The following is a 50520-nucleotide window of genomic DNA, read 5'->3' on the forward strand; positions in this document are numbered from 1 at the left end:
ATCATTAACCAAGGCAATATCCAAACCCCCGACGGTGGCACCGTTGCCTTTATTGCCGCCAAAATCACCAACACCGGCACCATTCATACCCCAAGAGGCAACACGCTCATGGGCGCCGGTAGCCAGGTTACCCTAGATCTAGGCGGTCCCCTCAAACTCCGAGTTGATCAAGCCGCCGTGGATGCGCTGATTGAATCGGGCGGAGCGGTTTATGCCGATGGCGGCTTTATTCTCATTGAAGCCCAGGCAGCGGGCGATCTGAGCAGCACCGTTATTAACCACACTGGCATCTTAGAGGCCCAAACCATTGGTACCGACGATCAAGGCCGCATTGCCCTAAAAGGCGACAGTGCCATTGAAGTTAGCGGCACCCTCACCACCCAAGCCCCCCAAGGCACTGGCGGCACCATTACCGTAGAAGCGGAACACATCCACCTCACCGACACCGCCGACATTGACGCCACAGGCGCCACTGGCGGCGGCAATGTGCTCATCGGTGGTGATTGGCAGGGCGGGGCCAATGCAGAGCGCCGCGTGTTTGTCGACCCTGATGCATTAAAACAAGCCACTACTGTCGTGATGGAGCAGGGCGCGGTCATTGACGCCAGTGCCACGGACAATGGTGATGGTGGCACGGTGGTGTTGTGGAGTGATATTCACAATCCGGATTCGGTCACGCAAATCTATGGTGAACTTCTAGCCGAAGGTGGCGACAACGGTGGTGATGGTGGTCAGATTGAAACCTCGGGTTTTTATCTCGATGCGCTACCAAGTAACGTCAGTGCGTCTGCAGCCAATGGTGAGCGTGGTGAGTGGTTACTTGATCCGTACAACATAACTATTGCCAGCAGTGGCACTTCTGTTTCTGGCGATTACACGCCCTCGGCTGATAGCACGATCCTGGCATCAAGCATTGTCACTGCACTGAATGCTGGAACTAACGTCACAGTGAGCACCGGTTTAGACGGTTCCGCTGGCAGTTCCGTGGGTAACATCACGGTCAACAGCGCGATCAATGCAACGACGGCGAATGGCGGTGATCTGACGCTTGAGGCTGCACGTTACATTGTTCTCAACGCTGACTTAACGACCGCAGGATCCATAACCTTCGATGGTGACGTCAAAATTAATGCCGAAACAGTTTCCATCGCATCGGTCAATAACGGCAGTGCTGGTGTGAATATCACTTTCACAGGTGATATCGATGGCGCCACGGCGGACAGTAACAGCCTCTTCATGCTCAGCGGTGCCGGTGCTATCTCAGTGGCAGGCGGTGTGGGCGCGAATACTTCCCTGGCATTGTTGGGGTTAGGTGGTACGGGTGGAAAGGAGACGCTAAACCAGACGTTTTCAACAGTGGGCGCAACCACCTACACGGCCACATTTAGTGGTGTCTACACACTCGAGGTGTGGGGTGCGCAGGGTGGTAGTGTTTTTGGTAGCTACGCCGCATCAGGCGGTAAGGGGGGGCGTGCAAAGGGCGACCTAGAGCTGTCAAAAGGCGACGAAATCCACATTTACGTCGGTGGCAAGGGAACAGATAACAATAGTCCCTTCGGCGGGGTAAAAGTAGCCGGGGGTTTTAACGGTGGTGGTGCAGTTACTTCTAACCAATATGCCTCGTCAGGCGGTGGGGCAACCGATATACGATTTGGTGGCGATGGCTTGGCTAATCGAGTAATTGTTGCCGGCGGTGGCGGTGGCGCTGGCGGTTTAGGTAACAATGAGATTGGTTTTAATGGTGGTCATGGTGGTAGCTCAAGCGGACAGAGTGGCAGCGGTTGGTCGGGCGAATTTGGTGCCGGTGGAAGTCAAAATGCTGGTGGCGCAGGCGGAACAGGGTCACTTACCACAATCTCCGAAAATGGTCGGTTGGGTATAGGTGGCAGCTACGTTACTTGTTGCAACGGCGGTGCTGGCGGTGGTGGCGGTTATTATGGGGGTGGTGCTGGCTCAAGTGCTGGCGGTGGCTCCAACTATATTGGCGGTGTAACTGGTTCGACGTTAAATCAGCGCGGGGTGCAAACAGGCAACGGTAAAGCAGTTATCACGGCCGAAGCCACGGTGTTTGAGGCAGGCACCCAAACGGGTTCTATCAGCATTGGCGGTTCGGTCAACGTAGGCTCCTTAGAAACAGCCGGTACAAACTTTGACATTGCCATGGCGCACACCTCAGGTAACGTTACGATCGGCTCAGACGTCACGTTTAACAACACCGGTAACGTGCAGCTCGGTGGTGTTGCATCGGGTCAGTTTGTATCTGTGACCGGTGAGTTGGATGCCAGTGCGGCATCACTGACCAAGATTGGTGCTGACATCACCACAGACAATGCACAAACCTATGCAGCAGCAGAGCTGTTGGGTAACGCCACGCTTTCTACGACCAACAGTGCGGTGAACGTCAACGGTGCGATGGATTCCGTGGCCAATGGCGCACATGACCTCACAATCAATGCCGGTTCAGGCGCGATTAATTTGTCTGGTGCCGTGGGCGCTGGGGCTGGCGCTGGTTCTACTGCTGCCCTGGGTGATGTGACACTAAACAGCACGGGTGCGACCACCCTCGGTGGCGCAGTCACAGCCGCTAGTGTCACGACCAATAGCGGTGGCACGTTAGCGATTAATGGTGGTTCGGTAACCACGACGGGCAATCAAAGTTATGGTGAAACCCTGACTTTGGGTGCTGATACTACCTTCGAGACGGCGGACTTAACAGCTGCCGCGATCAATCTGTCATCGCATACTTTGACGGTAGAGGTTTCGGGTACGGGTGCTGTTAACGGCATCATCTCAGGAAATGGTGGTGGTCTCACTAAAGACGGTGAAGGTGGCCTCACCCTGTCTGGTGACAACACCTATAGCGGTGCGACTGTGATCAATGCCGGTACTTTGGTAGCAGATCATGTTGATGCGCTGGGTTCGACAAGCGGCAACACAACAGTTAATACTGGCGGCACGCTTGATTTAAGCAATGTGGCCCTTGCCGCTGAACCATTGGTTTTAGCGGGCGGCACTTTAATAGATGCAACCCATACGTTTGGCGGCACGATTGAATTGTCAGATGACAGCACATTTGATATTCAAACCGGAGGCACGCTGACTGTCAGTGGCTTGATTTCTGGCACAGGTCGCTTAACCAAAGTGGGCGATGGCACGGTTGTTCTATCTAATGCATCGAACAGCTACGAAGGTGGCACCGCCATTGAGGGCGGGGTGCTTAGTATCTCAGCAGACGGTAACTTAGGAGCAACCCCGGGTTCAGTAGAGGCAGACAACCTCACGATCGCCGGTGGCACACTCAAAGCCACAGCTGGGTTTACGCTTAACAGTAACCGTGGCATTAGCTTGGGTGCAGGCGGCGGCACCATCGAAGTCGGCAGCGCCCAGACGTTTGTGATCGACGGTGTGGTGGCTGATGCGGCTGGTTTGTCAGCTGCAGCAGAACTCACCAAGACAGGTAACGGTACCTTGGTACTTGCTGGTGAGAACACCTACAGTGGTGGCACCACGATTGACGCAGGCACCGTGCAAGTCGGTAACGGTTTATCATCGGGTTCACTCGGAACTGGCGCCATTGAAAACAACGCCACGCTCGTGTTTGCTCGCACGGGTGAATTGATCATCAGTACCGTGATTTCTGGCTCCGGTGGTTTGACCCAGGCGGGTACCGGCACATTGACGTTGACCGGCGAGAACATATTTGGTGGCAACGTGCTCATCGACAACGGTACGTTGGTGGCAGCCGATAACAGTGCGCTGGGTAATGGTGCATCTGCTATCGATGTTTCAGTTGGCGCCACATTGGGTCTACAGGGTGACATCACGCTCTCCCGCAACATAGACTTGGCTGATGGCTCTGGCGTGGGCACGATTCGTAACGTCTCCGGTGACAACACGCTGTCTGGGACGATTGAACTGGCAACAGGTGACAACGACATTGTTGCTGATGCTGGGACATTGAGTTTGACGGGTGCGATCAATGCAGAGTCTATCCCTGGGTTTGCCACTTTCCCTAACTCGTCCCTTACGTTGAGCGGTGCTGGTGGTGTTGACTTCAGTCAGGCACTCAAGGTGATAGATTTCACATCCACGGTCACGGACCTAACCTTGGGCAGCGACCTGACTGTTTACGGCAATACTAACGGAATCGGTGTGTTGGATATCAGCAGTAATCTGAAAACTACTGGCGATGTGATTATTTACAATCGAGGCACAGGGAGCTCGACAATAGACATCTCTGGCGATGTAACAGCCGATGGTAACTTAACCCTCATGGCTTGGAGGTACGATGTCACAAGCAACATTGATGCGAGTGATTGGATACTATCCATTCGGCCGACGGCTCTTCAGTCAAATACCAGCCCGATTATATTGTCTGGAAAGATCCAAGCAGCTGGATTGGTGATAGCCAATCGTGATGGGAATGACGTGCCGATTTCCATTGCTAACCCCACAAATGAAATTGACACTGTTGCAGTAGAGGTGGCGGGCGATTTGACCATACGCTCAGCCACTGCGTTGACAATTGGTACCGTCACGGCACCAACCGAGTCTTATTCGTCTACTGGCATCACAGCCTCCGGCGACATCCTGATCGAGACCCTTGACGGCGACCTAACTGTTTCAGAAGATATCGTGTCCAGCAGCAGCGCTGCGTCTGTTGTATTGGTAGCGGGTAAAGACATTGCGGCGGGTACAAGCACTGGTGGTGACATCAAACTCACCAACGGCGCCACGATTACGCTGAACGATTCGGACAGCCAGGCGCTTTTATATACTGGTAGTCTTTTGGGTAGTGCTGGCGTGGCAGAAAGTGGGGATGACCCAAAGGACGGCCTAGTCGCATTTGGATTGGAGCGTTTTAGGTACAACGCCAATCGCGCAACGGACTTTACGACCGACAACTGGACGGACTTACCCGAGACGGGTTTTGCAGCGATCTATCGTGAGCAGCCGATCGTGGTGGGTAGCGTGTCAAGCGCGACGATGACTTATGGCGATGAGGCGCCAACGGAATTTACGTTCAGTGGTGACAGCGGGTATGTCAATGGTGACAACCCCGGTGTTCCCACGGTGGTTGGCGTGGACGATGCGATTAACCAGTCCAGTGTTGGATTCTTGAAGGTTAAGGACGGTGGTTACACCGTCACCCTAGAAGATCTCGGTGGACTGGGCTATAACCTCGATGGCGTTCAAACCGGCACACTGACGGTGAACCCATTGGCATCTGTCACCTGGGTTGGAAGTAACAACGAAGCCTGGTCTGATCCGACGAAATGGGCTAGGTCAGATGATTTGGATAACACCGGCATACTACCCGACGGTCAAAACGTCACCTTGGCGCTGATCCCAAGCGACTTCAGTGGCACCGTCATATCGAATACGGATAGCGACTTCACCGGTAACATCCGGATCGAAGGCGGTACGCTGTCTGTAGAAGATGATAGTCACCTGGGTGTGGTAACTGACACGGCGGTTGCTGACCGAATTGTTCTGGCGGGTGGCACGCTTGAAGCCACAGCTGGGTTTGTCATGGATGCCAATCGCGGCATGACCCTTGCTGGCGGCACCAGTAGCACGATCAAGATTTCAGGCGACGAAACCTTAACCTATGGCGGCACCATTGCTGGTTCGGGTGATTTGACCAAAGCTGGCGCTGGCACATTGACTTTGTCAGGCGCTCACACCTACACCGGTGCGACGACCATTAGCGATGGCACGTTGATGATTGCCAACGACGCCCCGAACACGGCAAGCAGCGGGTTTGAAGGCGCAGGCCTGCTGCGAATTGAGCCCTCGAGTAACGACTTTAGCGGTACCTTCTCGACCAGCGCCTGGAGTTTTGGTTCAACCCTCGGCGGATTAACCATTGGCAAACAAGGTAACACTGCTAAAGTGCATGTTGATAATGCGCTTGATATTGCGGGCCCGATTTCACTTTTCTCAGCTGATATTGATCTGGCTGCCAATATTACGAGCTCGGGACTGATTACGCTCGATGGGGCAGTGAAGCTGTTAGACGATCTGACATTGACTGGTTCGACGGTGCATTTCAACAGTACCGTTTCGGGTAGACAAGCATTGACGGTTGACGGCAACGCGATTTTTGCTGGCAATGTGGGTGCTGTCGCCGATGCTGAGCTGGCCAGCCTTTCAGTTGCAGGGACCACTGAACTCGGTGGCAGCATCACCACCTCGGGCGCGCAGACATTCACGGGAGCCACGACACTGAGTGGCAATCACACTTTGACAGGCTTTGGTCTTAATTTAGCGGGTATCACGCTTGATGGGCATACTCTATTGCTGATGGAGTCGGCTTCAGGCACTGTGAGTGGGGTGGTACAGGATGGTGCGTCCGCAGGGGGTATTACTCTGACCGGTCCAGGATCAATATCCTTAACCGAAAATGGCACTTATACGGGTGCAACGATCATTTCTGCGGGCACTTTGGTGTTATTTAATAACGCCCCAACAACAGCTAGCAGCGGGTTTGAAGGTGCAGGCCTGCTACGCATCGAACCTACGAGTGACGATTTTACTGGCGTCTTTTCAACAACAGGATGGACCTTTGGTTCTGATTTGGGTGGTTTGACGATCGGTAAAGCAAGCAACACGGCAAAGGTGACGGTTGACGCTGATGTGGCGATTTCCGGTCCGATGACGATCTTTGCAGGTGATGTCGCCGTTGATCATCACATTGACACAACGGCTGGTGCGTCAGCGGGCCATATACAGATTAACGCGGCTGGCTCGATAGCGCTGGCGCCAGGTAAATCAATTACCGCAGCGGGCGGCAATATTGCGCTTATCGCCACGCTTGGTGCCACTGCAAATGATGCGGCACTGTCTTTAGCGTCTACTAATATCACAACGACAGACTCAGGCACCATTACGCTCACGGGTGATGCCACTCACAGCACCAGCAATCAATATGGACTCAAGCTTGGCGACAGTCGCATTCAGTCAGAGCATGGTGCCATCACGATTACGGGTACCGGTAGCAGATTTGTAAGTAACCCTAGGGGACTGTTCGTACTTGATGAGTCTCTGCATGTTCTATCTGCCTCAGGCGCGATCACTTTGGTCGACCTTAAACCAGCAGACTCCCTGGGTAGCTATAGAGGACCGACATTAAACGCGGGCATTGACGTAGCCAATGGACTCGTTTTTGGGGCCGATGATCAGCATGTTACGTCAAGCTCATCAGATGTGACGCTTCGTGCCGATCAATTTACCTTTTACGCAAGAACGCGCTTCAACACCGCGGGCGAGGTTTTGATCGAGTCCGTCAGTGATAGCTTTGACTCAACGCAGTTTGATTCTACCCAGCGGATTCAGAATCTTCAGTTGCCTTCGACTGTCAGTGGTTTGACCATTGGTAAAGCGACCAACACCACTCGAATTACCTTTGGTTCGCAGGTGTCTCTGAACGGCCCGATTACGGTCTATGGCGGTGATATTGCAATCGATGCGGCGTTGAATGCAGCTAGTAGTACTATCAACCTGCACGCCAGTGGCAATGTGACGCAGACGGCGGCGTTGAATGCAGCGGGTCTGGGTCTGCATGGCACGGGCAACTTTACGCTGAACAATACAGCCAACTCGGTATCCGTTCTAGCCGGTGGCGACAACAATACTGCACTAGGAGGTGTGTCGTTTGTGAATACGGGTGAACTGACAATCGGTTCAGTTAATCCCACAGGCATCACCGCATCAGGTGACGTGTTTGTGGCCACGGTTACCGGTGATTTAACCGTTTCACAGGACATCTCAACAGACAGTGACTCGCCCAGCGCTATTGTGTTGGCCGCTGGTACCAGCGCAAGCGCCGGTGGTGCGGGCACACCGGCTGATGGCAATGTCCGGATCACGGGTTCTCCAACACTTACGGCAGGCACAGGTGGCACGATTGCTTTGTATAGCGGTGATGTCGATGGAAGTACTGGGCTGACAAGCCTGGTCGGTGCGGGTACAGGTAACTTCCGCTATAACACCAGTATTAATTCATCGGGTATCGTTTCTGCTGGATACACCGCTACGCTAGATACCAATGTGGTTAATGCTATTTATCGCCAGCAGCCAACCATCACAGTGCGCGTTGCCAATGACTCGATTACCTATGGTGATCTTGCGCCAGAGGACTACATCGCTGACTTCGATGGTCGTGTTAATGGCGATGATGAAGCGGCGTTTCTAGGTACGGTTATCTGGACAACCGAACCGTCTGTAGATCCTGATACCAATTTGGTTGATGGGCTTTCAAGCACCGGGCTTTTAAAAGTAGGTGTCAACCGCCACACAATCACGGTCAACAGTCAAGGCATCACCAATGGCCTAGGCTATGCCGTGGTTGACGACTTAAACGCTTCACTGACGGTCGCACCTAAAACCCTAACCATCACTGGCCTGTCTAGCCGTTCGAAGGTCTATGACGGCACCACCACGGCGATTGTCGTGGGTACCGGCGAGATGGCTGGAAATGTCACGGGAGACGATGTCAGTATCCGCACGCGTAACTTAGATCGTCAAAATGACATCAAAGGTGACTTTGATAGTAAGGATGTGGTTGATGCGACTAAGGTGGTCATCAGCGACATCCTGGTAGGTGCTGATGCAGACAACTACACCTATGTGGTTGAAGATCTTGATGCGGTTATTACACCCAAGACGGTGACGTTGTCAGCGACCAAGGTCTACGACGGCAATACAGATTTGGATGGTGCGGTGCAGGTGCGCACGGGCGTGACGGTTGGTGGTGACACCGAGACATTGAGTTACACCAATGCTCAGGCCAATTCGGCCCGCGTCGTTAATGAAGATCCGAATTACATCACTTCGATCGACTTGGTTGACGGTAGCGGTGCGAACGGCGGGCTCGCTAGTAACTATGCGTTGCCTGAGTTGGATGCCAATGCCGCGCCGGTGACGATTACACCTAAAGCATTGACGGTGGCCTTAAACAACACCGGTGTGACCAAGGAGTATGACGGCACACGCGATGCGCCCGATGGATTCGAGCCAAGTTATAACCTAACCGGATTTGTGACCGGTGATACCGCAGCGACGCTGACATTTACTGATGCACTCTACAACAGCAAAGATGTTGCCACCGCCAGTACCTTGACCGTGGGTGGTTTGGCGGTCACCAGCGTCACGGGCACACTCGGTTCTGCAGCCACCGACTACCAGGTCAGCCAAACCAACCCGACAGTGGCCGCTACCATTACCCCCAAGGCAGTGACATTTGAAGCTACCAAGGTCTACGACGGCACGAAAGACCTGACTGGTGCAGTGACAGTCTTGGGTTTGATTGATGGCGAGTCGCTGGTGGTCTCGGGAGCGCTAGCGAATGATTCGAATGTGGCAACTGCGGGCAAGTTCATTGCTACGGTGAATGTCTCGGACGGCCAAGGTGGGTTGTTAAGTAACTACGCAGTTCCAACAACGCGTAATGCGGACAACGCACCTGTGACCATCACGCCAGCATCTTTGACAGTGACCGCAGCAAATGATGCCAAGCTGCTCGGTCAAGATGACGCGGCTGGTTATGCAGGCGCTTTTTACAACGGCTTTGTGAGTGGCGAGACGGTGGCTGATTTGGGTGGCGCACTCAGCATCACCCGCACGAATGAAACTACTGGAAATGACGAGGGCACTTACGAAGAGGTACTGCTACCCGGCGGGCTGATTTCAACAAACTACGACATTACGTTTGAGAATGGTGACTACACGATCGTCGGTCGCGACACACTGTTGTTGCGCTCCACAGTCACAGGCACTCAGGTCTACGGTGCGACACCGAGCTATACCTTTGCCTCTGCGCAGTACCTTGATAGCAACGATAATGTGGTTGATTTAAGTGGTGGCATTAGTAGCTCGGGTGCGACAGTTACGGTAACCGAAGGGCCTGCGAGCGCCAGTTTTGATGTTCTACCAGTAAGTGGACAGTTTAGCGGCTCGGGGAACCTGCGCGTGGGGGGCTATAACGTTGCGGCTGGTGACCTGACACCGGTCTTGGGCGCTGTGGGCTTTAGTTCAACCCACGTCGCGGGCAGCCTGTCAGTGACACCCAAGACCGTTGCACTTCCCGTTGGCTTCAGCCTGGGCCAGACCATCAAGTTCTATGACGGCTCAACAAGCGTTGCTGGTCTGGACTTTGGTGGCGTATTGACGGGTATTGAAACTAATGATCTTGTGAGCTTGACGGGCGCGGGCTACTTTGATGATAGGCATGTTGGCACCGGTAAAACCGTAACCGTTGGTTTGGCCTTGTTAGGTGAGGATGCCGGCAACTATCAGCTGCCCAGCACCACGTTGACCAACACCGAAGGTGTGATTAAACAACTTGACAGCGTCGAATTTGTCGGCGCCAATGGCGCGTCCTGGTCAGACGCTCGCAGCTGGGCGGGTGGCGCGATTCCGGATCGCAAGCCTGGCACCAATGTTGATAACGTGTTGCAGGTTCGCATTAACGCCAACAGTCAGGTGACATACGATGTTGACCGTGTGGGCGCTGTGGGCAGTGCGATTGTTAATAATGGTCGAGTGGACATTAACGCGAGCAACGCGTTCGACTTTTCCAATACGGTGACTGGCTCTGGTGTTCTGGGGCAAAGCGGTGCGGGTACGGTGACCGTATCGGGTGCCAACACGAACTATACGGGTAGCATGGATATTGGCTCTGGCGCCGTGGTGCTGGGTAATGCCAATGCGCTTGGCGCGTCGCCAACGTTGACAAGCAACGGCGGCACGCTGGCCTTTGGCATTGATGGCGATGGCGATCCGTTGGTGTTTGGTAGTCTTTTGGTCAATGGGGCAGTAACCCTGAGTGATATAGGCGCGGGTACCACGGGCATGATCTACACCACAGGCAACCAGACCTACAATGGCGCACTCACATTCTTGAGTTCAGGTGTCCGGGGCGATCCGAATGCTGATCCGGTTGTGCTCTCTGTTCCTAACTTCAGCTCAGCCAATGGCGACATCACTTTTAACGGTACGGTGAGTGCTGGCACCGATTCGAAGGCCACCCAGCGTTCGCTGGTTGTTGAAGCGTTGAACGGCACCGTGACTTTTAATGATCAGGTGGGCATTGATTTGGCAGCGTCACGCGATCCATTCACGACCGTAGCTTGGACAAGCTATGCCGGTGCTACTGATATCAATCCTTGGGCGGTCGATGTCTCTGCAAACCGCATTAACATCTTTGCCGACATCACCACCTTTGAGACGCAGACTTACAATGGGCCGGTATGGATTGGTAATAACGGCAGCAATGGCAGAACTCGCTTGTTGCTCTCGATGAACCCCACCATCACTTTTAACGACACGATTGATGATATCGATGGCACCCATACGCTGATCGCCAAGGCCATCAGTGCCGATGGCACGCAAGAGCCTACACTGGATTTTAATGGCAATATTGGTTCGCAGCGTGCGCTAAAAGACTTCTTCGCAGAAGCTAGCCGTCAGGATCTGAGTGCCAATGCCAATGTGGCGGACATTGATACCAGTATCCCTACGCGTGAAGATCCAAGCCTGTTTACTGGCACGGTACGCGTTGCGGGCAATGTCAGAACCACTGGAGATCAAAGCTACACGGCGCGTGAAGTGAACTTTGATCCGCCGGCTGCGGTGCCCCCGGCACAGGCAAGTTTTGTGACACTCGATCATGGTGGTGTGCTGACGATAACGACGGGACTACCGGCACCTGGCCAACCGGTGAACCAACGACAGGTTGATAGTTTTAATAAGCTGAATCGTATTGAGCGGGGTGCGAATGCCCGCTTGGCTGACGATACGAGAGGCAACCCGGCTTGGGCTATCTCTAATGCTCAAGGACGCATACGGCGTATCGTGCCGCCATCCGATAGTATTCCACCAGCCCAGCGTTTGGTGATCGATGGTGCCTTGACTACGATTCAACAGACCAGTGCCGAGATTGGTGCGGGGCCCTTGAGCCCATCCAGTCAGCCTTCGGAAGTTGTGGTGGCAGAGGTGACCGTGGGTTCGGTGGATGCGGCCGGTTCTCCGCAAGGGAATTTACCGATTTGTTCGGATGAACAGCTCAGCAGCCTCTCAGATGACGGGCGCGCGGGCGTCTGTCAGGCGCCATCGGGTGTTGATTCGTCAAATTAATGAGTACCTTGTTGTTTGTGGATGCTGGGAATGTGTAACGAATATGGGTTTTGGGGAGTCATGGGTAGTGCATAGAGTGTCCCGATCGTTCTTGCGGTCATTGCCGGTGACTTGTCTTCTGCCGTTGGTGGTTTCCGCACAAACCGCGCAGCCTCCTGATGCAGGCCAGATTCTACGTGAGGCCCTGCCCGAGCGGGTGGAGCCGACGTCGCCTCCGCTTGAGCTGCGCATTGAAGCGCAAGATTTATCGGATATCACGCCCGGAGGCGCCGAAGTCTTGGTGTCCTCGATTCGCTTTGAGGGTAATACACAGTTTGCCGAAGAGGCCCTGATGGCGGTGCTGGGAGATGAGGTCTTGGGCCGTTCCTATGACCTGGGTGGCCTACGTGCTCTGGCCAATAACATCAGCGTGTTCTACCGTGAATCCGGTTTTAGCTTCGCTCGCGCATTCATCCCTGCTCAGGATCTGCAAGACGGCCGGCTATTAATCCAGATTGTCGAGGGCCGCTATGGAGTCATTGAGATCGATGCTGATGACCCTCGCGTATTGGCTCGTGTTCAGGCCTATCTCTCTCGCTTAGAGCCCGGCTCTGTGATTGAACAAGCCCCACTTGAGCGGGTGTTTGCCGTATTGGGGGATGTGCCGGGTATTCGGGTGATACCGACCATCGCCGCTGGAGTAGAACCCGGCACCGGTGATGTGGTGGTGCGCATTGAAGAGGATAAGCCATTGGGCGCCAGTGTGTCCCTAGATAACCACGGCAACCGGTTCTCTGGAGCTTATCGCGGCACGGTCAGCCTCAGCCAGCCGATGCTGTTTGCCTTTGGCGATACCCTGAACTTCACTGGCCTTTACTCAAGCGAAGATCTGCGTTTGGGATCTTTGCAGTACAGCATACCGCTGGGCACCTCAGGACTGCGTGGTCGTATTGGCTATAGCTATACGAACTATGATCTCGGGCAGTTGGATCCGGCCTTTACGAGCAATACTGGGAGTTCTAAAGTCACCACGGTGGGGCTGAGCTATCCTTGGGTAAGGTCGGCAACACGAAACCTGACGCTTTCGGCTGAGTACCAGTATAAGGATTTAGAAAATAACCCGCTCTTGGCGGATGATTCGCGCCCCGGCAATCGCACAACTGCGCGAGTCTGGCCGATCTCTTTACGTTTTGACCAGCGTGATGGCCTTGGTGGTGGTGGGCTGACCTTTGGTTCACTGATATTGACCCGAGGAGAGACTCAGAAGCGCGAGTTGCCAGACAGTGTTTCGGATGATGAAAATACCCTCTTTACGAAACTGAATTTGCAAGTCGTCCGAATGCAGAATCTTCCTGTTTTGCCGCCTGATTGGAACCTATACACATCGCTATCGGCGCAATACAGCAATGCCGTTTTGGATTCGTCCGAGACCAAGAGCCTTGGTGGCGCTAATGGCGTCCGCGCGTATCCTCAGGGAGAGGCCTCAGGAAGCCGAGGCTATGTTGCCCAGGTGGAGCTTAGGGCCAGTATGCCTCCGCTGGCGCCCTATGTATTTGCCGATTATGGTCGCATTTTGAGTTACCAAACCGAAGCGAGCAATTCACTGCAGGGCATGGGTTTGGGAGTGCGCGGCAGTGTCTATGGTATCACTGGCGATTTTAATGTCGCGTGGAAGGTCAATGGCAAAGAAGCCCAATCAGACACTCGTCAGAAAGACCCCCGCTTTTGGTTTTCGATGAGCTACGCCTTTTAAAAACGGGGACAGATTTATTTTTTCATCAAAAAATAAATCTGTCCCCGTTTTTGTCCAGTTCAATGCCGACCCGCTCGATATGCTCCTTCAGCGCCGGTTGGTCAATCATCTGCCAGACGGCTAGGTCAACTTTCCATGGAAGGAGCAAATCATCTAATGCTGTCTCGAGCGCAAATTTTTCGCTCAGGCTCAGCGCTTCGGCGTCAATGCATAAATCAATATCCGACCCTGGACGGAAATTTCCCTTCGCCCTAGAACCAAAGAGCCTGATTCCCTGAATCTTGGGTTGTTGCTCCAAGACCTCCAGTATCTTTGCCCAAGCAGGTCGCGGAATGCCGTAGAGAGTCGAGCTTTCCATGAGCAATGTCTGCTGGCTTAGCTGCTTTTGGAGCGGCTTTTCATGGTCGTCAAAAAATCATCGAAAAGCGGCGCATAGCGATTAATGATCAAGCCAGTAATGGCATCGGCAACGGCTTGATTGTAGGTGTGGGAGGTCTGGTTGCGACTTTTGATCATTTCCATCCAGCCTTCGCCATCTGTGACAAGGCCTTGGGCAAATGCAGCCCTTGCCGCATCACGAGATCCTGCAATGTCTGGCGAGCCTTGGTAGGCGAGGTAGTCTTTCATTACATTCCAGGCCAACTCATGCGTGAATTCAAAGGCCTGGATCATACCTTGTTGCTCTAGATTGGACAGAGGCCGCGTTCGAGACAAATCAACCGCTTCACGAAGCCGAGCCAAAGCCAGCTCATAGTTGTGCAAGCGTTGCTTCCAGCGGATGTCCAATTCACTCATGAACCAATCTTACTCTAATACCCAATCAAAAACGGGGACAGATTTATTTTTTTCATGAAAAAATAAATCTGTCCCCGTTTTTAAAAAAGGACGCGGGCAGTGATTCGCAGCTCTTGCAGGCGTGAGTTGTCGTCGGCGACTCCGTTACCAGGCTCAATGCGGTAATCGGTGGTGAAGGTTTCTCGGTAATAATCGATGCCCAGCCACACGTTTTCGGCAATAGGTCGGCTTACCCCAATTGTCACAGCACTGTATCGACGAGCATCACGCGTCCCACTGAGGGACATGGGTAAGTCGTTTAGAGTGATGCCCTCAAAATCACCGCCGGCTAACTTGGCGGTTGCCAAAGTTACAGAGCCCAAATATACCCCCATGGGCCAGGTGAGCTGAGCTTCTAAAGTACTGAGGCGCGAATCGATGTCGCGAAACTGTGTTTCCAGCCAATTGAGCGACAGGGTTTGATTGGTGTCCCAGCGATATGTCAGTCGAGAACCCGCAAAATAGCTGTTCAAGCCACTGTTGATCTCTGGGTTGTATTGAAAGCCCGCATTCGCCGTGAGAACCCATCGCGGGTCAAGCTCGCCGCGCCACTGCGCTATCAAACGCGGGCTGCGAATGCCGTTTTTCAGCTCGCCGGGATTATTTTCATTTTGTTTCATGCGAAAGGCGTAGCGGCCCTGCACGGCAACAGACCATTGGTCTGTGAGCCCGTATTGAAAGCCTTGCAGCATAGTCAAAAAGCGTGAGTCACCAGCGTTAGAAATTTCTAGGGGCAAAGGTGGCGGAATCTGAGCATTAAAGCGGTAGTGCGTATCTTCATACTGAAGGCCAGGCTGCCAAAGCCAGGCGCCCGCAGACAAACCATACGCCGGCGAGTACAGCGATTCCTCCGCCATACCGGCAGCCGGCAATAGCATGCCAACCAGAGCTAGTGAGAGTTTCCGCACGCACGAAGATTAGCAGAAATTGAGATAATTAAAACTTTTGTAAAAAGCGGGACGGATTTATTTAATCGGCAAAGCTCACGTTTGGGGTACGACCCCTGCGGATAAATTGGGGTCGTACCCCAATGGGTCGATGCGTTGAAAGATTTCGAGACCCCCAAAACCGCCTTGCAAGGCTTTGAGTAAAAGCCGGTAGATATCCAAATCAAAGTCCACCTCTTGGGTGGAAAGCAGGTCATCCCAGTCTGTCTCATCGCTAACGGACCCCAGATAAGCCCACTGGTCAACGACGTGTAGCGCAGTTTTTGCGCCATTGGTCTCTTTTATCGCAATGGGTCCGGGGTAGGGCCAGCGGGCAATGCGCAGTTTTTGCAAAGCGGTGGCCAGGCGCAGGTCGTGCTGCGCTGGCGTTTCGCGGCCGCAACAAACTCCGCGGCAGCGCCCTAGTTGCGCACCAAAGCAAGTCCCACGGCCTTTTTCAAGTCCCAATCGTTGTAGGCAAAGCCCCTGTTCCTGCGCCATGCTCCGCAATACATTTTTGGCATCACGTACACTGCGAAAAGCGCCCCAGCGATGCTCGCCCACCGGACTTTCGCCGCGCAGCACCTGCGGCACCTGCCCGCCGCCATGCTCCCAAAACAAGGTCACCAGCTCACGACTGCGGCGCAGGCGACGATTGAGTATGGGACTGTGCTCTTTAATGAGTTGTGCTTCCAAGAGCAAAGCGCCCATCTCTCCGGCCGTCTCGCGCCAATCGATGCGCTGGGTCTGTTGCGATAAGCGCATCTCTCGCGGTGCTCGATGGTCACTGCGGAAATGATCGAAAACCCGACGCTTAAGGTTATTGGCCTTGCCAATGTAAAGCGGCAAATCATTCTCGCCATAGAACAGATAGACGCCATGGCTTTCGGGGAGTTCATCCAGCGCATCAGCGGGCAGGGCGGGGGGCAGGCTTGGCCGTGCCCATTGCTGCTCGCAGGCTTCTTTGAGGCGCTCGGGATGTTGTTTGGCCATGAGCATGATGAATTCACCGACAATGCGCGCATCATCACTGGCCCGGTGTCGCCGCTCGCAAGCCAGGTTATGGCGGGCGATCACCGCATCCAGGCTATGCCCCTTGATGCCCGGATGCAGGGCCCGCGACAGCTTCACTGTGCACAGCACCGGATTGCTGAGCGTGCGATCCAATCGCTTGAATGCCTGGCGCAAAAAGCCCAGATCAAAGCGCGCATTGTGAGCGGCGATGATGGCGTTATCCAAGTAGCTGCTTAGGGTGTCGGCAATATCTTCAAAGTTCGGCGCTTCCTCTAGGTCCTGTGCTCGAATTCCGGTCAGCGCGGTAATGCCCGGCGGCAGATAAACCCCAGGTTGCAGCAGCTGTGTGTAATGACTTACCTCGCCGTCGGTCTCATACCGCCACAGCCCCACTTCAATAATCCGGTCACGCACCGGATTGCTACCGGTCGTCTCCAAATCCAAGCACACCAAAGGCCTTAAAAATGGGGTACGACCCCAATGCTGATGCGTTTTCTGTGGCGTTTTGGTGTTTTTTGGCATGCTTGGCGGGATTTTTAGTTTGCAGCTTGTTTTTCGCTACACGGTGGAATTTTGGCCTATATTGCGTGCATGTCACTGTCTGAATCTAACTTGAGCTCAAAGCGTACCCCATCTTTCATTAGCTTGTTTCCGCTGTGGGCGATTATTTTTACTGGGCTCGCTCTCTGGCAGCCGGCGCTTTTCGCCTCTGGTCGCGACCTGATCGTGCCTTTGCTGGGGCTGGTGATGTTTGGTATGGGTATGACCCTAACCTGGCAAAATTTTCGGGACGTGTTAGCCAGGCCATCGTATTTGGGCTTGGGCTTAAGCTTGCAATACCTGATTATGCCGCTGGCCGCTCTGGCTGTGGGTTTGGCGCTTAATCTACCGCCGGCTTTGATTGCCGGTATGGTGCTTGTCGGGGCTAGTCCTGGAGGGACGGCATCGAATGTGGTGAGCTATCTCGCCAAGGGCGATGTTGCTTTGTCGATCACCCTGACCACAGCTTCAACTTTGGTCGCGGTCATCGCTACGCCGTTGCTGACATTGATTTTGGTGGGCGAGCGCGTGCCCGTTCCTGTGTTGGGCATGCTGCAATCCATCTTTCAGATGGTGATTTTGCCGGTAGCCTTGGGCGTGACCATCAATCAATTTTTCGGCGCTCGGTTGCAGCCTATCAAACCCCTATTTCCGCTGATTTCCGTGGTTGCGATCGTGGCCATCATCGCGATTATTGTTGGCCTTAATAGCGATAACATCGCGCAGATGGGCGCCCTAGTGGCTTTAGCAGTGGTGTTACATAACGCTCTGGGTCTCGGTGGAGGCTACGCGGCTGGCTGGTGGTTGACTCGAGACCACAAAATCGCGCGCACCTTGGCCATCGAGGTGGGTATGCAAAACTCCGGCCTTGCGGTCGCCCTGGCCGTCAAGCATTTCAGTGTGGCGGCAGCATTGCCGGGGGCTCTGTTCTCCATCTGGCACAATATTTCCGGTTCACTGCTTGCCGCGATCTGGTCACGCCGGCAATAAAAATGGGGTACGACCCCAAATGGGGTCTGACCCCATTTTGGGGTCGTACCCCATCAGTGGTTTGGCATAGAATCGCGCTATGAAACCAGAAATGTCGGCTAATATCGCCAGCTACCTCGAGATCCACCGCCAGCGCATGCTCGATGAGCTCTGCGATTTGTTGCGCATTCCTTCGGTGAGTGCGGATTCAAAACATCGCGATGATGTGAGAAGCGCCGCCCAATGGCTTATGGAGCGCATCAGTGAACTCGGTCTGGAACCCGAGCTATGGGAGACGCGCGGCCACCCGGTTGTGTTCGCTGAACATCTCGTCGACAAAAACCTACCGACGCTCCTGATGTACGGGCATTACGACGTTCAGCCCCCGGATCCGCTGGAACTTTGGGATACGCCGCCATTTGAGCCGACCATCAAAACCACGTCCATCCACCCCGAAGGTGCGATCTTCGCGCGCGGGGCCTGTGATGACAAAGGCCAGATGTACATGCACATCAAGGCGTTAGAGGTGCTTAAAGCTCAAGGTGGCGGGCTGCCCTGCAACATCAAGCTACTGATCGAAGGTGAGGAGGAGGTGGGCTCAGCGCACCTAGCTGAGACCATCCAAGAACACCGTAACCGCTTGGATTGCGACCTGGTCTTGATATCCGACACCGACATGATCAGCCGCGAGCTACCCTCCATCTGCGTCGGCCTGCGCGGCCTGAGCTATCTCGAAGTGCGCGTTGATGGCCCCTCACGCGACCTACACTCGGGCATGTATGGCGGTGCGGTAGACAACCCCGCCAACGTTCTGGCGCGCATGATCGCCAAGCTGCATGATGACCAAGGCCGCATCGCCATCCCCGGTTTTTACGACGAGGTCGCCGAACTGTCGCAACAAGAGCGCGCCGCTCTATCCCGAGCGCCGTTCAACGAAAATGAGTATCGCGAATCCATCGGCCTGTCGGCAGTCTTTGGCGAAGCGGGTTACAGCGTGCCCGAGCGTGTTTCCATTCGTCCCAGCCTAGACGTCAACGGCATGTGGTCTGGATACACCGGCGAGGGTGCCAAAACCGTCCTGCCCGCCACCGCCCATGCGAAAATCTCCATGCGCCTGGTGCCCGATCAAAATCCACGGAAACTCACCGAACTGTGCGCGAACTATTTAAAGCAAATCGCCCCACCCACCGTGAAGGTGACCATCACACCGCACCACGGCGGTATGCCCTACGTGGCACCCCTGGACACGCCGGCCTACCAAGCCGCCAGTGAAGCCATGCAAATGACCTTCGGCATTGAGCCAGTTCCCGTGCGCGGTGGTGGCAGTATCCCCATCGTGCCGCTGTTCGAAGAGCTGCTCGGTGCCAAGTCTTTATTGATGGGTTTTGGGCTTGCCAGTGACGCCATTCACTCACCTAATGAACACTATGGCGTTTTTAATTTCTTCAAGGGAATTGAGACGTTATCAGTGTTTCTTAATCAATATTCGACATCAAGCGAGCGCGCATGAACGCACCCAAGCCACAGTCTGAATCGCGCCGCTGGATCCTGCCGGCCGCACTCATTGGCGTCTTATTGTTAATCTGGGTCGGGGATAGAGCCATGCACCGCATGGCAGAGCGCCAAGTCGCCGAAGTGCTGGCTGAACTGACCTCACAGACGCCACACGAGGGGGGGCTGCACCTCGTCTGGGCGGACTATGACTCCAGCACGGGCGAAGTCGATTACCTCCTGCGCTATGGCACGGATTGGGACATGCCAGGCACCGCCCACGTTAAAACTCGCGGCATTCTCAGCATTCTTGGAGTCGTCGCCAGTATTCAAGGCGAAAAATCCCTCAGCCCAGAGGTCAGGGCAGTGCTACCGGATTTCGCCACCGATCATTGGTTGGACTATGCATTAGAGATTCACTGGCGCGGCGCCCATCAGCTCCACGCCGCCGGCGCCCCCTATCAGGGTGTCTTTCTCAGCGATTCGGGCATTCGGCAGGGGCAGCTTGCCTGGCGCGCATGGAACGTCACTTTGGAGCTGGCCAGTGATGGATCAGGGCAAATGGCTGCAAGCTTTCCGCGCATCTGGATCAAACAAGATGCTGGTGATCGCGTGGATAGCTTACTCGAGGGACTCGAGATCTTCCTCAAGGCGCCCGATATCCGCGATATTGAGGGACTGTTGGGGGAAGGGGAGCTGGCGTTTTCGCGCTGGTCATTTGCGGATCTGAGTGAGAACCTTCGCCTTGATCAATTTCGCCTGAGTAATGCTTCTCAGCTTTCGGATGATCGCCTAAACAGTTCCTGGCAACTCACTATGGGCCGCTTCGCGCGCGAACGCGAACGCGAAGTCTTTTGGGACGCGTTTGATCTGCAGTTCGATTCCGATGTGGATTTTGAGTCCATGCGTCGCTACATGGCCCTCGATGAATCCATGCGCGTGCTTGGCCTGATCGACCTGTTGCGTCAGGGCGGTCGATTGGGCATCGAAAAGCTGCATGTGCAGCATGACAGCCTGGGACGATTAGACACGTCGTTAACGGTGCAGCTGCAGCCCAATCGCATGACCCCCGGCGATTGGCCCGGCCTGATCCAAGCGCTCGCTGGCAGTGCCAACTTCAGTGTCGATCGCCCGTTGATGCAGGAGATACTCCGCGCCGGAGTTCGCACGGAAAACCCTCATCTGGATGAACGCGCGGTCGAGCGCCGTATGCAGCAACAGTGGTTGCAGTGGTCGATTGTCTTGCCGCTGTTGCCCATCACCACACGCTGGGACGACGACGGCTTCGATCTTTCCATGGACCTTAATGCCGGCATCATCAGCGTCGACGGCCGCCGCGTCATGAACTTCAACGACCTCGCCCGGCTCTTTTAAGTAATGGGATTTAACCGATGGGGTACGACCCCATTTTTTTACAACAAATGGGGTCGCACCCCATTTCTTAGGGCACACCCGTTAGCGGTGATCGTCTTTGCCCAGGTCTGCGGCACCTCGCTGTGGTTTAGCATCAACGGCGTTTGGCTGGGCATGGCGGACACCTTAGCGCTGAGTCACAACGATCTGGGTCGGCTCACGCTGGCCGTGCAAGCCGGATTCATTACGGGCACTTTGATACTCGCCGTCAGCGGCCTAGCCGACCGATTTCGCGCCAGCCGCATCTTCCTCACAGCTTGCCTTCTTGGCGCGCTCGTCAACGCGGCCTTCGTCTGGGTAGCCGGCGACCCCGCGCTTAACACGCTGCTGCGGTTTCTGACTGGAATGGCTCTGGGCGGCATTTATCCGCTGGGCATGAAGCTGGTGATCAGCTGGACGCCGAAACACACGGGCGCTGCGCTCAGCTGGCTGGTGGGCATGCTGACCCTTGGCACGGCCTTGCCGCACCTGCTTCTGGCAGCCAGCTTTGACCTGCATTGGCAGTGGCCTCTCTTAGCATCATCTGTCTTAGCACTTGTCGGCGGCCTGGTGATTTATGGGCTAGGGGAGGGCGAGCATCTACCCGCACGCAGCCCACGGGTGAGCCTAAAACAAGGCCTGGCAGCACTGCGCTCGAGGCGATTCCTCGCTGTGGCAGGCGGGTATTTTGGGCATTGTTGGGAGTTATACGCTTTCTGGATGCTGGCGCCGCTGTTGGTGGCAGTGCAAGTCATGCGCCTTGAATGGAGCGCATCTTGGGTGCCCTGGCTGGCTTTTGCCATCATTGGCATTGGGCTGTGGGGCTGTGTGATGGGTGGCTGGCTGAGCCGGCACTGGGGCAGCTATTCCGTGGCGCGCATCGCCCTCGTTGTCTCCGGTGCGCTGTGCTTGTTGTACCCCTTGCTCACCCACCTGCCGCCTCTAGTGCTGATCGCGTTATTGCTGATTTGGGGCTTTATGGTTATCGCTGACTCGCCACAATTCTCGGCTATGGCTGCTGCCAGCGCCCCTCAGGACCGCGTGGGCGCCTCGCTCGCGGTGATGAATGCTATCGGCTTTGCTCTCACCATCCCACCCATCTACATCACCAGCCTGTGGTGGACTAGCCTGCAAGACTACGTCATCTGGCTGTTATTGCCCGGCCCGATCTTGGGCCTCATCGCCTTGCATCGGTACTCTCATTCGGGTGAATAAACCAGCATTGGTGGATGCGCTGATGGCGCTTGAAATCGGCCGGAATTGACCAAGCGCTGCGATCCTCAATGCGAAACTCTTGCGAGAGCGCAGGGTCGAGTTTAAAGCCGCGGCGGTTGTTGGAAAAAATGAGGATTCCATTGGGGCTCAATAGGCTCGCGGCAGCACGAATCAGCTCGGCATGGTCACGCTGAATATCCAAGTCACCCTCCATGCGCTTAGAGTTCGAAAAGCTGGGCGGGTCGAGAAAAATCAGATCAAAAGATTCCCGACACTGGTTAAGCCATTCCCGACAGTCGGCGCGACCCAATTGGTGACGGGGGCTATTGCATTGATTGAGATTTAAATTTTCCTGCGTCCAGTCCAGATAGGTGGGGGATAGATCCACACTGGTGGTAGCACTGGCGCCTCCCAAGGCCGCATGGATGGTCGCCGCGCCGGTATAACAAAACAAATTCAAGAAGCGCTTACCGCGGGCATTCTCCCCAATCCAGGTGCGCACCGGCCGATGATCCAAAAACAGCCCCGTGTCCAAATAATCCGTCAAGTTCACCCAAAGTCGGCACGGACCCTCGCGCACCTCTAACATTCGGCCTTGTTCATTCAAGCGCCGATACTGGCTTACGCCGCGCTGGCGTTGCCGGACTTTGAGCACCAGTTGGGCAGGATCCGTATCTAGCGTCTCGGGAAGAACACTTAGAGCAGCGCGCAGTCGGGCTTGAGCGCGATGCGGATCGATACTGGCCGGGGCAGCATATTCCTGCACATGCAGCCAGCGTCCCTCATCCGTCTCGTAAATGTCGACGGCTAGGGCATATTCCGGGATATCCGCATCATAAACGCGGTAACAGCCAACACCTTCACGCGTCAGCCATTTTTTCAGCTGCCGCTGATTTTTCAACAGGCGATTCACCAGATCTTGGGCGGGTGCATGATCTTGACTGCCGGCGTGTTCAGCAATCTCGAAACGCTCCAGCCGGCATTCGATGGGACCATTAAACATCTGCCAGCTCTTCTCGGGCTTAAGCCCCAGCTGACAACCAGCGCCATTAAGTACAATCGCCCGCCATCCCCCGAAATGGCTTTTCAGGGTCTGACCCAAACGCAGATAAAGCGGCATGAGCTCATGATTCTCGCCCAAACGTTCGCCGTAGGGCGGATTGGTGGCGACTAACCCGGGAGGTGACCCTTCGGGCGGTCGAGCCTGAGCGATTTCGCGGCGCTCCACCATGACCCGATCTGCCAGACCAGCGCGTTGCAGATGTTCACGCGTAGCTGCCACCGCTTGTTCATCCTGATCGAACCCCATGATCATCGGCATGGTATGCAGGCCGCGCTCCTGCCGCTCCAGCGCCTCGTCTAGAAGTTCTTTCCAAGCGGCATCATCATGGCCGAGCCAGCCCCGAAAGCCAAAACGCGTGCGCATAAGACCGGGTGCGCTGTCACTGGCCATCCAGGCGGCTTCGATTAGCAAGGTGCCAGAGCCGCACATCGGATCAACAAATCCGCCGCCTTTGGCCGCCAGCTCAGGCCAGTTCGCCCGAATCAACATGGCAGCCGCCAGGTTTTCTTTCAGCGGTGCCGCGCGCCCATGCTGGCGATAACCGCGCCGGTGTAGACTCTCGCCGGCCAAATCAATGGCCACCGTGACCGCATCCTCAACCATGTGTACGTTAATGCGCAGGTCGGGGTGCTCAATATCCACCGACGGCCGAGCGCCCGTGCGTTCCCGCATCTGATCCACCACGGCGTCTTTGACTCGCTGTTCGGCGAAGCGGCTGTGGCTGATGTGCGCGCGTACCCCGGTGAAGTTCACCGCAAGCGTGGCCTCGGGTCGCAAGTGCTCCGCCCAGTTGATGTTCTGTACGCCCTGATAAAGCTCTTGATCATCTTGAGCGCGAAATTGCGTCAGCGAGAGCAGGACACGATTGGCCAGCCGCGACCACAAACACGCTCGATAGCCTGCTGACAAGCTTCCGGTAAAGGCCACGCCACCGCGCTGTACGCGCACCTCCTCAAGACCCAGGGATTTCAGCTCGGCAGCCAGAAGTTCTTCTAGTCCATGCGGGGCGGTTGCAAAAAAGTGACGCATATTTAGGTGGTTACGCTCGATCTTGTGGCCAGCGGTGCGTTTGTGAGGCGCTTTGACTGGAGCCATAATACCTTGAAAATCCAGTGCTCAGCCGAGTGAAGTGTCTTTTGTGCGACCAACCCATAGGGTCTGTCACCTATTTTGGGTGGCTGAGCGTCAAGTTGTAAGAAGGGTGTCGATGGCGAACGATATAAAGCGCTGCGCTTGGTGCGCGCAGGTACCGGAATTAATTCACTACCATGACACTGAGTGGGGCTTTCCGGTTTACGACGATCAGCACTTGTTTGAAAAGATATGTCTCGAGATTTTTCAATGCGGCTTGAGTTGGCGAACGGTATTGGAAAAACGCTCGAGACTGCGCCTGGTCTTTCACGGCTTTGAGCATGAGCGCATGGCTAGGATGACAGACGATGATGTCGAGCGTCTGATGCAAGATGCCGGCATCATTCGTCATCGCGGCAAGATTCGCGCGGTGATTCACAACGCGGCACGGGTGCCACGTTTATTAGAGGAGGAGGGCTCGCTCGCGAGTTTTATTTGGCGCTTTGCACCCGATGATTCAGTGGCGCATGTACCTCAAAGCGTCACAACCTCGCCTGAGTCGTTAGCTCTAGCGAAGGCCCTAAAAAGCCGCGGTTGGAAGTTTGTGGGCCCCACCAATATGTATGCCTTCATGCAATCGATGGGTTTGATCAATGATCACGAGACCGATTGCGCTATCCGAGACCAGGTATTTCAGGCCAGGGCGGCGCTTAATTCATAAAGGGAGTGCGCCTCATGTTCTGGCGACAGCAAAGAAATTGACGCGGCAGATGGACCTTCCAGGGGTTGGAGTTCCCTATTTGAGGGTCATGGGTGCGGACCAGTTGCGTAAGCGCAAGGCGTTGCCCAGGACGAAGAGCGAGGACAATGCCATCGCCCCGGCCGCAAAGATGGGTGAGAGCAGGATGCCAAAGGCGGGCCAAAGCACCCCGGCGGCAACAGGGATCAGCGCGGTGTTATACGCAAATGCCCAGAACAAGTTTTGCCGGATATTGCGAATAGTCGCTTTCGACAGTGCAATCGCATTGGGCACACCGCGCAGAGAGCCCGACATGAGCACCACATCGGCAGCCTCGATGGCGACATCGGTGCCGGTGCCGATAGCGAGCCCGACATCCGCCTCGGCCAGCGCCGGGGCATCATTGATACCATCACCCACGAATGCCAGCCGCCCATGCGCCGCTTTCAGGTCGCGCACGGCAACCAGTTTGCCTTCGGGCAGGACCTCGGCGACTACATGGTCAATGCCAAGCTGGCGCGCGATGGCGTCCGCAGTGCGTTGATTGTCACCGGTAACCATAGCGACCTTCAGCCCAAGATGATGCAGCGTGCGGATGGCTTCGGGCGTTTGCGATTTAATGGGGTCGGCCACGGCGATAATCGCGGCGAGTTTTCCGTCAATGGCGGCATAGAGCGGCGTCTTGCCCTCATCGCCCATGCGCGCCGCCGTTTCCGCGAATATACCCACGTCAAGGCCAAGGCGGGCCATGTAGCGATCTGCCCCGATCTCGACGCGCGCGCCCCCGGCCTGTGCGGCAACGCCAAAACCGGTGATGCCCTCAAATTGGGTGACATCAGGCAGCGTGAGTCCATGCGCCGCCTCTACGATAGCACGCCCAATGGGGTGTTCAGATTTGGCCTCGACCGCCGCAATCTGCGCCAGCACTGTGTTGCGCTCAAATCCGTCAGCCAGTTCCAGATCGGTCAGCTTGGGTGCGCCCTCGGTTAGTGTGCCGGTCTTATCGAAAGCCACCACGCGCGCTTCCTTTAAGAGTTGCAGCGCCTCACCCTTGCGAAACAGCACGCCCGTCTCGGCGCCGCGGCCTGTTCCCACCATAATCGAGGTGGGCGTAGCCAGCCCCATGGCGCAGGGGCAGGCAATGATCAGTACCGCGACCGCGTTGACCAGCCCGAAAGTCAGCGCCGGGGCAGGGCCAAAACTGAACCAGATCATGAATGTGATTAGAGCGACTGTGATCACAGCAGGTACGAACCAGAGGGTTACCTGGTCCACGATCGCTTGAATCGGCAGCTTCGCACCTTGGGCGGATTCTACTAAGCGGATAATCTGCGCCAACATGGTGTCAGCCCCAACAGCGGTGGCACGTAAGGCCAACGCACCAGTCTGATTGACCGTGCCACCCACCACCATCGCGCCCGCACGCTTTTCCACTGGCACAGGCTCGCCCGTAATCATTGACTCATCGACATAGCTCTCGCCCTCGATGACTTCGCCATCCACCGGCACACGTTCGCCCGGGCGTAACTCAATCACATCGCCAGGTTGGACATCTGCCACCGGGATATCCAGACAAACGCCATCGCGCCGCACCCTTGCGGTTTTCGCTTGTAGGCCGATCAACCGCTGAATCGCCTGCGAGGTGCGCCCCTTGGCACGCGCCTCTAACCAGCGTCCCAGCAGGATCAAGGTCACGATCACAGCGGCTGGTTCATAGTAGACATTGACAGTGCCCGGCGGCAGTAACTCGGGCGCAAAAGTGGCAACCACTGAGTAGAGAAACGCCGCCATCGTGCCGACGGCGACGAGACTGTTCATATCGGGAGCCCCACGTGCGAGTGCGGGAAAGCCGTGCGTGTAAAAACGAATACCGGGAAAAGCCATAACCAATGCGGTGAGCACGAATTGGATCAGCCAGCTGGTCTGCATCCCGATCGTGGACATGATCAGGTGATGTACTGCCGGGATAATGTGAGAGCCCATTTCGAGTGCGAACACGGGCAGGGTTAATGCTGCCGCGATCACCACGTCGCGTCGCAGAGTTGTGGCCTCAGCCTCGCGACGTTCGGCGAGCGTATTGTCTTCGGAAACAGCCTGGGGAATACGCGCGTCATAGCCGACGCCATCAATCGCCGCGATCAAAGCGTCGATATCGGCAGTCCCTGTGACCGTCGCGCGCTCTGTCGCTAGGTTGACATGGGCTTGTACCACACCTGGCACGGCTTGCAGTGCGCGTTCGACGCGTCCGACACAAGACGCACAGTGCATCCCTTCAATGGTCAGGGCGTGGGTAGCAAGAGGTTTGGCGGGAGCATTCATCTGATGGTAATGGGGATCATGCTAATGACATCTGCTCAAGAATACGCGGGATGTTCCGTTTGACCTTGAAAAATCCTGCCGTAGCATGAGGCCAAATCGCGGTATCCCAATCTCGCTGCCATTCGCACAGGGTTATGCCTTCCTTCGCCAAAGCCGGGGTGGCTTCATCCAACCAATCTCGCAACGGGCCGCGCGTAACATATGGCGTTACGATCTGCGTGGCGCCCGCACCTGCCGCCCATCTTACTAAGCCGACGGGGTCGTTTGCCTGCATCTCTACCGTCGAGATACCAGCACGTGCAGTGGCATCAGCCAATGCGCCATCCTCAAACCGCAGGACAAGTTCAGATACAGGCAGAGGGGATCGCAGATGACCCGCCATGAGCTTAGCCGCCGCGCGGATATCCAATGCCGCAAGGTCGAAATCCTCTACTCGGCAATCCTCGTCAGTGATCAATAAGGCCGTCGAGCGGCCAGGTTGCGGCAGCGTGACTGGGCGCAGTGGCAACACGGGGGGCAGGCCGTCAGGTTCGGTTGCCTCCAGCCCTTGGGTGACCTCGGCCAGTTCGCTGCGGCGCGGGGTGAACCGACCGGCTGTGAAGGTCGCGATATTCTGCGCATCGGCCGCATAGGGCTTGCCGCGCGTATGGAGCCCCGCCACCCAACGCCAACCCAGCGTGTTCGAGGCGGCATCGCCATCAAGCAGGTGGCGAAAAAAGAAATCAGCCCCCAGCCGCCACGGCAGCCCTAGCGTAAAAATCCAGATGGAGGCGAACCACATCCGTGCGTGATTGTGGAGATAACCGGTTTCCACCAGTTCGGTGGCCCAAGCGTCAAAGCACGCCAAACCCGTTTGCCCAGCCATCGCGCGATCCACATCACGGCGTAGGCGGCGGTTACGCTCAAGAATGGCCAGATCGGCATCCAGTCCGTTGCGATAGCTGGCCCAGACCTGTGGGCGCCGTTCGAGCCAACCCTTGAAATAGCCCCGCCAGATCACCTCTTGCACAAACTTTTCGGTGTCCTCCGGCCCATGCGCGGCGAGCGCTGCTGCGACCACATCAGATTCCAGCACCAATCTGCGCCGGATATAAGGAGATAGCATAGATACGGCGTTGTGTTCGCCCGGGCCATGGTCAGTATTGCGGCCGTTAGCGTAATGCCGCCCCATTTTGGGAGCGAAAGCTGCCAAGAGTTCTTCGCCGGCGGCGCGGGTCGGGTTCAAGTCTGTCATCGTGCAATCTCGTTTGCGCCGTGTGGGCACGTAAGGAGACGCCTCGGAGTTGTGGTACGCAAATGGCGGAGAGAGAGGGATTCGAACCCTCGATACGGGGTTACCGTATACACACTTTCCAGGCGTGCGCCTTCAACCACTCGGCCACCTCTCCGAAGGCGCGCACGATACCCTAAAATGCCGGTGTAAGGCAAACGCGCAGGTGTCTGCTCAGCTGCCTTTTTTGGTGGGCTCTGTGCCGGCAGGCAAGTAGTTAGCCGGGAAGGCGGTCACGTTGGTGCCGAGCTCGGAGATGCGCGCCGGACCCTCCTTTTCGACCTCGTCAATGCGAATGACCGCGTGCATGGGGATCAGGCTGCGTTTGACCGCGGCGAACTCATTCTTGAGCTTTTCTTCCGAAGGGTCGACGACGATGGCGCTGCGCTCACCGAAGATTAGCTCCTCAATGGTCACAAATCCCATGAGATCGGACGCGTAGACCTTGCGGGCAAAGACCTCATAGACATTGCCCTGATTCACGAATCGCACCTTGTAGATACTTTTGCTCTTACTCATCGCGCAATTATGCCACTTTCCCCCAAAAAGGGGTCTGTCCCCATTATTTAAAAAAGGGGTCTGTCCCCATTTTTACCAGAGCGAGCCGCGCCGCCAATCGCGGATCACCAAGTAGATCAGTACAAATAAGCTGACGGTGGTCATCACGGTGGCCAGCGTAATCAAAACACTCATAAATCCAGCAGATGCGAGCATCGTTCGATCTCCCAAGATCGGTTTAAGGCGCCGGCGGTGGTTCTTTGAGGGTCTCCCACTCAAAACGCTGCGGCCATAGCCAAGTCGTCACAAGTACCAAGATCATCGACACTGCAGCCCCCACTAGCGCAGCGACATAAAAGCCAATCGCAAAATACGCCCAAAGGCCTGCGGCACTTCCCAGTACCATGGCCAAAGTGGCCCCCAACTTATTGGTACGCTGCCAATACAGCCCGGCCGCGATCGGCCAAATCGTGCTGGCGACGAATGCTCCAGTGAAATGCAAAAGCTCGGCTAAAGTCGTGATGCGCGGCAAACACAACAGCCAAGTCATGACCCCCAGTAGTACGATCGTCACCTTGGTGGCCGTGCGCAGATGATCGGCGCTGGCTAAGGGCTTGAAGTGGCGCTGATAAATATCACGCACCACCAGCATCGCGGTGGCCGCCAACAGTGAATCCAGCGAAGAGGCGAGGGCAGCGAATACCATAATCAGCACAATCACTGCGCCAGTGACTCCGAGTAACTCAGAAGCCACAATCGGCCCCACCATGTCAGCAGCCGGGATGTTGGTACCCAGAGCCGGCCCCGCTAGCGCGATAAAACCAGCCACAATCGGAATCGGCGCCCAGAAAATCCCGGCCAGCAGATAGGCCCAAAGCCCCACACCCTCGCGGAACGAATAAGCCCGCGTCCACCATACATTGGAGTGGAAAATCTCACCCATGCCAAACAGCAGGTTATTAAACAAAAACATAATCGCCGCCGGCATCAACAAAGACAGCAGCTCCGGGCGCTCGAGCTGCAAGCTGAAATGAATCTCATCAAACCCAATGCCGCCAATCACCATCCATGCCAGCACGATCAAACCCACCAATATGAGGATGGACTGAATAAAGTCCGTGCCGATGACCGCGCGAAATCCGCCGATCAGCGTATAGGCCACGCAGGCACCTAAAATCACCGTCATCCCCTGCCAGTAGGGGATCCCTGATAGCGCATGGGTGAGAACGCCGCCGGCCATACCCAGGCTCACTAACCAGCCAAAGCTGTAGAAAATCGAGATTGCCAGGAACACCCGCCAAGCCACATTGCCATAGCGCAGCCGCACGAAATCGCCACTGGTATAACCATGCGGCATTAACACCCGGATGCGTTTCGCCAGCGGCGCAAATAGCAACAAACCCACCGCGCCCAAGGAATAGCCGATCATTCCCCAAACGCCCATTTGATAGGCCAGCTGCGGCGCCATCATGGTCGTGTTGCTGGTCACCCAAGTGGCCATCGCCGTGGCTGTGCCGACCGCCAAGCCCACTTTGCGCCCGGCCAGCACGAACTGATCCAGCTCTTTGTCGTGGCGACCAAAAAACCAGCCCAGGCCGACATATAAAAGGGTGAATAAACCGATCAGAATCCAGGCCGTTTGCGGCGCCAGGATAGCGGTTTCCTGGACATTCATAGGCTCTCCTGAGGTGGGCGGCTAACGCGGAGACGCTTGCTCACGCTGGTGCGAGCGATTACCGGTGATGATCAAGAGCGTGGTAGCAACGAAGACTAAAGCGCCAAGCGCAAACAGCAAAAATGCCTGAGTCAGGGGGTGGTGTTGCACGGTCACGCTCGTGGTCTCACTCCACTCAGTGACGTTGCCATCAGCGAATTGTGCCCGCACACGGTAGTGCAGCACGCCATCACCACGGCCACTAATCACCGTCGCGCGATCGGCGCCTTCGTAGACCACGACACTGTTTGTAAAAAGGGGATTATCGGCCCGCTCTAGCCGATAAGATTGCACCATCGGGCTTTCATGCCCCCAGCGCAGCTGGTAATTCCCAGCCCGCGCTAGCTCGGTGGTAGTGGAGAGGCTTGGCTCGGGTACTGCAAGCGCCACTCCAGGCACCGCAAGCAACACGCCAGGCGTGGCGAGCAAAAGCAGACACAGCAAGCTGACAAGGCGCTGTTTCATGCTTTCTTACCCTAGCATCAAATGGGGTACGACCCCAAATGGGGTCAGACCCCTTTCTAAAGGGTAAGCTCAAATTCAAAGCAGACCCATCCGTCTTGATAAGGCATTAGACGCAGTGCCCCACCGTGTTGGGTGATGATCTCGTGGGCGATGAATAGTCCCAAACCGGCACTAGCGCTGGTGCGTCTTGGAATCCCTTGTGGGTGTTGGGTGAAATAACGCTCGAACAATTGCGCCACAATCTCAGCGGGGATCTCAGCACCACGATTAGCGACCTGTATCAGGATCTTTTCGCCGCGCGTGATGACGTCAATTCGTATGAGCCCCGGCAAAGAGTACTTCGCCGCATTATCCAAAACATTGGATAGCGCGATGCGCAACATGGCACGGTCTGCGTCTATCATGATGGGCTCCACCGCGTCACCCACCCGATAAACTTTCTCATTCGCCCGAAGCTCCAATGAGTACCCACCCGTTAAATGCACAATCTCCGCCGCTTCTTCGATCAAAGTAATCAGATTCACGGGCTCCAAGCTAAGCTCCCGAGTGCTTAAGCGAGTTTCAGCTAGACAGTTGCTGGTTAATGTGGCGAGGCGGGCACTAGCACGTAGGATTTTTTCTTCTTTTGCATGGCGTTCCTCAGGGCTTAAATCAGGGCGCGCTCGAATATTAGTGATGACCGCATCGATTATGGCCAAAGGCGTCCGAAACTCGTGCGAAACCATGCTCACGAACTGCCTTTGGAGGAAACTGGCTTCACGCTCGAGTTTCAATTCACGGGCCAGCTGTTCCCGATCGCGTCTTTCTCTCTCGCTGGTTTGAATTCGGTAGGCCGCCAAACCAATCACCATAAGCATTAAAAAGACCATCAAATACTGCCAAGTCACATAGAGCAGTTCTGTGAATGGATAGTAGCCATGCGCGCTCATTACTGATGCTGCAGCAAAAAAATTGTGGAGAAAAAAGGGAACCGCAAAAAACGCGAACTGCGGCCCTCGGCGGTACCAGAGCCAAAAGCCCGCGATGGTCGCCACCCATTTCATTGGCTCGCCAAGATAGCTCATCCATTGGATGCCCCAGGTGTAATGGCCCAAAGGAATGCTCAGCAGCAACAAACTCATAAGACCAATCCAGACAAGCGTAATGCGATCCAACCAAGGGATTTGATTTTTAAGATCCAGCGCTTCACGGGCTAACCAGATAATCGCTATCCAAGAGAGCATCAAACTCAAGCCCACCATATGGTGCGCGACTAGGGGCATATGCCTAAATAGCGACCAGCCCATGAAACCTTGCATGCTGGCGATAAACACATAGGCAATCCCAAAAGCGGCCACTGACAATAGGGTACGGTCGCGTGTAAAAGCACCCAACACCAGTGCCAGTACTACCGAGAACAGGGCGAAACCAAAATACAACCCCCACAATATGCTGTCCTTGGCTTTGGCTATCGCAAAGGCCTCAGGAATCCAAAACTTGCCAAACAGCATTGAGGTGCTGGAGGTTTGCAATCGCAAATAGATCGGCCCCATGGTTTCCGTGGATTCCAAAGGAAAAACCATATGGCGCCAATCAATGGGTCGATCAGCGGCGCTAAAGATATCGCCACCTGTTATCTGCACCCATTCATCGATGTCCGCATTTGGCTGATAAAAAAGGTCTAACTGGTCTAAATAAGCGGGGGAGATCTCAAGCCACAGTGTGGGGACGGCTTGGGCGAGTTCAGGGATACTAAATCTCAGCCAGTGAGCGGCATACGTGTAGCCTTCCATCAGCGCATAACTTCTCTGCTGCCAAGCATCTGCAGGAAGCTGCCGAATCTCATCGAAGTGCGTGTTGGCGCTTTCGTCAACCCATAGCTCAAAGCCAATATCAGGCCCTAGATTGAGGGGCCAACTGATCGGCTCTTGTTTTGCGGCAGCAGGCGCCATGAAGACGGCTAGGGTGATCAGCAATGCACAGCGCAGCCACATCATCTATCGGCACCTGGGCCCTGGCAGTGTAAGCGGTTCAAGGACATAATCAGCTGATTATACCTATAATGGGGTCGTACCCCTTTTTTGGATGTTTTATGCACTGGGCGCCGGTTTTACGGATTGTGGGAATCCTGGTGATGCTGTTTAGTTTCACCATGTTACCGCCAGCGCTGGTAGCGCTGATTTACCAAGACGATGGGCTGATGCCGTTTCTCTCGGCATTTGGCTTACTGTTGGTGTTTGGCATGCTGCTCTGGTTGCCGGTGTGCCGCAATCGCCAAGAGCTGCGCACCCGAGATGGGTTTCTCATCGTGGTGCTGTTTTGGGTGGTGCTGGGCCTGTCCGGAGCCGTGCCGCTGACGCTCTCACAAGCGCCGAATATCTCTATCACCGATGCCGCCTTTGAGAGCATGAGCGGACTGACCACCACCGGCGCGACCATCCTCTCGGGCATCGATGATTTGCCGCACTCGATCCGTTTTTATCGGCAACAGCTGCAGTGGCTGGGCGGCATGGGCATCATCGTTTTGGCGGTAGCGATCTTACCCATGCTCGGTATTGGCGGCATGCAGCTTTATCGCGCCGAGACTCCGGGCCCCGTCAAAGACACCAAACTCACGCCGCGTATTGCCGAGACCGCCAAAGCGCTTTGGTATATCTATCTGACGATTACCGTGGCCTGCGCCAGTGCTTATTGGCTGGCCGGCATGGACGCTTTTGACGCCATCGGCCATAGCTTCTCGACCGTGGCTATCGGCGGTTTTTCGACCTATGACGCCAGCATTGGGCATTTCCAAAGCCCGGCGATTTCGCTGATCGCAACCGTGTTTATGCTGATTGCCGCGATCAATTTTTCTGTGCATTTTTTCGCCTGGCGTACCCGCAATCCGCTAACGTACTTCAAGGATCCCGAAGTGCGCTGGTTCGGCGCCATTATGCTCACCTTGATGCTGGTAGTCGTGGCCACACTGCTGCTTTTGGGGCATTACAGCCAATGGAATGATGCGGTGGTGAATGGCATTTTCCATGCCGTGTCTATTGGCACGACGGCGGGTTTTGCCACCGATAATTTTGCGGCCTGGCCTTTGTTTCTGCCGGCGCTTTTGCTATTCGTGGCCTTTATTGGCGGGTGCGCCATGTCCACCGCCGGCGGTATCAAAGTGATTCGCTTTATGCTGCTAATCAAACAGGGCTATCGAGAAGTGATTCGCCTCATCCATCCCCAAGCCCTCGTGCCCATTAAAATCGGCGGTAAAGCGGTACCCGACCGCGTGGTGAATGCGGTATGGGGCTTTTTCTCGGCGTATGTGGCGCTGTTTACCCTCATGATGCTGATCTTGCTGGGCACGGGACTGGATCAAGTCACGGCCTTTTCGGCTGTCGCCGCCAACATCACCAACTTAGGCCCGGGCTTGGGCGAGGTTGCCGCCAATTACGCCAGCATCAGCGACACGGCGAAATGGACGCTGATGTTTGCGATGCTTTTGGGGCGTCTTGAGATCTTCACGCTCTTAGTGCTGCTCACCCCGGCTTTCTGGCGCCACTAAAAAGGGCGGCACTATGGCCGCCCCGATCACACGCAAACGTGCACAAGAACCCGCGTTACTGCGCGAAAAGTTCCTGCAAAAAGCTCTGGGTTTGCGCCCAAGAGTCGCTATCAGCCGCCTCATCAAAGCCCAACGGCAAGCCAAAGCGCTCTGCAAAAGCATCGGCACCAGGATTGGTGAAGCCATGCAGCACGCCGTCGTAGTTGACCACCGCAAAGTCCACACCAGAGGCTCGCATCTCAGCCTCAAAAGCCGCTACCTGCTCGGGCGGGACCATGGGATCGGCGGCGCCATTAAAGACGCGAACACGCGATTGGGTCACGCCCGCTTGTGCTGCCACCGGTGAGGCCAGCCCGGCATGATAAGCGACAACACCGGCAAGAGGCGCGCCTTCGCGGGCCATATTGAGCACGACTGAACCGCCAAAGCAGTAGCCCAAAGCGGCTAGCTGGTCATTTTTCACGGTGGGATGGGCATTTAAGACGTCCATCGCTGCATTAAAGCGCGAGCGACGAATATCCGCATTCTGGGCGACCTCGCGAGCGAATGCCCCCGCATTATCGGGGTGATCCGCGGTGCGGCCATCGCCAAACATGTCTACTGCTAGCGCGGTGTAGCCCAGTGCGGCCAACTGCCGCGCCCGATCACGCACATAGTCATTATGCCCCCACCACTCGTGCACCACGATGACGCCCGGTCGCGGGCCGCTCACGCTGTCATCCCAGGCGATATAGCCGTGCAGGTTGACGCCATCCGCGCTGTAACGCACCTCCTCACCGCGAATCTCCGCCAGCGCAGGGGAGGACAACAGCAAAGCCAAGGGTAAAGCCAGCCATCTTTTCATGTAACACGCTCCTTTGGTGGTAATACCCGAGAGTTTAACTCGGATGTTAAGATTGGCGCATGAATATCATCGTTATCGCGGGCTCGGGAGGGCTTGGACGCGCATTCGTCGAGGCTTTGGCGGCGCGGCCCGAAGTGCGCTCCATCATCGCTACCCATCGTCGGGATAATCCTACCGTTCAGCGGGATCATGCGACTCAGGGTCAGGCCAGTGCCGTTGGCCTGTCAGAGAAATGCCGGTGGCATCAGCTAGACGCCACCCAAGAGGCTCAAGTTGCCGCCTTTGCCGAGCAATGCCAAGAAATCGATTGGCTGATCAATGCCGCGGGGATGCTGCATCAGGGTGAGTATCTGCCAGAGAAGCGCATTGCCCAACTAGACCCAGAGTTTGCCCTGGAGAATTTTCGCACCAACACACTGCCCACCATGCTCCTGGCCAGGCATCTTTTGCCGAAAATGCGTCATGGTCGGCCGGCGGTATTTGCCAGCATCTCGGCGCGCCTAGCCAGTATCGGTGAGAACGGCATCGGTGGTTGGTATAGCTATCGCGCCAGCAAGGCTGCTCTCAACCAGGTGATCCGGACCTTATCCATCGAATGTCGGCGCACTCATCCACAGCTTAGCCTCGCGGCATTGCACCCCGGCACGACCGATACTGCGCTGTCCAAGCCTTTTCAAAGAAACGTCCCCGACGGCCAGCTGTTCACTCCAGAATACAGCGTTGCCAGTATGCTCAAGGTGCTAGACCGCCTTACGCCCGAGACCTCTGGACGCTTTTGGTCCTTTGACGGCACGGAGTTGCCCTGGTAGGTCTAAGCGCTCGTGTCGCTTCCGCAGTCCGGGTTGGTCTGCGGGTTCGGTTGGCGTTGGGAGCTCGGGTAGCCCGACTTACGGGTTTTGCTCGATAAACAAATAAGTGCGGTTGATGTTCATGCGATGCCAATCGTCATAATGCCGCAAGTGCTGGAACTGCGGCAGATCGGCCAAGCGCTCCACCACCTCATCAAGGTTTTCCCAGTTCTCAATACCCTGGCGCACTTCAGTGACCAGATGGCGCAAATAGTCCCCGGTATCGCGCGTGGCTTCAGCGACATCGGTCGCCGCCCCATGTCCCGGTACGACCACTCGCGGGTTCCACCCAACCATAGTGTCAAAGGCCGCCAACTGTTCCACTGGATTGGTCCAGGGATGAATGCCCAGCATGCGTTCGGTGTACACAATATCCCCCGTGAATACGATGCCTTGGTCAGGTAGATGCAACATCGCATCGCCTGGGAAGTGGCCATCACCCGCGAACACTAAGGCGAAGCGATGCTGTCCCATGGTCCACTCATGCCGATCGGCGTCGATGGGCTGTTCTGCCACTTTTGGGACTGTGCCGGCCAAAGCTTCCTCGCCTAAGGCACGGGTCAAGCGCTGCACATGCTGATCAGCGGTATTGGCCTGGGTGGTGGCGGTGCGGGTGAGGGCGATGAGTTCTGCTCCATGGGAAACAAAATAATCATTGCCCAGCCAGCGATGGTCCTGACTGCCGAGGCTGACAACTTGGACAATGGGCTTGGCCGTCATTGAAGCCACCGCCTCAGTAATCTGCGCGGCTACCTGATGGCTAGGGCCACTATCAATGAGCACCACGCCGGCATCTGTGACGACAAAGCCAATGTTATTGGTGACGCCCTGATTGAGTGGCGTTCGGTTCTCTAAAGAGCCGTAAAAATAATAAACCCCATCGCCTAAATCGATGGGCTGAAGAATCTCTTCTAAACTGCGATCCGCTGCTTTGGCCGACGATGCCATGCTCAGCAGAGCAAAGAGCAAGGCGAAGATAAAACCTCGGCTGGCTAACCCTTTGCAAGGCCGTTCGGGTGTTGAACTGGATCTTTGGCACAGAAACCCTCTGCTAAACACCGCCGGCTTAATCCCCATCATCGCAAGCTCCTTTGTGTCCGATAATGCCTGTTATTTTTTATGTTGGTTATTTTTGTGCCAGATAATCTAGCACTTCTTGGGCGGCGCGTTCACCATTATGCAGTGCCCACTGAAATGAGGGGGCTGAGGCATACTCGCCGCACACCCACAGCGACTCGTCTTTGCGTAGCACGACATCACCGGGATAGGTCACTGGCGGTGCCTGCATGGGCAAAGCCTCAGGCAGCTCATAGACCTTAAGCTGCTGCCAATGCGCCGCTGCAGCACCAAACCAGTGCCGCAGCTCGATCGCCAAGCGCTCCAGTAGTGTCTCCAATGGCGTATCACCCGCGTCCAAGTTTACGGTGATCAAGTGCTTATCTGGCGGCGCATAGTGACGCGACAAATTGCTGGGACACAGCACGCTATTAATCACACCGCGCGGCTTACCGTCCACAGTCTCGCTGTTAAGCAGCAAATAAGGCCCATCGATCGGCGCCTCATCCGCCGCGTAATACACACAGACGCTGCGCCGCATTGGCTGCTCAGCCTCCGGCTCCCCCAGCAAGCGCCGCGCCGCGCGCGCATCCGTGGCCACCACCACCGCCTTCGCCTCTAAAAATGGGGTCAGACCCCGTTCCACGATAACTGAGGTACGACCCCTTTTTGGGGTCGTACCCCCCACGGATTGGACGGTTGTGTGGCATTGCAAGGTGCCGGGATTGAGGCGCGATGCCAGCTGATCGCTGATGGCCTGCATGCCACGCGCCGGCAGGGCAGTATTGCCTAGCGCGAAAGCGCGAAACACGAATTCTAAAGAGCGTGAGGAGACACTGAGCTGCGGATCGAAAAACACGCCGCTGAAAAACGGTAAGAAGAAGCGTTCGATGAATTTCGGGGTGAACCCCTGGGCCTGCAGGGCGGCGAGGGCAGTAGTCTCGGGCCGGCTGTATAAGGCCCTTAAGTTGCCGGAAAGCGCTCGTTGCCGCAGTCGCAATAAACGCAGCTTGTCACCCAATGTACCCACTGGCGAGCGCAGCATCTCGATTACGTGTTGTGGCGAGCGCCACACGTCGGTGATGCGGTGAGTTTGACCCTCAAACCGCAACAAAGCGCCATTGTGGAAAGGGCGCAGGTCTAAAGCCTCATAATCCAGCCAGCGCTGGGCCGCCGGATACCAAGTCTGCAGCACTAAAAAGCCCCGATCTAACAAAAAACCCTCATGTTGATCAGTGCGCAAGCGTCCACCCGCGCGATCGCTGGCTTCCAGTAACAGGACCTTGTGGCCCTCAGCCTCGAGCGTCAAACCACAGCTCAAGCCAGCCAAACCCGCCCCAATAATGATCACATCGGCATGCATCAGCGCAGTGTACTCTGTACTATGGGGGGCGTTAAATCTTGGAGCCTCTAATGAATCGCAATTTCACCGCTTTATTTGCCGCCTTTTTGCTCACCGTGGCCACCGTGGCGCACGCCGAAGCGCCGAATCTCGAGCCGGGTGAGTGGCAGTTCGAGCATGTCACCTCTGTCGAGGGCCAGGATATGATCCCGCCGCAAACCGATAACGTGCGTCAGTGCGTCACTCGCGAGGACGTAGCCAGCGCCGAGAACTTCCTGGAGTCTGGGGAAAATTGCGAGGTGCAGCGCATGTCCGTAAGCCGTGACCAGCTCAGCTATGACATGGTTTGTATCGAAGCCGGTATGCGCGTGGAAATGCAGGCCGAGCTCAACTTCGCCGGCACCCGCATGCACGGCGAAATGCGCGCCAACCTCGACTCGCCTATGGGCGAGATGGTGCTCCTCACTCGCCTCTCTGGAGAGCGCATCGGCGACTGTTAAGAAAAGATGGGGTACGACCCCATTTTTTAAAAAAAGGGGTACGACCCCATCTTTAGAGCAGGTAGGCCAGGACCGCGAAAAGCGTGAATATGCTCATCAAATTGGCGACAAAGACGATCGAAGCCACGCGCCGCGGCTCCTGAGCAAACTTTTCCGCCACCATGTAATTGAGCACGGCCGGCGGCAAAACCGCGAACACCAGCAAATAAGCGAACTGCTCGGGCGGCAGATTCATCACCGGCAACATCAACAGCACCATGCCCAAACCGCTGGCCGGGGCCAAAACCCCGCCCCAAAGCCCCAGCTTCCAATCTGAGAAATCCGCCCCCACCATGCGCACACCGAGCGTAAAAAGCATCAATGGGATAGCAATCTGCCCCAGCATTTCAATCGGCACAGCCACCACCTGCGGCACCGAGAAAGCGGTGAGACTCACCGCAATGCCAATGACACTTGCGGTAATCATCGGCGTGCGCAACACCTGCCAGAGGCTAGCGCGGCGATTGACCATCGCCATACCCACTGTGAAATGCAGCGTGTTCTCGACGATAAAAAGTACAATCGCCGCCGGCAGCGCCGCCTCACCAAAAGCCAACAGCAAAATAGGAATCCCCATATTGCCGCTGTTGGTGAACATCATCGGCGGCACAAAAGTCTTCCAATCGACCTTCAACAGGCGCACAAAGGGCAGCACCAAAACCCCCGAGCCCAATACCACCAAGCTCGAAAACACAATCAGCTGCCAATAATCGGCAATCTGAAAACCCTGAGCCGTCAGCGCACTAAAAATCAGCGCCGGCGTGAAGATCTCCATATTCAGGCGATTCGCGGTATCGATATCCGTGGGAAAGCGCCGGCCATATAAAAAGCCCACCGCGACAATCAAAAAAACCGGTAAAACCGTGCCTAGAACCGCAACCAGATTCATGAGAGCGGATCAGGCCTCATCCAACAGGCAAATCCAATGCCGCACGGGCAGGTCACTGCCACTGGCCAGATGCGTCTGGCAGCCGATATTGGCGGTGGCGATCACCTCAGGCTCACCCGCCACCAGATTCTTCAGTTTATTGGCCTTAAGCTGACCCGCCAGTTCCGGCTGTAACAGAGAGTAGGTGCCCGCCGAGCCGCAGCACAAATGCTTGTCGGCCACCGGCGTCAGCTCAAAACCCAATTGGGTCAGTATATTCTCCACCACGCCCGGCAGCTTTTGCCCATGCTGCAAAGTGCAGGGCGGATGAAAAGCCACGCGCTTTTTCGTCGGTCGAAACACCGACAAATCTTGAGCGGCAATCAGCTCGCTGATATCCACAGCCAAAGCGCTGACCTGGCGAGCCTTCTCCGCATACGCAGGGTCATGCGCCAACAACACCCCATAATCCTTGACCATCGCCCCGCAGCCACTGGCTGTCATCACCACTGCCCGCGCGCCGGCCTCAATATGCGGCCACCAAGCATCGATATTGGCCTTGACCCGCTCGAGAGCCGCATCATGCGCACTTAAATGCTGTTCAATGGCGCCACAACAGCGCACCGCTGGCACATCGATGATACTAATCCCTAGGCGATCCAAAACCCGCGCGGTCGCTGCATTGATCTCGGGAGATAAACCCGGCTGCACGCACCCCTCGGGCATTAACACGCGATAGGTATGTCGCACAGGGGGTCGTACCCCAGCGGCGCGGCGCTGCGGAATACTGCGTCGCCAACGCGAAGGCAGCACTGGGCGAAAAGCCCGTCCCAATGCCAAACTCGCATCGAAGGCTGGAGACAGCAAAAACCGCCGCAAGAGGCCGCGCTTGAGTCGGTCCGAAAAGCCACGCTTGACTTGCTGTTCCACCACCTCACGACCAATATCCACTAGGCGTCCATAGCGCACGCCCGAGGGGCAAGTGGTCTCACAGTTACGACATGTCAGACAGCGATCTAAATGCGACAAAGTTCGCGCCGTTGGGGTCGTACCCTCAAGGGCTTGCTTCATTAAATAAATCCGTCCCCGAGGGCCGTCTAGCTCATTGCCCAGCAGCTGATAGGTGGGGCAGGTGGCGTTACAAAAGCCGCAATGCACACAGGCGCGCAAAATCTGCTCGGCTTCCTCGCCGGCAGGGGTATTGCGTATAAAATCTGCCAGTTGCGTTTGCATCAGGGTCTCTAGAACTCAGAATACATGCGACCCGGATTAAAGCTACCAACCGGATCAATGGCTTGCTTCACATTACGATGAATCTGCATTAATTTCTCGGGCAGCGGTTGAAACACCTCCACTGCGCCATCATGTCCACGAAACAAGGTCGCATGCCCACCGTGAGCACTAGCCGCCGTATGTATGGTCTCGGCAGGCGCATCACTGAACACCCAGCGCTGCGCACCGCTCCACTCAATAAAGCTGGGCCCCAAATGCAAAGCCGGCGTGGCCGGCGGTACGGATAAGCGCCACAGGGGCAACTCCCCAGCAAAAAACCCATGCGTTTGCTCGCGCACACTCTGCCAAAATGTTTCCGATTCAGGCAACGGATCACCGCCCAAGGCCTGCTCAGCAGCCTCCAAGGCCCGCTCACCGCCACAAGCCCGGACGTACAGAGACTCACCATCATGCGCGGTAGCAGTAATCACCAAAGGGCTGCGCGCCAAGGCCTTCATTCGCTCTAATGCCGCCTCTTCATCTAAAGCGAATACCACCGTGCGCTCAAACGCCGGTTTCGGCAGCACCTTAACCGACAATTCCAGCAATACCCCCAAAGTACCCATAGCCCCCGCGCTCAAGCGACTCAGGTCATAGCCGGCGACATTCTTCATCACCTGCCCGCCAAACTGCAGTGCCTCGCCGCGACCATTTAACAGCCGAACGCCCAAGAGGCTGTCGCGCACACCGCCCGCAAAAGCCCGGCGCGGCCCGGCTAAACCCGCAGCCACCACACCCCCTAAGGTTGCTTCATCACCAAAGGCGGGCGGCTCAAAAGGCAATTGCTGACCTTTTTCAGCCAAAGCCGCGCGCACCTCGCGCAAAGGGGTGCCGCAACGCGCAGTCAATACCAACTCCGTCGGCTCATAGCTTAAAATGCCGCGATGGGAACCCACATCCAGCACATCAGTCGCCGCACACTGCCGGCCATAAAAGTCCTTGGTGCCACCGCCGCGAATACACAGCGGCGTGCCGGACTTGGCGGCCACGCGCACGCGCTCACAAAGCTCTTGAGTGAGATCTTGATCCGCCATCAGAAACGCGGCAGTTCAGGGTGGGGCAGCTGCCCATGATGCACATGCATCGCGCCAAACTCAGCGCAGCGATGCAAAGTGGGGACAGCCTTGCCGGGATTGAGCAGGCCGGCCGGATCAAAAGCCGCCTTAACGGCATGAAACTGCGTCAACTCGGCGGCATCAAACTGGCTGCACATTTGGTTGAGCTTCTCGATGCCCACGCCATGCTCGCCCGTCACTGTGCCGCCATATTCCACGCAAAGCTCCAGAATGCGCCCGCCCAGATCTTCGGCCTTATCGAGTTCACCCGGTGTGGCGGAATCGTACAAAATCAGCGGATGCAGATTGCCGTCGCCGGCATGAAACACATTCGCGACCTTCAAGCCAAACTCATCAGAAAGCTCATTGATGTGGCGCAGCACCGCGCCCAAGTTCTTGCGCGGAATCGTGCCATCCATGCAGTAATAATCCGGTGAAATACGCCCCACGGCCGGGAAGGCCGCCTTACGACCGGCCCAAAAACGCAGACGTTCGGCCTCATCCTTTGCGGTGCGCACCTCAGTGGCACCTTGCGCCAGCAGCAGCTCACGTACGCGCATGATGTCCTCAGACACCTCAGCATCTGTGCCATCAATCTCACACAACAAAATCGCCTCAGCCTCCACCGGATAACCGGCTTTCACAAAGTCTTCAGCAGCGCGAATCGCTGGGTTATCCATCATCTCAAGACCGGCGGGAATGACACCCGACGCGATAATCGCCGCCACCGCGTCTCCGGCCTGTTCGACCGTGGAAAACGCCGCCAACAAGGCCTGCGCGCGCTCAGGTTTGGGCAAAAGCTTGACCGTGACCTCAACGATCACCCCCAACATGCCCTCAGAGCCCGTCACCAGCGCCAGCAGGTCAAATCCGGGCGCATCTAAAGACTGTGCGCCAATGGTCACCAACTCGCCGTCCATGGTCACCATCTTCACTTGTTGGATGTTATGCACTGTCAGGCCGTATTTCAGGCAATGCACGCCGCCGGCATTTTCCGCCACATTGCCGCCAATAGAACAGGCAATCTGCGAAGACGGGTCCGGCGCATAGTAAAGCCCCAGTGGCACCGCCGCCTCAGTGATTGCCAGATTACGCACGCCCGGCTGCACCTGCGCGACGCGATTATCGGCATCAATCTCTAAGATCTTATTAAACCGCGCCATCACCAACAGTACGCCATTGGAGAGGGGAAAAGCGCCGCCGGATAGCCCCGTGCCCGCGCCGCGCGCCACCACTGGCACATCACGCGCTGCACATGTGCGCAGAATCTCTTGCACCTGCTCCACCGTCTCAGGCAAAGCCACCAACAACGGTTTGCGCCGATAAGCCGCGAGCCCATCGCACTCATAAGGCCGCAGCGCCTCATCATCAATCAACAGCGCATCACCGGGCAAAATCGCTCTTAGCGCCGCCACCAGATCGCGCTTCTCAGCCTCACCCAGCTGGCGGGGCTCCTCGAGGTTTGCGGGTCTTAAGGCATCAGCAGTCATGCACCTATCCTATCAGCCATAGGCCAAGCTGGGCAGCCAAAGAATAATCCCCGGGAAAACCACACACAGGGTCAGGCCCAAAGTCTGCAGCGCCAAAAAGGGTAGGGAGGACTTATAAATCGTCGCCATATCGACGCCCGGCGGCGCCACCCCGCGCATGTAAAACAAGGCATAGCCAAAGGGCGGACTTAAAAAGCTCATCTGCATATTCACCAGATACAAGACCCCAAACCACAGGGCAATCTTATCCGGAGGCACACCGGGAAGACCTAATACCCCTTCAAAAGCCAGACCCACCACCAGCGGCACGAAAATTGGCACCGCCAACAGCAAAATCCCTACCCAATCCAGGAACATTCCCAAAAGCACTAGAGCAATCATAATCAAAATCAAAATGCCATACGGACCCAAGCCCGTACCCATAATCAAATCCTGAATAAAGGCTTGGCCGCCCTGCAGGATATAGAATCCGACAAAGACGGTGGCGCCAAAGATAATCCACAGCACCATCGAGGTGGCCTTCAAGGTCATCATGCAAGCGTCATGGATGTTCACCCAATTGAGCCGGCCATGCATCGCCGCCACCAACAGCGCCCCAAGAGTACCAATACCTGCAGACTCCACCGGCGTGGCCAAGCCCGTGAAAATCGCGCCCAGCACTACCGCGACGAGTAAAATTGGCGCCAACATGTTGCGCAGCATGCGCAGTCGCGTGGGAAAATCTACCCGCTCTTCCACGGGCATCGCTGGACCCAGCTTGGGATTTAGGCCAGCACGCACGCCCACATAAGTCATATACATGGCAGAGAGCAGCAAGCCCGGCAGCAAAGCGCCTAAGTACAGCTCACCCACTGACTGACCCGCCACCACTGCATAAATAATCGCCAAAATAGACGGCGGAATCAGAATTCCCAGCGTGCCGCCGGCCATAATCGCCCCCAAGGCAATTTTGGGGTCGTACCCCCTTTTGAGCATGGCGGGTAGGGCGATGATGCCCATGGTGACCACCGCAGCCCCAATAACCCCCACCATGGCGGCCAATAGAGTGGCAGCGGCGATGGTGGCGATGGCCAGCCCCCCGCGCAAAGCGCCAATCCAGTGGTAAACCACGTCGAATAGATCTTCAATCAGACCGGCTTTCTCCAGCATCGCCGCCATGAAGATAAACAAAGGGATCGCCGAGAGCTGATAGTCGGTCATCAGCGGGAAGATGCGCGAGGGAATGATGTTCAACATGAAGTGGTCGCCCACCAGATAAATGAACATCACGCCCAAACCGCCGGTGACAAACGCCAAAGGCAAGCCCGCCAATAAGACGATTAAAAGCGCCCCGGTCATCAACAGCGTCAAAGTGCCAATGCCGATATCGGCCAGCACGCCTTCCAAGGTGAAGATCACGCGCTCGTAATCGCCATCGAGCACCATGATGTTGAAGATTTCCCACAACAGTAAGAGTCCCAACAAAGCGGCGAGAATCACCATGCCCCACAGCGGCGCCTTGGCTTTCTCATAGCTCTTGATAGCGGCACGAAACACCGCAATGTCTTTCAATAGTCGCGCTGTACCTTGCAATAACAGCAAAACGCCGGCCAGTACCATCGCAAACTTAATGGGGAAATATTGAATGCCCCATTCGCTCAGCGAGGTTTCATTGCGCCAGCCGGTGGCGAAAAACCACACCTCACTGGACATCGAGCGCGCAAAAAACGTCCACGCCGTGAACGTTAAAATCAAGATAAATAAATAGAAAACCACCGATGTGAGAATATCCAAGGCCGCCGAAGCCGCCGGACCCAAGCGGGTATACAGCACATCCACACGCACATGGCCATCCATGCGCAAGCAATAAGCACCCGAGATCAGGTATTGCATGCCAAACATGAGGAACATCGCCTCATGCGCCCAGTTGGTGGGCGAGTTAAAGGCATACCGAGCAATCACTTCATAGGAATAAACAAACACGGCGATGATCGACCAATACGCCACAAAGGTACCGGTGAACATCGATAAACCATCAACACCGCGAAAGAAGAAACCGCGGGGGGTTCCCGCCATCGGTTCTTCGCCTTGGGTAAAGGTCTCACTGGTGGGCGTGACGGCTTGGCCTTTGGCCTTGGAGCGCCACACCATAAACATCATGAAAGGCGGCAGCAGAAGCAGAACTGACCAATAAAGCCAGTGCGGGAGAACGTAATTCAGTTCCATAGAGTTCAGGCCGCCGGAAAAGGAGTCGAAGACACAAAAGCAGCCCCGGACACGCCGGGGCTGCGACATAACAACGTTAGAGGTTCAGCGTATAGTCTTTGATGTCATCCGGTGTAATCACACCCACCGCCGGATCCATCATCACCTCTAGGTGAACCTTGAACAGGCGCGCGGCATCGCGATCGCGGTTGGCCCACTTAAACCACAGTGGGATCGCCGCTTCACGGAAGCGCGTGGCGTCTTCTTCAGACAACTGAATGACCTCAACGCCTGCCTCTTCGTACTTCGGCCAAGCTTCGTAGTTGGCTTTCTGAATCGCGGCATAGTGATCGGCCGAGTAGGCTTTCACCAATTCGTACATCAAACGCTGAGTCTCTGGAGAAATCCGGCTCCAAGCACGCTTATTGACAGAGATTTCCATTAAGTCGACCGCCTGGTGCAAGCACGGGGTGGAGGGTGGGCCCATGATGATGTAGTCGGCGACCTGATGGAAACCGAGGTCATAGTTTACTGCCGGACCCACGAAGTCAGCCGCATCAATGGTGCCACGCTCCAAAGCAGGATAGACATCACCGCCTGGCAGCAGCGTGGTGCGCACCCCGACTTCGGCGAAGGTTTCTGCAATGATGCCACCCGGGAAGCGAATGCGCTTACCGCGGAAATCATCGAAGTTGCGCATCGGCACTTTGGAGTGAATCAAGTTCAAGTCATGCTGAACATGGCCCAGGAACACCAGCCCCTGGCGGTCATACAGCTCATCAAAGATGGCCCGACCGCCATAGGAGTCGATCATCATGTCCCATTGATGGGGCAAAGATAGGCCCATGGGATAGGCGCTCATGAACACGCCGGCAGGCATCTTGCCCGGCCAATACACGGTGAACCAGTTCATGCCATCCAACACGCCAGATGCCACGGCATCGGCAGTTTCGAAGGTGCCCGCTACAGCACCTGCGGGGAATGGTTCAATACTCAGTTCGCCACTGGTCAGCTCTTGAATAGAGTTGCACCAAGTCTCAAAAGTGCGATAGCCGATGGTTCCTGGCTGCCAAGCACTTTGCATACGCCAACGCACACCGCGACGCGTCTGAGCGTTACTGACAAACGGCGCGCCCAACAAGGTGCCGGCGGTCAGTGCTGCACCGGCCTTGATAAAACCGCGCCTAGAGCCTGCTTCTGATGCCACGGCCTTGTCTCCGTCGACATCCAGTTTCTTATCGTTACTCATCATCACCCTCCTAGGGTTGCTTATCGTGCCGCTTTAGTACTCGGCACATTCTTATTGGAATGCGTTCTCACATCGTGAGACGAGCCAAAACTAGTCCGTATCGCAAAGATTTACAATAGTTGTGCTTTCTCATAATGTGAAATGCTAAAAAATCACGGGAAAACCCATGCCACCATCCGAGGCCAGATCACAAAGCATTCAGGTGATTGATCGCGCCGCCGAGCTGCTTGAAGTTTTGGGTCGTTATACCCAAGGGGCCAACCTCAAAGTCCTGGCCATTGAAGCCGGGCTGCACCCCTCAACCGCCTATCGCATTCTAACTTCACTGCATGCCCATGATTTCGTGGTCCGCGATGAGCAGGGTGCCTATAGCTTAGGACCGGCGTTCATTAAATTCGCCTCGCGAGTGCGCTCGGATCTGGATCTGCGCAGCATCGCTCGGCCAGAAATGGATCGCTTACTGGGTCAGGTCGGGGAGACGGTCAACTTAACCTTGCGAGAAGGCGATAAAGTCATCTATGTGGAGCGCGCCTTGCCCGATCGCATGATGCGTGTTGAACAACTCATTGGCAGCCGCGCGCCTTTGCACGTCACGGCGGTCGGGAAAATTCTCTTGGGCGATGCGGGTGAAGAAGAGACTAGGTCTTACGCCAGACGCACGGGCTTGCCTTCTTATACCGTGCACACCATTAATGATGCCGACACCTTGGTGCGCGTCACAAAGCTGGCGCAAAAAGAAGGCTTTGCTTTGGATGATCAAGAAGCGGAAATCGGCGTCGGCTGTATTGGGGTCTTGATTCGCGATAGCAGCGGTAATGCCATTGCTGGTCTATCCATCTCCGCGCCCCTTGAGCGCCGCAAAGACGATTGGGCGGCCCTTTTAAAAGGGTCGGCAGCGCGCATCTCTGAGCGCTTAGGATTCCACTAAGATTGTTGAGTGTTTGCTGAGACCTGAAATAGGTAACCATAGCCTCTTAAGGTCCGCAAAATGTCGTCTTTGATACCCACGCTTTGCAGTTTCTGCCTTAGCCGCGTTACCAGATTATCAATACGCCGATTGTCGCAGTCCTGTCCCGGATAAATCCGTCCCGCTAGATCCTCACGCGTGACCGGACGGCCTCGCGCTTCAAGCAACGCCTCTACCAATAAATACTCGCTACAACCCAATACAATGGGTACGCCGCTCGGCGTATTAAGGGCGCTTTTCACGGCATCCAAGGTCCACTGAGTAGGCTCATGTGAGGCTCGCGAAATGCTCTCCACGCGATCCAACTGGCGTTTCACTACCGCCCCCAATTCGCGCAAGTCGAGCGGTTTACAGAGAAAGGCATCCACCCCCTCATTAACACACTCAATGCGATCTTCTACCGCCGAGCGCGCCGTCACGGCAATAATGACGACGCTCGGATCTCCTTCGCTGCGCTGCTTTTGGATCAGCGATAGCCCATCTCCATCTGGCAAGGTCAGATCCACCAATAGAATGCCGAACTCATGGCACTTGAGCTGCTCTTCAGCATCTGCGATGGTTTCTGAATGAGTGAGTTCAAAGCCTTGAAATTCCAGACATTCACGAATCTCTTCACTGAGGTTGAGATCGTCTTCAATTAATAAGATGTGGCGAGAAACTTGCATTGGGAAATTGATAGACTCCGAGCTTAACGTTGAATGTTCGCGTAACCGTGAAAACCATATCCCATATTGCGGTAGGTCTTTATGGGATCCTCACCATCAGCATGATTTTTCATCTTCGCCCGCAGCCGGCTCACCAATGTATCTAAACGCCGAGTGTCCTGAACGCTCTTATGCGGCTGCAGGCGCTGCGCCAAATCCTCCCGAGAGAGGATGCGCCCGCTATGTACAAAAAGCTCATGCAGGACTAATGCTTCGCTGCCGGTGAGCGTCACCGATTCATCCGTGGGTGTCGTCAAAGTGTGCAGACGAAAATTCAATAGCCACGAGGGCTGTGCAGGATTCTCCGGCACGGTTATCGCTAACTCTTGGCAGCGGGTGGCCAAGCGTTTCATGTAGGCACGCAGTTCTCCAGGCTCGGCGTAGTGGGGGACAAAGGTATCGGCTCCGGCGCTGATACAGGCCAACCGATCCGCACTGTTGCAGTTAGCGGCGTAAACGATGATATGGGGGCGATGGCCAAATTCGTGGCGCAGCTGCGGAAATAACCAGAAGCTTTTTCCGTCGGGAAGCTGTAGGTCGCAAATTAGCACATCGGGAGGCTCGAGCACGAACTGAGCCCTGACCTCAGCCAACGTCGTGACTGTTTGAATCGCATAACCGTACACCTTGAAATAACCATCAAGATCGGAAGACAGGACGCTGTCGCGCAATGCTAAAAGCAGCGATTGATTGGCCATTCTTCTAGCACCTCCAAGACCTAATTTAAAAAAGTGAATAAATTAACAAGAAAACGCTAGATTAAATCATGAAACGAGTAGTTAAATGACTAATTGCTAGAAAAAAACTACCAACAAGAGATTAATTTGTATCCCACCTCACTAGAATAGCTCATATGATCTAACTATCCGAGCCCCACGATTTTTAGGGCTCAATTCAATTTGATGTGAGGACGTGTGTGGCGCGCTCAAAGCAACTGCCAGTGACCCTAAATAAGATGTGGCTATTAACAGTCATTTTATTAGTTTTGGGTAATAGTGTCAGCGCGACCCATGCAGACTCAATCATTCTCGAGCGCTTCCTGCTGTCGGATCCCCCACCCACACAGCAAGCGCCAGCATCCAAGACTGATGTCCCACCAACGCCGAGTGCAACCGCACCAGCTGCGCTAAACGAGGCTCCAGCGCCACCGCCGGTGACACGAACAGGGGCCCCAGCCCCAGCCCCAGCC

General features: G+C 55.8%; 34 protein-coding genes and 1 tRNA gene. 11 read left to right on the forward strand and 24 right to left on the reverse strand.

What is annotated here, in order from left to right; genetic code table 11:
- Positions 1-108: 108 nt before the first annotated feature.
- Positions 109-12138, forward strand: a complete 12030-nt coding sequence (locus CKX93_RS09345; RefSeq protein ID WP_240076657.1) for an autotransporter-associated beta strand repeat-containing protein — start codon at positions 109-111, stop codon at positions 12136-12138.
- A gap of 106 nt (positions 12139-12244) precedes the next feature.
- Entirely contained in the window at positions 12245-13870 is a 1626-nt protein-coding gene (locus tag CKX93_RS09350) for a ShlB/FhaC/HecB family hemolysin secretion/activation protein (RefSeq protein ID WP_234982755.1), read from the forward strand.
- A gap of 25 nt (positions 13871-13895) precedes the next feature.
- Here CKX93_RS09350 and CKX93_RS09355 read toward each other — a convergent pair whose 3' ends face one another.
- The 4 genes from CKX93_RS09355 to CKX93_RS09370 form a co-directional block, all read right to left on the reverse strand.
- Positions 13896-14228, reverse strand: coding sequence for a nucleotidyltransferase family protein (locus CKX93_RS09355; RefSeq protein WP_076755147.1), 333 nt, complete (start codon positions 14226-14228; stop codon positions 13896-13898).
- A 17-nt stretch (positions 14229-14245) separates the two neighbouring features.
- Positions 14246-14665, reverse strand: a complete 420-nt coding sequence (locus tag CKX93_RS09360) for a nucleotidyltransferase substrate binding protein (RefSeq protein ID WP_076754111.1) — start codon at positions 14663-14665, stop codon at positions 14246-14248.
- An 80-nt stretch (positions 14666-14745) separates the two neighbouring features.
- Complete coding sequence (locus CKX93_RS09365; RefSeq protein ID WP_076754113.1) at positions 14746-15582, reverse strand: hypothetical protein; 837 nt, start codon at positions 15580-15582, stop codon at positions 14746-14748.
- Positions 15583-15687: 105 nt separating this feature from the next.
- Positions 15688-17166, reverse strand: coding sequence for a 3'-5' exonuclease family protein (locus CKX93_RS09370; protein ID WP_084178565.1), 1479 nt, complete (start codon positions 17164-17166; stop codon positions 15688-15690).
- A gap of 69 nt (positions 17167-17235) precedes the next feature.
- On the opposite strand from CKX93_RS09370, the gene CKX93_RS09375 reads away from it, so the two are divergent.
- The 4 genes from CKX93_RS09375 to CKX93_RS09390 all read left to right on the forward strand — a co-directional run bounded on the left by CKX93_RS09375 (position 17236) and on the right by CKX93_RS09390 (position 22251).
- Positions 17236-18174, forward strand: a complete 939-nt coding sequence (locus CKX93_RS09375) for a bile acid:sodium symporter family protein (protein ID WP_076754115.1) — start codon at positions 17236-17238, stop codon at positions 18172-18174.
- Positions 18175-18265: 91 nt separating this feature from the next.
- Positions 18266-19663 carry a dipeptidase gene (locus tag CKX93_RS09380; protein WP_200799795.1) on the forward strand — a complete coding sequence of 466 codons (1398 nt, stop codon included), beginning with the start codon at positions 18266-18268 and terminating at the stop codon, positions 19661-19663.
- Positions 19660-21018 carry a DUF945 family protein gene (locus CKX93_RS09385; protein ID WP_076754116.1) on the forward strand — a complete coding sequence of 453 codons (1359 nt, stop codon included), beginning with the start codon at positions 19660-19662 and terminating at the stop codon, positions 21016-21018. Before CKX93_RS09380 ends, CKX93_RS09385 begins: the two co-directional genes overlap by 4 nt.
- Before the next feature lie 3 nt (positions 21019-21021).
- Entirely contained in the window at positions 21022-22251 is a 1230-nt protein-coding gene (locus CKX93_RS09390; RefSeq protein ID WP_084178566.1) for an MFS transporter, read from the forward strand.
- On the opposite strand, the gene rlmKL is transcribed toward CKX93_RS09390, so the two are convergent.
- Positions 22214-24409 (reverse strand): bifunctional 23S rRNA (guanine(2069)-N(7))-methyltransferase RlmK/23S rRNA (guanine(2445)-N(2))-methyltransferase RlmL, encoded by a 2196-nt coding sequence (gene rlmKL / locus CKX93_RS09395; RefSeq protein WP_338065985.1) that lies wholly within the window; start codon positions 24407-24409, stop codon positions 22214-22216. The genes CKX93_RS09390 and rlmKL overlap by 38 nt on opposite strands.
- A 112-nt stretch (positions 24410-24521) precedes the next feature.
- On the opposite strand from rlmKL, the gene CKX93_RS09400 reads away from it, so the two are divergent.
- Positions 24522-25106: a DNA-3-methyladenine glycosylase I gene (locus tag CKX93_RS09400; protein WP_076754119.1), complete on the forward strand. Its 585-nt coding sequence runs from the start codon at positions 24522-24524 to the stop codon at positions 25104-25106.
- A gap of 75 nt (positions 25107-25181) precedes the next feature.
- Here CKX93_RS09400 and CKX93_RS09405 read toward each other — a convergent pair whose 3' ends face one another.
- The 8 genes from CKX93_RS09405 to CKX93_RS09435 form a co-directional block, all read right to left on the reverse strand.
- Positions 25182-27443, reverse strand: a complete 2262-nt coding sequence (locus tag CKX93_RS09405) for a heavy metal translocating P-type ATPase (protein ID WP_084178567.1) — start codon at positions 27441-27443, stop codon at positions 25182-25184.
- A gap of 16 nt (positions 27444-27459) precedes the next feature.
- Positions 27460-28677, reverse strand: a complete 1218-nt coding sequence (locus tag CKX93_RS09410; protein ID WP_076754121.1) for an FAD-binding domain-containing protein — start codon at positions 28675-28677, stop codon at positions 27460-27462.
- A 63-nt stretch (positions 28678-28740) separates the two neighbouring features.
- A tRNA-Ser gene (locus CKX93_RS09415) sits at positions 28741-28831 on the reverse strand.
- Between the two features lie 56 nt (positions 28832-28887).
- Positions 28888-29232, reverse strand: a complete 345-nt coding sequence (locus CKX93_RS09420) for a DUF1820 family protein (RefSeq protein WP_076754123.1) — start codon at positions 29230-29232, stop codon at positions 28888-28890.
- A 72-nt stretch (positions 29233-29304) separates the two neighbouring features.
- Positions 29305-29427 (reverse strand): hypothetical protein, encoded by a 123-nt coding sequence (locus CKX93_RS09550; protein WP_268753132.1) that lies wholly within the window; start codon positions 29425-29427, stop codon positions 29305-29307.
- A gap of 22 nt (positions 29428-29449) precedes the next feature.
- The gene (locus CKX93_RS09425) at positions 29450-30886 is read right to left on the reverse strand and encodes a sodium:solute symporter family protein (RefSeq protein ID WP_076754124.1); all 1437 of its coding nucleotides are present in this window, start codon (positions 30884-30886) and stop codon (positions 29450-29452) included.
- 21 nt (positions 30887-30907) lie between these two features.
- Positions 30908-31390: a hypothetical protein gene (locus CKX93_RS09430; protein ID WP_076754126.1), complete on the reverse strand. Its 483-nt coding sequence runs from the start codon at positions 31388-31390 to the stop codon at positions 30908-30910.
- 56 nt (positions 31391-31446) lie between these two features.
- Positions 31447-33366, reverse strand: coding sequence for a sensor histidine kinase (locus CKX93_RS09435; RefSeq protein ID WP_076754127.1), 1920 nt, complete (start codon positions 33364-33366; stop codon positions 31447-31449).
- A gap of 95 nt (positions 33367-33461) precedes the next feature.
- Between CKX93_RS09435 and CKX93_RS09440 the strand changes: the two genes are divergently transcribed.
- Complete coding sequence (locus tag CKX93_RS09440) at positions 33462-34913, forward strand: TrkH family potassium uptake protein (protein WP_076754129.1); 1452 nt, start codon at positions 33462-33464, stop codon at positions 34911-34913.
- Between the two features lie 55 nt (positions 34914-34968).
- Here the strand turns inward: CKX93_RS09440 and CKX93_RS09445 are convergent, their stop codons facing one another.
- Positions 34969-35757 (reverse strand): dienelactone hydrolase family protein, encoded by a 789-nt coding sequence (locus CKX93_RS09445; protein WP_076754131.1) that lies wholly within the window; start codon positions 35755-35757, stop codon positions 34969-34971.
- Between the two features lie 59 nt (positions 35758-35816).
- Here CKX93_RS09445 and CKX93_RS09450 point away from each other — a divergent pair, with 59 nt between their 5' ends.
- The gene (locus tag CKX93_RS09450) at positions 35817-36566 is read left to right on the forward strand and encodes an SDR family NAD(P)-dependent oxidoreductase (RefSeq protein ID WP_076754132.1); all 750 of its coding nucleotides are present in this window, start codon (positions 35817-35819) and stop codon (positions 36564-36566) included.
- A gap of 78 nt (positions 36567-36644) precedes the next feature.
- Here CKX93_RS09450 and CKX93_RS09455 read toward each other — a convergent pair whose 3' ends face one another.
- Both CKX93_RS09455 and CKX93_RS09460 read right to left on the reverse strand, forming a co-directional pair.
- A complete protein-coding gene (locus CKX93_RS09455) occupies positions 36645-37553 on the reverse strand; it encodes an MBL fold metallo-hydrolase (RefSeq protein ID WP_143339894.1) in 909 nt (302 codons plus the stop codon).
- A 178-nt stretch (positions 37554-37731) separates the two neighbouring features.
- Positions 37732-39024: a protoporphyrinogen/coproporphyrinogen oxidase gene (locus tag CKX93_RS09460; RefSeq protein ID WP_076754134.1), complete on the reverse strand. Its 1293-nt coding sequence runs from the start codon at positions 39022-39024 to the stop codon at positions 37732-37734.
- A gap of 50 nt (positions 39025-39074) precedes the next feature.
- On the opposite strand from CKX93_RS09460, the gene CKX93_RS09465 reads away from it, so the two are divergent.
- Positions 39075-39503 (forward strand): DUF3617 domain-containing protein, encoded by a 429-nt coding sequence (locus CKX93_RS09465; protein WP_076754136.1) that lies wholly within the window; start codon positions 39075-39077, stop codon positions 39501-39503.
- A gap of 52 nt (positions 39504-39555) precedes the next feature.
- Here CKX93_RS09465 and CKX93_RS09470 read toward each other — a convergent pair whose 3' ends face one another.
- From CKX93_RS09470 to dctP, 6 genes are all read right to left on the reverse strand, one after another.
- Positions 39556-40431, reverse strand: coding sequence for an AEC family transporter (locus CKX93_RS09470; protein ID WP_143339895.1), 876 nt, complete (start codon positions 40429-40431; stop codon positions 39556-39558).
- A gap of 9 nt (positions 40432-40440) precedes the next feature.
- Positions 40441-41643: a glycolate oxidase subunit GlcF gene (gene glcF, locus CKX93_RS09475; protein WP_143339896.1), complete on the reverse strand. Its 1203-nt coding sequence runs from the start codon at positions 41641-41643 to the stop codon at positions 40441-40443.
- A gap of 8 nt (positions 41644-41651) precedes the next feature.
- Positions 41652-42716 carry a glycolate oxidase subunit GlcE gene (gene glcE, locus CKX93_RS09480; protein ID WP_200799796.1) on the reverse strand — a complete coding sequence of 355 codons (1065 nt, stop codon included), beginning with the start codon at positions 42714-42716 and terminating at the stop codon, positions 41652-41654.
- Positions 42716-44227, reverse strand: coding sequence for an FAD-linked oxidase C-terminal domain-containing protein (locus CKX93_RS09485; protein WP_076754140.1), 1512 nt, complete (start codon positions 44225-44227; stop codon positions 42716-42718). Before CKX93_RS09485 ends, glcE begins: the two co-directional genes overlap by 1 nt.
- 12 nt (positions 44228-44239) lie before the next feature.
- Positions 44240-46432: a TRAP transporter large permease subunit gene (locus tag CKX93_RS09490; RefSeq protein WP_076754142.1), complete on the reverse strand. Its 2193-nt coding sequence runs from the start codon at positions 46430-46432 to the stop codon at positions 44240-44242.
- Positions 46433-46508: 76 nt separating this feature from the next.
- Positions 46509-47663, reverse strand: coding sequence for a TRAP transporter substrate-binding protein DctP (dctP, locus tag CKX93_RS09495; RefSeq protein WP_200799797.1), 1155 nt, complete (start codon positions 47661-47663; stop codon positions 46509-46511).
- Positions 47664-47826: 163 nt separating this feature from the next.
- Here dctP and CKX93_RS09500 point away from each other — a divergent pair, with 163 nt between their 5' ends.
- Positions 47827-48588, forward strand: coding sequence for an IclR family transcriptional regulator (locus CKX93_RS09500; protein ID WP_076754146.1), 762 nt, complete (start codon positions 47827-47829; stop codon positions 48586-48588).
- Here the strand turns inward: CKX93_RS09500 and CKX93_RS09505 are convergent.
- Both CKX93_RS09505 and CKX93_RS09510 read right to left on the reverse strand, forming a co-directional pair.
- On the reverse strand, positions 48585-49292 hold the full coding sequence (locus tag CKX93_RS09505) for a response regulator transcription factor (RefSeq protein WP_076754148.1): 708 nt from the start codon (positions 49290-49292) through the stop codon (positions 48585-48587). The genes CKX93_RS09500 and CKX93_RS09505 overlap by 4 nt on opposite strands.
- Before the next feature lie 23 nt (positions 49293-49315).
- Entirely contained in the window at positions 49316-50029 is a 714-nt protein-coding gene (locus CKX93_RS09510; RefSeq protein ID WP_076754150.1) for a response regulator transcription factor, read from the reverse strand.
- Positions 50030-50520: the final 491 nt, after the last annotated feature.

The organism is Ectothiorhodosinus mongolicus (genome assembly GCF_022406875.1).
Taxonomy (GTDB): Bacteria; Pseudomonadota; Gammaproteobacteria; order Ectothiorhodospirales; family Ectothiorhodospiraceae; genus Ectothiorhodospira; species Ectothiorhodospira mongolica.

Bases quoted from the DNA above. Each gene is read 5' to 3' on its own strand.
- CKX93_RS09390 (WP_084178566.1), top strand. From the start codon at position 21,022: ATGGGATTTAACCGATGGGGTACGACCCCATTTTTTTACAACAAATGG.
- CKX93_RS09440 (WP_076754129.1), top strand. From the start codon at position 33,462: ATGCACTGGGCGCCGGTTTTACGGATTGTGGGAATCCTGGTGATGCTG.
- glcE (WP_200799796.1), bottom strand. From the start codon at position 42,716: ATGGCGGATCAAGATCTCACTCAAGAGCTTTGTGAGCGCGTGCGCGTG.
- CKX93_RS09345 (WP_240076657.1), top strand. From the start codon at position 109: ATGGGCGCCGGTAGCCAGGTTACCCTAGATCTAGGCGGTCCCCTCAAA.
- CKX93_RS09505 (WP_076754148.1), bottom strand. From the start codon at position 49,292: ATGCAAGTTTCTCGCCACATCTTATTAATTGAAGACGATCTCAACCTC.
- CKX93_RS09455 (WP_143339894.1), bottom strand. From the start codon at position 37,553: ATGGCATCGTCGGCCAAAGCAGCGGATCGCAGTTTAGAAGAGATTCTT.
- CKX93_RS09485 (WP_076754140.1), bottom strand. From the start codon at position 44,227: ATGACTGCTGATGCCTTAAGACCCGCAAACCTCGAGGAGCCCCGCCAG.
- CKX93_RS09405 (WP_084178567.1), bottom strand. From the start codon at position 27,443: ATGAATGCTCCCGCCAAACCTCTTGCTACCCACGCCCTGACCATTGAA.
- CKX93_RS09365 (WP_076754113.1), bottom strand. From the start codon at position 15,582: ATGCTATTGCCGGCTGCCGGTATGGCGGAGGAATCGCTGTACTCGCCG.
- glcF (WP_143339896.1), bottom strand. From the start codon at position 41,643: ATGCAAACGCAACTGGCAGATTTTATACGCAATACCCCTGCCGGCGAG.
- CKX93_RS09465 (WP_076754136.1), top strand. From the start codon at position 39,075: ATGAATCGCAATTTCACCGCTTTATTTGCCGCCTTTTTGCTCACCGTG.
- CKX93_RS09430 (WP_076754126.1), bottom strand. From the start codon at position 31,390: ATGAAACAGCGCCTTGTCAGCTTGCTGTGTCTGCTTTTGCTCGCCACG.
- CKX93_RS09435 (WP_076754127.1), bottom strand. From the start codon at position 33,366: ATGATGTGGCTGCGCTGTGCATTGCTGATCACCCTAGCCGTCTTCATG.
- CKX93_RS09380 (WP_200799795.1), top strand. From the start codon at position 18,266: ATGTCGGCTAATATCGCCAGCTACCTCGAGATCCACCGCCAGCGCATG.
- CKX93_RS09510 (WP_076754150.1), bottom strand. From the start codon at position 50,029: ATGGCCAATCAATCGCTGCTTTTAGCATTGCGCGACAGCGTCCTGTCT.
- CKX93_RS09550 (WP_268753132.1), bottom strand. From the start codon at position 29,427: ATGCTCGCATCTGCTGGATTTATGAGTGTTTTGATTACGCTGGCCACC.
- CKX93_RS09490 (WP_076754142.1), bottom strand. From the start codon at position 46,432: ATGGAACTGAATTACGTTCTCCCGCACTGGCTTTATTGGTCAGTTCTG.
- CKX93_RS09400 (WP_076754119.1), top strand. From the start codon at position 24,522: ATGGCGAACGATATAAAGCGCTGCGCTTGGTGCGCGCAGGTACCGGAA.
- CKX93_RS09410 (WP_076754121.1), bottom strand. From the start codon at position 28,677: ATGACAGACTTGAACCCGACCCGCGCCGCCGGCGAAGAACTCTTGGCA.
- CKX93_RS09425 (WP_076754124.1), bottom strand. From the start codon at position 30,886: ATGAATGTCCAGGAAACCGCTATCCTGGCGCCGCAAACGGCCTGGATT.
- CKX93_RS09360 (WP_076754111.1), bottom strand. From the start codon at position 14,665: ATGAGTGAATTGGACATCCGCTGGAAGCAACGCTTGCACAACTATGAG.
- CKX93_RS09355 (WP_076755147.1), bottom strand. From the start codon at position 14,228: ATGGAAAGCTCGACTCTCTACGGCATTCCGCGACCTGCTTGGGCAAAG.
- CKX93_RS09460 (WP_076754134.1), bottom strand. From the start codon at position 39,024: ATGCATGCCGATGTGATCATTATTGGGGCGGGTTTGGCTGGCTTGAGC.
- CKX93_RS09375 (WP_076754115.1), top strand. From the start codon at position 17,236: ATGTCACTGTCTGAATCTAACTTGAGCTCAAAGCGTACCCCATCTTTC.
- CKX93_RS09470 (WP_143339895.1), bottom strand. From the start codon at position 40,431: ATGAATCTGGTTGCGGTTCTAGGCACGGTTTTACCGGTTTTTTTGATT.
- CKX93_RS09370 (WP_084178565.1), bottom strand. From the start codon at position 17,166: ATGCCAAAAAACACCAAAACGCCACAGAAAACGCATCAGCATTGGGGT.
- CKX93_RS09420 (WP_076754123.1), bottom strand. From the start codon at position 29,232: ATGAGTAAGAGCAAAAGTATCTACAAGGTGCGATTCGTGAATCAGGGC.
- CKX93_RS09445 (WP_076754131.1), bottom strand. From the start codon at position 35,757: ATGAAAAGATGGCTGGCTTTACCCTTGGCTTTGCTGTTGTCCTCCCCT.
- CKX93_RS09450 (WP_076754132.1), top strand. From the start codon at position 35,817: ATGAATATCATCGTTATCGCGGGCTCGGGAGGGCTTGGACGCGCATTC.
- dctP (WP_200799797.1), bottom strand. From the start codon at position 47,663: ATGATGAGTAACGATAAGAAACTGGATGTCGACGGAGACAAGGCCGTG.
- CKX93_RS09385 (WP_076754116.1), top strand. From the start codon at position 19,660: ATGAACGCACCCAAGCCACAGTCTGAATCGCGCCGCTGGATCCTGCCG.
- rlmKL (WP_338065985.1), bottom strand. From the start codon at position 24,409: ATGGCTCCAGTCAAAGCGCCTCACAAACGCACCGCTGGCCACAAGATC.
- CKX93_RS09500 (WP_076754146.1), top strand. From the start codon at position 47,827: ATGCCACCATCCGAGGCCAGATCACAAAGCATTCAGGTGATTGATCGC.